The 57671-nt window shown below is 62.6% G+C and carries 47 protein-coding genes and 1 pseudogene (1 of these 48 running past the window's edge); 9 read left to right on the plus strand and 39 right to left on the minus strand.

The window, feature by feature from the left end; genetic code table 11:
* A pseudogene (locus EJV47_RS29145) lies at positions 1-107 on the plus strand (IS982 family transposase); the annotation flags it as partial.
* A gap of 96 nt (positions 108-203) precedes the next feature.
* Here EJV47_RS29145 and EJV47_RS15565 read toward each other — a convergent pair.
* The 11 genes from EJV47_RS15565 to pdhA all read right to left on the minus strand — a co-directional run bounded on the left by EJV47_RS15565 (position 204) and on the right by pdhA (position 12904).
* Positions 204-2030 (minus strand): tetratricopeptide repeat protein, encoded by a 1827-nt coding sequence (locus tag EJV47_RS15565; RefSeq protein WP_126694095.1) that lies wholly within the window; start codon positions 2028-2030, stop codon positions 204-206.
* 268 nt (positions 2031-2298) lie between these two features.
* The gene (locus EJV47_RS15570) at positions 2299-4410 is read right to left on the minus strand and encodes a peptidylprolyl isomerase (protein ID WP_126694096.1); all 2112 of its coding nucleotides are present in this window, start codon (positions 4408-4410) and stop codon (positions 2299-2301) included.
* Positions 4411-4495: 85 nt separating this feature from the next.
* On the minus strand, positions 4496-4753 hold the full coding sequence (locus EJV47_RS15575) for a hypothetical protein (RefSeq protein ID WP_126694097.1): 258 nt from the start codon (positions 4751-4753) through the stop codon (positions 4496-4498).
* A 78-nt stretch (positions 4754-4831) separates the two neighbouring features.
* Complete coding sequence (gene lptC / locus EJV47_RS15580; protein WP_126694098.1) at positions 4832-5383, minus strand: LPS export ABC transporter periplasmic protein LptC; 552 nt, start codon at positions 5381-5383, stop codon at positions 4832-4834.
* A 28-nt stretch (positions 5384-5411) separates the two neighbouring features.
* Positions 5412-6743: a BamG family beta-barrel-assembly machinery protein gene (gene bamG, locus EJV47_RS15585; RefSeq protein ID WP_126694099.1), complete on the minus strand. Its 1332-nt coding sequence runs from the start codon at positions 6741-6743 to the stop codon at positions 5412-5414.
* The gene (locus EJV47_RS15590; protein ID WP_126694100.1) at positions 6733-7476 is read right to left on the minus strand and encodes a type III pantothenate kinase; all 744 of its coding nucleotides are present in this window, start codon (positions 7474-7476) and stop codon (positions 6733-6735) included. Before EJV47_RS15590 ends, bamG begins: the two co-directional genes overlap by 11 nt.
* An 88-nt stretch (positions 7477-7564) precedes the next feature.
* Complete coding sequence (locus EJV47_RS15595; RefSeq protein WP_126694101.1) at positions 7565-9472, minus strand: pseudouridine synthase; 1908 nt, start codon at positions 9470-9472, stop codon at positions 7565-7567.
* A 201-nt stretch (positions 9473-9673) separates the two neighbouring features.
* Positions 9674-10057 (minus strand): TraR/DksA family transcriptional regulator, encoded by a 384-nt coding sequence (locus EJV47_RS15600; protein WP_078010663.1) that lies wholly within the window; start codon positions 10055-10057, stop codon positions 9674-9676.
* Between the two features lie 233 nt (positions 10058-10290).
* Complete coding sequence (gene ribH, locus EJV47_RS15605) at positions 10291-10767, minus strand: 6,7-dimethyl-8-ribityllumazine synthase (protein WP_126694102.1); 477 nt, start codon at positions 10765-10767, stop codon at positions 10291-10293.
* Between the two features lie 124 nt (positions 10768-10891).
* Complete coding sequence (locus EJV47_RS15610; RefSeq protein ID WP_126694103.1) at positions 10892-11668, minus strand: tetratricopeptide repeat protein; 777 nt, start codon at positions 11666-11668, stop codon at positions 10892-10894.
* A 66-nt stretch (positions 11669-11734) separates the two neighbouring features.
* Positions 11735-12904 carry a pyruvate dehydrogenase (acetyl-transferring) E1 component subunit alpha gene (gene pdhA / locus EJV47_RS15615; RefSeq protein ID WP_126694104.1) on the minus strand — a complete coding sequence of 390 codons (1170 nt, stop codon included), beginning with the start codon at positions 12902-12904 and terminating at the stop codon, positions 11735-11737.
* Between the two features lie 75 nt (positions 12905-12979).
* Here pdhA and recF point away from each other — a divergent pair, with 75 nt between their 5' ends.
* Both recF and EJV47_RS15625 read left to right on the plus strand, forming a co-directional pair.
* Positions 12980-14089, plus strand: coding sequence for a DNA replication/repair protein RecF (gene recF, locus EJV47_RS15620; protein ID WP_126694105.1), 1110 nt, complete (start codon positions 12980-12982; stop codon positions 14087-14089).
* An 81-nt stretch (positions 14090-14170) separates the two neighbouring features.
* Positions 14171-14488 carry a DciA family protein gene (locus EJV47_RS15625; RefSeq protein ID WP_126694106.1) on the plus strand — a complete coding sequence of 106 codons (318 nt, stop codon included), beginning with the start codon at positions 14171-14173 and terminating at the stop codon, positions 14486-14488.
* 334 nt (positions 14489-14822) lie between these two features.
* On the opposite strand, the gene EJV47_RS15630 is transcribed toward EJV47_RS15625, so the two are convergent.
* Together EJV47_RS15630 and EJV47_RS15635 are read right to left on the minus strand one after the other, a co-directional pair.
* Positions 14823-15197, minus strand: coding sequence for a DNA-binding transcriptional regulator Fis (locus tag EJV47_RS15630; protein WP_126694107.1), 375 nt, complete (start codon positions 15195-15197; stop codon positions 14823-14825).
* A 294-nt stretch (positions 15198-15491) separates the two neighbouring features.
* Complete coding sequence (locus EJV47_RS15635; RefSeq protein ID WP_126694108.1) at positions 15492-16340, minus strand: glycerophosphodiester phosphodiesterase family protein; 849 nt, start codon at positions 16338-16340, stop codon at positions 15492-15494.
* A gap of 326 nt (positions 16341-16666) precedes the next feature.
* Between EJV47_RS15635 and EJV47_RS15640 the strand changes: the two genes are divergently transcribed.
* Positions 16667-17296: a DUF2939 domain-containing protein gene (locus EJV47_RS15640; protein WP_126694109.1), complete on the plus strand. Its 630-nt coding sequence runs from the start codon at positions 16667-16669 to the stop codon at positions 17294-17296.
* Positions 17297-17388: 92 nt separating this feature from the next.
* On the opposite strand, the gene EJV47_RS15645 is transcribed toward EJV47_RS15640, so the two are convergent.
* From EJV47_RS15645 to EJV47_RS15655, 3 genes are all read right to left on the minus strand, one after another.
* Positions 17389-17592, minus strand: coding sequence for a PLDc N-terminal domain-containing protein (locus tag EJV47_RS15645; RefSeq protein ID WP_165903783.1), 204 nt, complete (start codon positions 17590-17592; stop codon positions 17389-17391).
* 177 nt (positions 17593-17769) lie between these two features.
* The gene (locus EJV47_RS15650) at positions 17770-18405 is read right to left on the minus strand and encodes a rhomboid family intramembrane serine protease (RefSeq protein WP_126694111.1); all 636 of its coding nucleotides are present in this window, start codon (positions 18403-18405) and stop codon (positions 17770-17772) included.
* A 33-nt stretch (positions 18406-18438) separates the two neighbouring features.
* Positions 18439-19416, minus strand: coding sequence for a polyprenyl synthetase family protein (locus EJV47_RS15655; RefSeq protein ID WP_126694112.1), 978 nt, complete (start codon positions 19414-19416; stop codon positions 18439-18441).
* Positions 19417-19632: 216 nt separating this feature from the next.
* Between EJV47_RS15655 and EJV47_RS15660 the strand changes: the two genes are divergently transcribed.
* The gene (locus EJV47_RS15660; RefSeq protein ID WP_126694113.1) at positions 19633-20238 is read left to right on the plus strand and encodes a hypothetical protein; all 606 of its coding nucleotides are present in this window, start codon (positions 19633-19635) and stop codon (positions 20236-20238) included.
* Between the two features lie 167 nt (positions 20239-20405).
* Here EJV47_RS15660 and rnr read toward each other — a convergent pair whose 3' ends face one another.
* The 5 genes from rnr to EJV47_RS15685 form a co-directional block, all read right to left on the minus strand.
* A complete protein-coding gene (gene rnr / locus EJV47_RS15665) occupies positions 20406-23075 on the minus strand; it encodes a ribonuclease R (RefSeq protein ID WP_126694114.1) in 2670 nt (889 codons plus the stop codon).
* A gap of 464 nt (positions 23076-23539) precedes the next feature.
* Complete coding sequence (locus EJV47_RS15670; RefSeq protein WP_243651182.1) at positions 23540-25543, minus strand: ABC transporter ATP-binding protein; 2004 nt, start codon at positions 25541-25543, stop codon at positions 23540-23542.
* A 99-nt stretch (positions 25544-25642) separates the two neighbouring features.
* Entirely contained in the window at positions 25643-26029 is a 387-nt protein-coding gene (locus EJV47_RS15675) for a DUF7831 domain-containing protein (RefSeq protein WP_243651184.1), read from the minus strand.
* A gap of 18 nt (positions 26030-26047) precedes the next feature.
* Complete coding sequence (locus EJV47_RS15680; protein ID WP_126694117.1) at positions 26048-26494, minus strand: hypothetical protein; 447 nt, start codon at positions 26492-26494, stop codon at positions 26048-26050.
* Positions 26495-26600: 106 nt separating this feature from the next.
* Positions 26601-27239 (minus strand): lipoprotein signal peptidase, encoded by a 639-nt coding sequence (locus EJV47_RS15685; protein ID WP_126694118.1) that lies wholly within the window; start codon positions 27237-27239, stop codon positions 26601-26603.
* Positions 27240-27305: 66 nt separating this feature from the next.
* Between EJV47_RS15685 and EJV47_RS15690 the strand changes: the two genes are divergently transcribed.
* Complete coding sequence (locus EJV47_RS15690; protein ID WP_126694119.1) at positions 27306-27599, plus strand: hypothetical protein; 294 nt, start codon at positions 27306-27308, stop codon at positions 27597-27599.
* A 7-nt stretch (positions 27600-27606) separates the two neighbouring features.
* On the opposite strand, the gene ileS is transcribed toward EJV47_RS15690, so the two are convergent.
* Both ileS and EJV47_RS15700 read right to left on the minus strand, forming a co-directional pair.
* Entirely contained in the window at positions 27607-31014 is a 3408-nt protein-coding gene (gene ileS, locus EJV47_RS15695; protein WP_126694120.1) for an isoleucine--tRNA ligase, read from the minus strand.
* 154 nt (positions 31015-31168) lie between these two features.
* Positions 31169-33709 (minus strand): efflux RND transporter permease subunit, encoded by a 2541-nt coding sequence (locus EJV47_RS15700; protein ID WP_126694121.1) that lies wholly within the window; start codon positions 33707-33709, stop codon positions 31169-31171.
* Between the two features lie 212 nt (positions 33710-33921).
* Here EJV47_RS15700 and EJV47_RS15705 point away from each other — a divergent pair, with 212 nt between their 5' ends.
* Positions 33922-34326, plus strand: coding sequence for a hypothetical protein (locus EJV47_RS15705; protein ID WP_126694122.1), 405 nt, complete (start codon positions 33922-33924; stop codon positions 34324-34326).
* 73 nt (positions 34327-34399) lie between these two features.
* Here EJV47_RS15705 and EJV47_RS15710 read toward each other — a convergent pair whose 3' ends face one another.
* Positions 34400-37624, minus strand: coding sequence for a DUF7948 domain-containing protein (locus tag EJV47_RS15710; protein ID WP_126694123.1), 3225 nt, complete (start codon positions 37622-37624; stop codon positions 34400-34402).
* Between the two features lie 158 nt (positions 37625-37782).
* Entirely contained in the window at positions 37783-39303 is a 1521-nt protein-coding gene (locus EJV47_RS15715; RefSeq protein ID WP_126694124.1) for a glycine--tRNA ligase, read from the minus strand.
* A gap of 350 nt (positions 39304-39653) precedes the next feature.
* On the opposite strand from EJV47_RS15715, the gene EJV47_RS15720 reads away from it, so the two are divergent.
* Positions 39654-41054: an inorganic phosphate transporter gene (locus EJV47_RS15720; protein WP_126694125.1), complete on the plus strand. Its 1401-nt coding sequence runs from the start codon at positions 39654-39656 to the stop codon at positions 41052-41054.
* Between the two features lie 440 nt (positions 41055-41494).
* On the opposite strand, the gene EJV47_RS15725 is transcribed toward EJV47_RS15720, so the two are convergent.
* The 14 genes from EJV47_RS15725 to EJV47_RS15790 all read right to left on the minus strand — a co-directional run bounded on the left by EJV47_RS15725 (position 41495) and on the right by EJV47_RS15790 (position 56973).
* Positions 41495-41974, minus strand: a complete 480-nt coding sequence (locus EJV47_RS15725) for a hypothetical protein (RefSeq protein ID WP_126694126.1) — start codon at positions 41972-41974, stop codon at positions 41495-41497.
* A gap of 140 nt (positions 41975-42114) precedes the next feature.
* Positions 42115-42606 (minus strand): DUF4385 domain-containing protein, encoded by a 492-nt coding sequence (locus tag EJV47_RS15730; protein WP_126694127.1) that lies wholly within the window; start codon positions 42604-42606, stop codon positions 42115-42117.
* A gap of 986 nt (positions 42607-43592) precedes the next feature.
* Complete coding sequence (locus EJV47_RS15735; RefSeq protein WP_126694128.1) at positions 43593-45215, minus strand: Ig-like domain-containing domain; 1623 nt, start codon at positions 45213-45215, stop codon at positions 43593-43595.
* Positions 45199-45513 (minus strand): hypothetical protein, encoded by a 315-nt coding sequence (locus EJV47_RS15740; RefSeq protein WP_126694129.1) that lies wholly within the window; start codon positions 45511-45513, stop codon positions 45199-45201. Before EJV47_RS15740 ends, EJV47_RS15735 begins: the two co-directional genes overlap by 17 nt.
* Before the next feature lie 51 nt (positions 45514-45564).
* Positions 45565-46428, minus strand: a complete 864-nt coding sequence (locus EJV47_RS15745) for a class I SAM-dependent methyltransferase (protein ID WP_243651185.1) — start codon at positions 46426-46428, stop codon at positions 45565-45567.
* Positions 46429-47137: 709 nt separating this feature from the next.
* A complete protein-coding gene (locus tag EJV47_RS15750; protein ID WP_126694131.1) occupies positions 47138-47512 on the minus strand; it encodes a hypothetical protein in 375 nt (124 codons plus the stop codon).
* Between the two features lie 16 nt (positions 47513-47528).
* Positions 47529-49391 carry a tRNA uridine-5-carboxymethylaminomethyl(34) synthesis enzyme MnmG gene (mnmG, locus tag EJV47_RS15755; protein ID WP_126694329.1) on the minus strand — a complete coding sequence of 621 codons (1863 nt, stop codon included), beginning with the start codon at positions 49389-49391 and terminating at the stop codon, positions 47529-47531.
* 359 nt (positions 49392-49750) lie between these two features.
* Positions 49751-50479, minus strand: a complete 729-nt coding sequence (locus EJV47_RS15760) for a GNAT family N-acetyltransferase (protein WP_126694132.1) — start codon at positions 50477-50479, stop codon at positions 49751-49753.
* 222 nt (positions 50480-50701) lie between these two features.
* A complete protein-coding gene (gene ybeY, locus EJV47_RS15765; protein ID WP_126694133.1) occupies positions 50702-51184 on the minus strand; it encodes an rRNA maturation RNase YbeY in 483 nt (160 codons plus the stop codon).
* A 29-nt stretch (positions 51185-51213) separates the two neighbouring features.
* Entirely contained in the window at positions 51214-51651 is a 438-nt protein-coding gene (locus tag EJV47_RS15770) for an ATP-binding protein (protein WP_126694134.1), read from the minus strand.
* Positions 51652-51693: 42 nt separating this feature from the next.
* Positions 51694-55119 carry a DUF4175 family protein gene (locus EJV47_RS15775; protein ID WP_126694135.1) on the minus strand — a complete coding sequence of 1142 codons (3426 nt, stop codon included), beginning with the start codon at positions 55117-55119 and terminating at the stop codon, positions 51694-51696.
* 255 nt (positions 55120-55374) lie between these two features.
* The gene (locus EJV47_RS15780; RefSeq protein ID WP_126694136.1) at positions 55375-56139 is read right to left on the minus strand and encodes an exodeoxyribonuclease III; all 765 of its coding nucleotides are present in this window, start codon (positions 56137-56139) and stop codon (positions 55375-55377) included.
* Between the two features lie 85 nt (positions 56140-56224).
* Positions 56225-56590, minus strand: coding sequence for a hypothetical protein (locus EJV47_RS15785; RefSeq protein ID WP_126694137.1), 366 nt, complete (start codon positions 56588-56590; stop codon positions 56225-56227).
* 2 nt (positions 56591-56592) lie between these two features.
* The gene (locus EJV47_RS15790) at positions 56593-56973 is read right to left on the minus strand and encodes a carboxymuconolactone decarboxylase family protein (protein ID WP_126694138.1); all 381 of its coding nucleotides are present in this window, start codon (positions 56971-56973) and stop codon (positions 56593-56595) included.
* Between the two features lie 178 nt (positions 56974-57151).
* Between EJV47_RS15790 and EJV47_RS15795 the strand changes: the two genes are divergently transcribed.
* Positions 57152-57671: the 5' portion of a ComF family protein gene (locus EJV47_RS15795; protein WP_126694139.1), read on the plus strand. Its footprint extends 182 nt past the window's final position; only the first 520 of its 702 coding nucleotides appear in the window; it begins with the start codon at positions 57152-57154; the stop codon falls past the right edge of the window.

Below are 57671 nucleotides of genomic sequence, written 5' to 3' on the forward strand. Positions count from 1 at the left end.
TGACTGAGCGCTTCCCCAAGAAGATCCACGCCACCACGGCCGCCGGCTTCGCCCTTAAAATCGGCCTCTTCGTCTTTGTACACGCAATCGACCGCTTCGGACTGTAACCCGCAACTTGGGTAAGCTAGGACTTGACTGTCTGTACAGGGTGGGAGAAAGGTCCTTCGCTGCGCTCAGGATGACAGACGACCAGTAGCTTAGCGCTATATGGTTTCCCCGCGCAGCTTGCGCACCCGCTTGCGGGCCTCGGCGGCGTAGATGCTGCCCCCGTGCTTGGTCAGCAGCTGGGTGTACAGCTCCTGGGCCTTCACCTTGTCCTGGCGGTTCTGCTCCTCGATTTCGGCCATCAGAAACAGCGCGTCGTCGCTGAGGATGTCGTACTTGGGGTTGCCCGTGATGCGCGCCAGCGTTTCCACGGCGCTGTTGTAGTCGCCGGTGCGGCGCTGCAGCTGGGCTTTCAAAAACCAGGCTTCGTCGGTGAGGGCGTGGCCGGGGTACTTGGTCAGCAGCTGATCGAGGGCCTGAATGGCCTGCGGGAGCTTGTTCTGAAACACCAGCAGCTCGGTAGCGGCGTAGTCCTTCAGGGCCACGCCGGCCGTATCCATGGCCGTGTTGTCGCCGATGAGCAGGCTGAGCTGCATGGCATCATTGGCAATTTCGCGGCTGGTGGCCAGCTTCAGGATATCGAGGTGCGACTGGGCCAGCTTAAAGTCGCCGGCGTAGTAGCTCAGGCGGGCGTTGCGCAGCTTGGCCTCGTAGCCCAGCGGGGAGTCCTTGCGCGACTTTTCCACCTGCGAGTATAGCAGGGTGGCTTCCCAGGGCTCGGCGCGTAACAGGTAGATGTCGCCCAAGGCCACCTTGGCCTCGTCGACCAGCTGCCCATCGGCCCGGGGTAAATCAATAACCTCCTGCAAGAGCTGCATGCCCTTGTCCTTCTCGTCGAGCTGGAAGGCGTAGAGCAGCGCCAGGTTGCGCAGCACCTCCGCCGACTGGGCCGTGCGGCCCGTCTCGGTCAGCAGCTGCTGGTAGTCGGCCACGAGGGCGCGCAACTTGGCCTGGTCCACCGGGAAGGTGTTGCGCACCTGCTCCTCGCGGGCCGCAATGAGCCGCTGCCGGGCCAGCTGGTAGAACTGCCCGCCGCTGTACTGCTTGGCCACGTACTGGTAGCCCTCGATGGCCGTGTCGTAGTCCTTGTTGCGCTGGGCAATGGCCGCCAAGTCCATCACCTTGCTGCCCTCGGTGCGCTGGCGCCGGTCGAGGGCGCGGGCCTGCACCAGGGCCCCCGAAAAGTCGCGGCGCTGCAGGTAGAGCCACAGCAGCAGCTCGCTCCAGGCTGCCTGCTCGGGCTGCTGCTGGGTGCGGGTGATGAGCAGCTTCTCCAGGGTGTCGAAGTCGGCGTCGGTCTGCAGCGCGTTCTGCAGCATGTTGCGCACGAAGGGCAGCTGCTGCTGGTCCTGCTCGGCCAGGCGCAGCGTTTCCTTCAGCACGCCTTCCTTCTGCCCGATGCTGGTGTAGAGCTGCACCAGCTGGGCACTGTACTCGGCCTCGTTTTTCGACAAAGCCCGGCCGCGCAGGTAGCTGCGCTCGGCCCAGCGCGGCAGCTGCCGCTGCTGAAACTCCTGGGCCACGGGCTGCACCTGCTCGGGCGTGAGGGCGGCCACCACTTTCTCGTACTGCTTGCGGGCCGCGGCCGTGTCGCCGGCGGCGGTGTACACCCGGCCCAGCTCTAGCCCGAAGGTAGCCTCGGCCGGGTGACGCTTCACGGCCTTGCGGGCCAGCTTCTCAGCGTCCTTGTACTTCTTCAGCTCCAGCAGGGTGCGCAGGTAGTCGGGCAGCACGTTGGCGCCCAGCTGCACGTCGCCGGGCAAATCCTCGAACAGGGCCTCCGCTTTCAGCCACTCGCCTTTGCGGGCGTATTCGCGCGCCAGGCTCACCGGCCCGCCGTCCTGGCCCAGTACCGGGCCGGCCGCCAGCAGTAGCCCCAGCAGGCTGATTAGGGTCTTATTCCACAACGTAGGCAACAGGCTCATAGCAGAGGCGGCAAAGAAAGGCGAAAGCAGATTCGGCGGATCCGCAGGACCCGGGGGCACAACACCGCGGCGGCGCGTTTCATTCACGCGCCCGCCACGCCGTCAAGGACCGTGCCGCCGCCCCCACCGTTGCCTGAACGCAAAGGGCCGTATCCGGTGAAGATACGGCCCTTTGCTTAGGCATGGCTGAATGGCTAAATGACTTGGTGGTTAAATGGTTGATTGTTCTTGAACGACCAGCCATTTAACCATCGAGCCATTGGGCCATTTAGAAGAATTTCACGCGCTCGTCCTTCACTTCGGCGTTCTTGCGGATAGCCTCGTAGATGGCGCCGTTCGAGCGGGCCTCGCGCTGCGCCTTGAGCTGGCTGCGCACGTTTTTGAGGTCCTGCGAGGGAGCGGTCGGCTCGGTCTTGCTGACCAGCTGCATCACCAGCACGCCCTGCTCACCCTTGACGGGCGCCGAGACCTGGCCGTTTTTCAGGCCGAAGGCCGTGCCCACGGCGGCCGGCTCGCTGCCGACGCCGGGAATGGCGCTCTGGCCCAGCACTAGGTCGTTGGCGTCGCGCACCTGGGCGGCCGGACCGTAAGCCTTGGCCATGTCCTCCAGAGTGCTGCCTTTCAGCTTGGCCATGATCTGCTTGGCCTTCTCCTCGTTGCGCACCAGGGTGGTTACTTCCGGCTTCACGGCGGCCACGTCGGCGGTGCCCTCGGTGCGGGTGCCGGTCAGCACGGCCACCACGTGCTGGTCGTTCACGGTGAATACTTCCTTGGCGACGTCGCCCACTTCGGTGTCCTTGTTGAAGGCCCAGCGCACGATTTCGCGGGCGTTGGGCAGGCTGCCGAGGTTAGTGGCTGCTTTGTCGACGCCCTTAGCCTCCTGCTTCTGCAGGGTCTTGTCGGCGGCCACGGCCTTGCGGAACGACTCCAGGTTGGTCGACTTGGCTTTCAGGTCCTGGGCGCGCTGGTAAGCGGCGTCGTTGGTAGCTTCCGAGGGCGCAATGCCCTTGGTCACGGCGGCCACCTGGTAGGTCTGGCTGGTCTTCGGCGCCGTCACCTTGATGATGTGGTAGCCGAAGGAGGTCTTGGTCAGCGTGGGCAGCAGGCCGGCCGAGGAAGCGCCGAACACGGCCTTCTCGAACTCGGGCACCATGCGGCCGGAGCTGAACCAGCCCAGGTCGCCGCCCTGCGGGGCGGTGCCGTCGGTGCCGTACTGCTTGGCCATGGCGGCAAAGTCAGCACCGCCTTTGATCTGGTTCAGGATACCCTGCGCTTTGGCTTTGGCCGCGGCGTCAGCCTCGGGCGTGTTGCCCTCGGTCTTGATGAGGATGTGGCTGGCGCGGGCCGACTGCGTGGCCCCGGCTTTGGCCCCGGTCACCTTGTAGATGGAGAAGGTGCCGTTTTCGGCGTAGGGGCCGTACACCTGGCCCACCGTCAGCGGCATCTGCTGGCGCAGCTTCTCGGGCATGTCGCCGGGCGAGAGGAAGCGGCCGTTGTAGGGCTGGTCGGAGTTCAGGCGCACGAACAGGGAGTCGTTCGGGGCCGAGCCGAACTGCTGGGCCAGCTGGTCCACGCTCTGACGCACGGCGGCCGAGTCCTCCTTCGAAGGCGTCACCGGAATAACCACGTACTCCAGGTCGCGGCCGTCCTGCACCTTGTAGCGGGCCTGGTTGCGGGTAATGTACTCCTGCAGCTGCGAGTCCGACACTTTCACGGCCGAGTCGGAGATGCTGAAGTAGGGCACGAACAGGTAGCGCACGTTGGCCTTGGCCTGCTGGGCCGCGTCGTAGCGCTGGGCCTCGGCGGTGGTTACGTACTCCGAGTTCTTGATCAGGGCGTAGTACTTGTTGCCCAGGCGCTCCTGCGGCAGGTTCTGCTCGAAGGTGTACCAGGCGGCCTGCTGCTGGGGCGGGGCCTTGTCGAGGTTGCGCAGGTACTCGCGCACCTTGTTCACGTCGAACTGCCCGGTCTGCGGGTCGGTGAAGGCCTGCTTGATGGTGGGGTGAATGTTCTTGCCCTGCACCATGTCGGTCAGCTCTTCGTCGCTCACCGTCAGGCCCAGCTTGTCGAACTGGGGCTGGAAGGCGCGCTTAAACACGAGCTGGTTCCAGGCCTGCTCGCGGATGCCCTGCAGCTCCTGCTCGTTGGGCTGGCGGTTGTTCTGGGCAGCAAACCCGTCCTTGGCTTGGTCCACCGCGGCATTGAATTCCTCCAAGCTGATGTCTTCGCCGTTGACTTCGCCCACGGAGGTATCCTGGCGGTTGAACAACTGGCTACGGCCCCCAATCAGGTCGCCGCCCACGATGAAAAGCAACATCCCGACGGCCACGGTGCCGACGGCCCAGCCTGATTTTTCGCGGATGGTGTTGATTAAAGCCATTTAGTTGAAAGTAAGCAGCAAAGAAAACGCAGTAAGACGCGCAAAATAACCCTTTTTAGCCCAATCGACAAAAAAGCGCCGGCTATTAGCGGCGCTTCTTCGGCTTGGATTGCGGCTTACGGGCCGGGGCGGGCTTGGCCGGCGGGGCGGGGGCGGCCTCGTCGCCGGGCAGCTTCAGGCGGCGGTACAGCAGCAGGCAGATGATGGCCACCATAAACAACCAGTAGTTGCGGATGATGTCGTTCTGCAGAATGGACTGGTAAATGCCAATGACCACCAGCACCACCGCCAGCGAAAACAGCACGGTGCGGGCCAAATCACGGTCGAAAGCCGGAAGCTTCATCTGGAAGTGGGGTAAGGGTATTCGGTACCGGGTAGCCGGTATCTGGCAGCGGGCACCCGGCCACCTGATACCGGCTGCCTACTTCTTGTCGGCGGGTTGCTCGGCCGCAAACGAGCCAACGGGCCGCAGGATGCGGTAGGGCGAGAAGGATTCGTTGGTTTCCAGCCCGTAGCCGCGCAGCGTATCGTAGGGCGTAGTCACCCGCACAAAGGTGGTGGTGTCGTTGTAGATGCGCTGCTTGGGCTTGTCGTAGAACAGCTCCTCGGTGCGCAGGCTCTGCTGCTTCTCCTCGTTGAGCACCCGCACGTCGCCGCGGATGACGTAGCGGCTATCGGCGCGGGTGTACTTGCCGTAGTTGCCGCGCAGGGTGTTTACCACGTGCCCGTCCTTGGCGTAGAAAATCATGTCCACGCCCTTGGGGTAGATCAGGTCACCGTTCTCGTAGGTCTGCTCCAGCGGGGCCTTCAGGCGCACCTGCAGGCGGGCCGAGTCGCTGAACAGGGTCAGCACGTCGGTCGTTTCCAGCGTGGGGCCTTTGTAATTCACCTGCTTCACGGGTGCTTCTTCCTTCGGCCGGCAGCCGCTCAGCAGCGCCGCCGCCAGCAGGCCCAGGCCCGCGCAGTGCTTCATACTCGCCCACGAGGCTTTCACGGCAGCTCTATTCAATGCGGCGCTTGATAAACCAGCGGTTGTTCAGCGAGATACCCACCTGCGCTTTCAGGTAGTTTTCCTTGATGTTGAATTGGCTCTGCCCGTCCACCGTCACCTGGTCGTTGTTGCCGCGCTGCCCGTAGATAAGGGCCAGGTTGAGGGTGGTGGCATCCAGCACCGAGGAGGTCGGGAAGGGGAAGCTGAAGCCCAGGCTTACCGAGCGGTCCGGCAGCGTCTGCCCGCCCGGGCGGTAGGCCAGCTGGCCCGCACTCACCCCGAAGCGGTAAGCCACGCGCTTGAAGTAGTTGGTCACCGACGACGGGTCGGGGGCAATTTCGCCGCCCAGACCCACGCGCCAGGTGTCGTCCAGCGGAATAGTGGCGGTGCCAAAATCCCGGTACTTCGACCATTGCTGCCGCGCCACGTCGGCGCTGATGCTCCAGTTCTTGTTGTTGTCGAGGCTGAGGCCAGCCTGCCAGGAGGCTGGCAGCACCGTCTGCCCCGAGGCCGAGCCCAGTTCAATGGGCGCCGTCAGCAGCGAGGTGCCGTTGGCGTTCTGCTCGTCCTGCTGCTGGGTGCGCGTACCGCCCAGGTTGCTCTGAAACGAGTACACCCCGGCCGCATTCAGGGCGAGGTTCTTGTTGAAATCGTAGCGGTAGTGCAGGCCCGCGCGGAAGGCGAAGTCGTTGTACTGCACGTGGTCGATGGTGGCCACTTTCTTCAGCACCTCGGTGCTGGAAACATTGGAGGGCACTACCAAAGCCGAAGTCGTGCGGTCGATGGAGCCGAACACGTACGAGGACGTCAGGCCAATGGTCAGCCCCTTGGCCAGCCGGATGCCCTGCGACAAGGCCAGCTGCGTCAGGCCGCCGTCGCCGGTGTACTCGGTAATTACCTGGGCCGTCTGGTCGCCCGCGGGCAGCGTGCTGATGCGTTGCGACTTATAATCGACCGTCGTAAGGGGCCGCAGGCTCAGGGCCACGCCCCAGCGCCGCGAAATGGGCAGTCCGAAGGCCAGGTAGCCCAGGGAGCCGCTACCGGTGCGCTGCGAAGCCGAACCGCTCTTCAGGTCTTTGATCTGGCCCGTAAAAGCGGCTTCGTACGTCGTGCGGTTGACGTAGTACACCAGGGCCGGGTTCAGGTCGTTGACTTGCACCGCGTTGGGCGCAGCCAGGCCGACGCCGCCCATGCCCTGCTGGCGGACGCCGCCCGTGTTGGGGTTAAAATCACCCAGGCCGAGGCGGGAGTAAGGCGAGTTGCCCAGTCCCTGTCCCGAAGCAGCGGAAGTGGCTGCCAGCAGGCCCAACAGGGCCAGGGCGGTCAGTTTGTTAGCCGACATTAAGCACCAAAATTCGGTGAAGACCGAGCAAAACCAGCTCGGAAACTACAAAGATGCGGCCTTTGAGCCGCGAATCAAAAAACGCCGCGTCACCGCCCGTCAGCGCCACGGCCAGGCCGGGATGCTGCGCGCGGTAACTGGCAATCATGCCGTTGACTTCCAGCAGGGCCCCATTCAGGGCGCCGCTGAGCATGGCCGTCCGGGTATCGGTGCCGCACAGGGCCAGGACTTGCGCCTCCCCTACCGCGGGCAGCGGTAGCTCGGGCAGCCGCCCGGTGAAGGCGTGCATGGCCTGCAGGCGCATGCGCAGCCCCGGCGCAATGCTGCCGCCCTGGTAGGTGCCGTCGGCCGTCACCAGGTCGCACTTGATGCAGGTGCCCGCGTCGACAACCAGCACCGGGCGCCCGGGCAGCAGGTAGGCCGCGCCCACGGCGGCGGCCAGCCGGTCGGCCCCCAGGGTCTGCGGGGTGGCGTAGGCATTGTGCAGTGGTACGGGCGTGGTGCCGGGCTTGAACACCAGCACCTGTCCGCGCACGGCGCCGGCCAGCTGCGTGGCCCACTGCTCGGCCGGCACGGCCACTGAGGCCAGCAGCACGTGCTCGGCGCCGGTGCGCTCGGCCACGGCCTTCAGTTCGGCCGGGGTGGCTACGCTGCCTGCTTCCGCCAGCGCAGCGCCGCGGAAGCAGCCGTACTTGGCCGCCGTATTGCCGATGTCGAGAACCAGGGAAGTCATGCGCGAAAAACAGCGGCGGCCCGGCCCCAAGTCAGTAGCCGGGCCGCCGTTGGTATAGAGCCCCGGCCGAGCGGCCGGGGTTGCGTGCCTACATGAAATATTTCAGGCGAATGACCTCTTTCTCGGTGAGGTAGCGCCAGTTGCCGCGGGGCAGGTCCTTCTTCGTGAGGCCGGCGTACTGCACGCGGTCCAGGGCCTTCACCTCGTAGCCCAGGTGCTCGAAGATGCGGCGCACGATGCGGTTACGGCCGATGTGGATTTCCACGCCCACGAACTTGGGGTTGCCGGCTACCACCGCCACGTCGTCTACTTCGGCTTTGCCGTCTTCCAGTTCCAGGCCGGCGGCAATCTGCGCGAGGTGGTCTTCCGTCAGGTCCTTGTCCAGCTCCACCTGGTACACCTTCTTGTTGCGGTGCGAGGGGTGGCTGAGCTTCTGGGCCACTTCGCCGTCGTTGGTGAACAGCAGCAGGCCGGTGGTGTTGCGGTCGAGGCGGCCCACCGGGAAGATGCGCTCCTTCGAGGCATTGGCCACCAGGTCCATCACGGTCTTGCGGCCTTCGGGGTCCTCGGTGGTGGTCAGGAAATCCTTGGGCTTGTTCAGCAGCACGTACACCTGCTTCTCGCGCTTGAGGTTGGTCTTGCCGTAGTGCACCGTGTCGGAGGGCTGCACTTTGTAGCCCAGCTCGGTCACCACTTCGCCGTTCACCCGGATTTCGCCCGACTCGATGAGCACGTCCGCCTCGCGGCGCGAGCAGATGCCCGCGTTGGCGATGTAGCGGTTCAGGCGGATGGAGCCGTCCTTGTCGTCCTCCTCGCGGCGGCGCTTGTTGCCGCGGGTTTTGTCCTCTTCGTAGTACTGCAGGTTCTTGTACGAGGGCGCCTCGCTCATCTCCTGGCTCTGGCCGAAGCGGGTGTCACGGGAGCCTTTCTTCAGGCCCGGCTTGCTGGCGAAGGTGTCGCGCTGGGGCTTGCGCCCAAACGACGGCCGCTCCTCGCGCCCAAACCGCTCGGGCCGGCCGCCGCGCTCCTCCCGGGCGGGCCGCTCGGCACGGTCGCCGCGCTCAAAGCGGTTGCTGGCGCCGAAGCCACCGGGGCGTTCCGAGCGGTTGTCGCGGTCGAACGAACGACGCGGACGCTCCTGGTCCCCGCCCTCGAAGCGGCGTACCGGACGGTCGTTCTGGTCACCACCCTCAAAGCGGCGGGCCGGACGTTCCCGGTCGCCACCGAAGCTGCGGCCTTCCCCGCGCTCGGGGCGCTGCTCACCGTCGAAACGGCGACCAAAGGGTTTCTCGCCGAAGCTGCGGCCTTCCGCATTGCCCGGGCCGCGCGCACCGCGCGGCGGACGGGCTTCGCCCTCGCCGCCTTCGAAGCGCCGCGCCGGACGCTCGTCGTTGCGCTCAAAGCGGCCTTCGCCACCAAACTTGTTGCCCCCGGGGCGGCCGCCGAAGCTCGGGCGGCTGGCGCCGAAGCCACCGGGGCGTTCCGAGCGGTTGTCGCGGTCGAACGAGCGACGCGGGCGCTCCTGGTCATTGCCCTCGAAGCGGCGGCCGAAGCTCGGCCGCTCACCGCGGTCATTCCGGTCCCGGTCGCCGCCGAAGCTACGGCCTTCGCCGCGCTCGGGACGCTCGTCCTTGCGGAAGTCAGGCTTGTTCAGGCGGCCGCGCATGAAGTCGGCCGCATCGTCTTTTTCTTCCGGCTTGTCGAAGGCGCGGCGCGGGCGCTCGTAGCGGCGCTCATCGCCACCCCCGAAGCGCTGCTCCCCACCCGCCGGGCGGTTGCCGTAGCTGGGACGGCTGCTGCCACCGTAGCCAGGCTTACTGCCGCCAGCGGGCCGGCCAAACGGCGGCCGCGACGGAAACTCGCTGCCATCCTCGCGGCGCGGCGGCCGGCGGTCATCACCGCCGAAGGAGTTGAACGGTTTGCCCCCGCGCTGCGGCGCGGAATCGGGGCGGCCCGGGCGGCGGTTGCCGGGGCTGGAAGAATGCTGCTTACCCATGAGGTTAAATCAGACGCACGGCATCGCTGCCGGGCAATGGAAAAGATATTGGCATGTACGGCGCTCAACGCCGTTCAGGTCATTTTGGTGCGGCGCCGGGCAGCCACCGAAAACAGCGCCCGGATTCGGCGAGCGGCCCGCTTCCCGGGGGAAGGGTACCGACCGCGCAAATCCGGGCGGTTCGTACGTCGGGCGCGGCCGTTAGTCGCGGCGGGCCATCTTGGCTTCGATGGAGTGCTGGGTGTGCGGTACGGCCCGCAGGCGCTCCTTCGGAATCAGCTTGCCGGTACCGATGCACACGCCGTAGGTGCCGTTCTTGATGCGAATCAGGGCGTTTTCGAGCTGCTGGATGAACTTCATCTGGCGCGAGGCCAATTGGTTCAGGCTTTCCTTCTCGGCCGTATCAGCGCCGTCTTCCAGCACCTTCGAGGGCGAAGCCGTCGTGTCGGTGCCCGAGTCGTTGCGGCGGCTCAAGGTTTCTTTGATGAAAGCTACTTCTTTCCGGGCAGCTGCCAGCTTTTCCTGAATGATGGCTTCAAATTCAGCCAGCTCTTCCCGGGAGTAGCGCAGGTTTTCTTCACTCATGGTGGGGCAGGAAAAAGATGTAATCAGTTGAAGATAAGTGGCTTACCAAGTACACTTCAGCACCAGAATACCGGTCGGCAACTACTGAGGCAACAGTGCCCGGCCCCGATAAGTGCCGTAATGCGCAGTGCTTCAATGCCCTACTTGGTACCCTGGCTACTTAGGCAGCCCGGTTTTCCGGCCGCAAAGCTACGCTTTTGGTGGCACTCTAACCACGTTGGGCTATCCAAGGTTCAGAAACCCAGCATATGAATAGCCGTAACGGCGGCCTCCACGCCCTTATTGCCGTGCTTGCCGCCTGCCCGATCCCAGGCCTGGGCTTCGTTCTCGGTGGTCAGCACCCCGAAGATGACGGGCTTGTTGAATTTCAGGCCCACGTTCATCAGGCCCTGGGCCACGGCGTGGCTGATAAACTCGTCGTGGCGGGTTTCGCCCTTGATGACGACCCCAAGGCAGATGACGGCGTCGATTTCCTCGTGCTGGGCCAGCAGCTGGGCGCCCAGCCCCAGCTCGAAGCTGCCGGGTACGGTGTTGCGGTAAATATGCTTTTCCTTGGCCCCGTGCTTAAGCAGGGTCTCGTAGGCGCCCTGGCAGAGCGTGTCGGTAATGGCGCGGTTCCACTCCGCCACGACCAGCCCAAAGCGCTTGTCACTGATGTCGGGAAACTGGTCGGAGGTATAAGAGCTGAGGTTTTTCAGGGACGTGGCCATGGACTGCAGAAAGTGGGTTCGGTGCGCAAATATCCGCCTATCCGCCCAGATATGCGACGGACCGAAAACAACGGCGCCGCTGCCCTTGCGGACAGCGGCGCCGATAATCAGAACCGGGTACGCCTTACTTGGCGGCCGTCATGGCCTGCACGCGGGCCTGGTAGATTTTGGCGTCGTTCACCTCCGCCGACAGCGGGTACTTGCTGATGATGTCGGCGTAAATCTCGCCGGCACCGGCGTAGTCCTTCTGCATCTCGCGGGCTACGGCCAGCTTCATCAGGTAGCCAGGGGTGAAGTACTCGTTGGTCTTGTAGTCGGCGGCCTTCTGGTAGTAGTCGGCGGCTTCCTTGTACTTCTTCTGCTCCATGTTGGCGTCGCCGATGAGGGCATAGGCACGGGCTTGCAGCAGCAGGTCGTCGGAGCTGAAGTCCTCCAGGAAATCGATGGCCTGCTCGTACTTGCCTTCTTTCAGGGCAGCCACACCGGCGTAGAAGTTAGCCAGGTTGCTGGCCTTCGTGCCGCTGTAGTTGGTAGCCACGCCTTCCAGCCCAACGGCCTGCCCGTCGCCCTTCATGGCTTTCTTCAGCGAATCGGTTTCCCAGTAGTTTACGGCCTGGAACATGGCCGCCTGCGCCTTCTGGTCCTGCGAAGTGCGCCAGTAGTAGTAGCCGAAGGCGCCAACCACGGCCAGCGCAATCAGCCCCAGCAAACCAAACACGAGGTTCTTGTTGCGGCGCACAAACAGCTCCGAATCCTCCAGCCGGTTGGCCAGGGCATTCGGGTCTTCCAGCAAGGGGTGCTCGTAGGGCGCATTCGGGTCCGGCTGACCGTCGGCAGGCTGCTGGGGCGTCTGGTTCTGGCGCGCCTGCGGCGAGTTGCGCGTGAAGGGAATCTTCGACATGACTGAAGAAAAGAAGTGACCGGGGGTCTGATGAACCGGTCACCCGGCTTGTGGCTTATGCGTTGATTATTCGCGGATGTAGGGGTAGTCTTCCTGCACGTACACGTCGCGGAACAGCTCCTCGGCGGGCGGGTAGGGCGACTTCTCGGCAAACTCCACCGACTCGGCCACCACTTCCTTGATGCGGTCATCGATGGCCTGCAGCTCCTCTTCGGTGGCAAACTGGTGCTCCAGAATGACGGCGCGCACGTTCTCGATGGTGTCGCGCTGGCGGTAGCCTTCTACCTCCTCCTTGGTGCGGTACTTGGCCGGGTCCGACATGGAGTGGCCCTTGTAGCGGTAGGTCTTGAACTCAAGGAAGGTCGGTCCTTCGCCGGCGCGGGCGCGCTCAGCGGCGCGGGCCACGGCGTTGTGCACTTCCTCCACGTACATGGCGTCTACCGGCTCGGAGGGCATATCGTAAGCCTCGCCGAGGGTATACAGCTCCGTTACGTTCGAGGTGCGCTGCACCGAGGTACCCATGGCGTAGCCGTTGTTCTCCACCACGAAGATGACGGGCAGCTTCCACAGCATGGCCATGTTGAAGGCCTCGTGCAGGGCACCCTGGCGCACGGCGCCGTCGCCCATGTAGCAGATAGCAAGATTACCGGTCTTGTTGTACTTCTCGGCGAAGGCCAAGCCGGCACCCAGCGGCACCTGCCCGCCCACGATACCGTGGCCGCCGATGAAGTTTACCTCCTTGTCGAAGATGTGCATGGAGCCGCCCTTGCCCTTGGAGCAGCCGGTTTGCTTGGCAAACAGCTCGGCCATGATGGCGTTGGGCGAGGTGCCCAGGCCCAGCGGGTGGGCGTGGTCACGGTAGGCCGTAATCCACTTGTCGCCTTTCTGCAGTGCCGACACGGCCCCGGCTACGCAGGCCTCCTGGCCGATGTAGAGGTGGCAGAAGCCTTTGATTTTTTGCTGACCATAGAGCTGGCCGGCCTTCTCCTCGAAGCGGCGCATGAGCAGCATGCTCTCAAACCACTTCATGTAAGTCTCCTTGTCGAAGGCCGGGGCGGCCGCTTTGGCTGCCTTGCCTTTAGCCGGCGACTTACCTTTCGGCGTCGGCTGCTGCGCGGAGTCGGGCTGTTGCAGGGTCACATCCTTGTGCTCCTCGGCCGTTTGCGGGGCCTTTGATTTCGCCTTGCTGGCCGAATTGGATGCCTTGGAGGCAGCCTTTACCTTCGTATCCGCCATTAGTTGCTCTTCTAGTTCGGGTTTTGGAATGCGAAAGTACGTAAAAGCATTGCAACTCCGAAACCTACGCTTTGCATGACGCTGGACTCGCTGCACCTGCTTTTTTTCAAGAATTACGACGAAGCCAGCCTGGCTCTTTCGCCCCATATCAACTGCTTCATCGGGGAGAACGGTAGCGGCAAGACCAACCTGCTCGATGCCATTTATTACCTGTCGATGACCAAGAGCGCCTTCGCGGCGTCCGACGCGCAGTGCCTCAAGCAGGGCGCCGATTTCTTCCTGGTAAAGGGCAGCTTCACCCTTCCCGCTTCTAGCTCCCCGGAGGTCATTCAGTGCAGCCTGCGCGCCGGGCAGAAAAAGCTCGTTACCCACGACAAGCAGCCCTACGAGCGGCTGTCTGACCACATCGGGCGTTACCCGGTGGTGCTCATCTCCCCCTACGATACCGACCTTATACGGCAAGGCAGCGAGGAGCGGCGCAAGTACTTCGACAGCATCATCTCCCAGCTCGACCACAGCTACCTGGAGTTGCTGATTCAGTACACCTTCACCCTGAAGCAGCGCAATGCGCTGCTCAAGCAGTTCGCCGAGCGCCACAGTTTCGACCGGGACTACCTACTAATACTGGATGAGCAGCTCGTACATGCGGGCACGCAGTTGGTGCAGCTTCGGCAGCAGTTTCTGCGGGAGTTCGTGCCCATATTTCAGCGCCACTATCTGGAGCTGGCCGATAGCCGGGAAGCCGTCAGCCTCGACCATAAGAGTCAGCTGCCCGACCAGGACTTTCTGCAGCTGCTGCGCCAGAATGAGCGCAAGGACATAGCCCTGCAGCGTACCACCGTGGGCCCGCATAAAGACGACTATGTCTTCCTGATGGACGACTCCCCGGTGAAGACGTTTGGCTCGCAAGGACAGCAAAAATCGTACGCAATTGCGCTTAAACTGGCCCAGTTTGAAATCATGGCCAGTCGTAAGCAGCACAAGCCCCTGCTGCTCCTCGATGATATTTTCGACCGCCTCGACGAGCGGCGCATCAAGCGTTTGCTGCAGTTGGTGGCTAACCACACCTTCGGCCAGGTTTTCCTGACCGACACCCACCTGGAGCGCACCGATCAGGCTCTGGCGGGCTTATCAGAACAGGTGTCCAGGTTCCGCGTGCATAATGGCCGCGTGCAACCGCTTTAGCCCTCCCCTGCCTTACCTTTGCAGGGTTAATCACCGGCCGAACGAGCGTTATCCCTCGCGGCTATTTTGACACCTGCTGCCTTGAAGCCCCGCAATAAATCTGAGTTTTCGCGCCAGGCGGATGTCGTGTCGTTGAAGGATGGCATCCAAGCGCTGCTGAAAGCCTACCGGCTACAGGGCAAGATGAACGAGGTCTACGTGGTGTCATCTTGGGAGCGAATCATGGGGCGGGCCGTGGCGCTGAAAACCCAAGAGGTGTACTTCCGCAATGGCAAGCTTTTCGTGCGCCTTACTTCTGCCCCGCTCAAGCATGAGCTGTTTATGGCGAAGAGCAAGGTGGCCGATATCATCAACGCGGAAGTAGGCGAAGTGCTGATTCAGGAAGTCGTTTTCCTCTAGGAGGCCGCAGTATCCTTTTGTTTTTGCCGGCCTTCGAATTAACACTGGGAGCCTCGCTGAGGTGTGCTCTGTTCGCCCGGCTTCCCATAGCCTTCGACTCGGGTCTTTTGAGCCGGCAGTGCTCATCAATTAGCGCGTTCATTAAGCCCAGAGCCAGGTCAAGAGTTGGTGAGTTGCGGCAGTCGTTTTGCCGCTTGCAATCCGCCTGGGGCGTGACTGGCTCTACCCTGCTGTGGCTTTGTTGCCGCCACTGGTAGCCGGCCTGCATGTAACTGAACCGTTGTGTTACCTGCTCGAGCGTGCAACACAATGTTCCACGTGAAACATCAACTGTTCACTTGGGGCCGTAGACTTTTAACAGCAGCTCATTATAGGCCTCCAACAGGGCAATGTATTTGGCTTGCAAGGCCATTAGCGCTTTCACAGGGTCTTGATCTACAGGCTGTAACACACTTGCTCGAACAGGCTGACTAGGCGTTACATATTGACTTGTAAAGTGCAACTGAGACTGTACAGGTGTATCAAAATCATTTGTAAAGTCATGCTGTATCACCTCGCCAACACGCTTGACAAAACTGTAATCAAGCGTTGTCTCTTTGAACTTACGGTAAATGGTCGGGCGTGTAATACCTAGCTCCTGCACGAGACGACTAATGGAAATACCGCTGTTTTTAATGGCTTCCTGCAGGATTTCGCCTTGATGTGTCATTTACAGAGTTGCGTAACGGTACGAGAATGTAAAGATGCTGAATTTATCAGATGTACCAAAACAATAACAATTACAATACAACAACGTGTTACGTTACACTGTTACAGTACAAGCTATTTTACAGTGTTGCAATTACACGTTGTATCTCGGTGTAGCAACCTCGCTGTAACACTTACACTGAACACGTGTCAGATACACCACTAAAACTGGCTTTGCGGTCGGTTTTCGGGCTATGACCTAATAGGTAGTTGTAACAACTGCCCTACCATAGCTTTAATCAGCGGTTTTAGCCGCTTACCGCAAGGCCTGAACGGCCCGGTTGGGGTAGTCGGTAGTTATACCGTGTACACCACGGGCTGCTACACTTTTTATCAGCGCGGTTTCATTTACCGTCCAAGCAACCACGGGCAGCTCTAGCTCCGCGCAACGGGTCAGCAGTCGGAGAGTCAGGAGCTCATAGTCGGGGCCCAATACCTCGGGTATAAAACCGAGCTGGGCTATGTGCTCTGTTAGTGGGTGGTGGTCTTCCACGAGCAAGCAAACCCGGCGGCGGGTAAGCCGTCGAGCCGCGGCCACCACGCGGTGGTCGAAGCTCATGTAGAGCGTATCGGTCCGCTGGTGCAGCGCGCGCGAAGCGGCTACTACCTGCTCCACGGCTTGCACAAATAGCTCGGGCGTGGGGTGGTCGATACCGTCGCCTTCCGGGGTGCTTTTTAGCTCAATGGAGTAAGCCGGAACGGGACGCTTCAGCTCGCGGCAGCGCGCTTCTACCGCATCGAAAACTTCGTGCAGCAAAGGCTTAAAGGCCGGCACGGACAGCTGCTGCGGAAAAGCCGGATGCCGCCGCTGGCCACAGTCGAAGCGGCGTATGGCGGCGTAGGACTGCTGATAAAAGCGGAAGTTGCGGGCAAAATCCGGGGTGATGGGGCCGCCGTCTGGAGCAGAGCAAATGGCGGGGTTTAGCCACGGCTCGTGCGAGACAACCACCTGCCCGTCGGCTGACATGACTACGTCTAGCTCCAGCCCATCAATGGGCCATTGCAGGGCGTGGAGAAAGGCCGGAATCGTATTCTCAGGTCGCAGGCCACGGCAGCCGCGGTGGCCGTAAATCAGGGGTAGAGAAGAGCGGAGAAGATCAGTCATAATGGTAGATACGAATCCGCCCTACGGCCAGCCTCAAACAGGCAACTCGCCGCCGCGAAAACCATTGCGGCTTGTGCCAACAGCCCTATCCCCCGCAGATGAAGCCTGCTTATCTTGATATGTATTCGCTCATGCTGCTACGCGAAGTGCTGGATAGCTCCTTATAAGTTGGGCCAAGTAAGCCGCCGCTAGCTCGCAGATAGGGCTATAAAAAGCCGCCTAAAACATGGGCGACTATTCGGATGCGCAATGACTGGAAGCGGCGCAATCTGGTATTTTTGCCAGCTAAGATTTTCTGACTGTCATTTGATTTAACGCTTCCGCGTATGAAACGGCTTTTGTTGCTGCTGGCCCTAGCAGTAGTGGTAATTGGAGGGTATCTGTATTACCGGGAGGTGACAACTGGACCAAAGTTTGCGCTGGGCCAGGCCGCTAAGGCCGTGCACGACCACGACGTGAGCAACTTTGAAAAGTACGTGGACGTGGAAAGCGTCACGGGTAGCCTAGTGGACCAGGTGGCCGACCAAAGCAAAGCTATGGGCCTGGTGGTGCCTGGCGGTGGACTGGTGACGCGCGGGCTGCTGGGTCTGGCCAAGCCGCAGTTGGCTAAAGCCGCCCGCAAGGAAGTGCAGCGGTTCGTGGAGACGGGCTCGTTGGAGGCCGCCGCAGCCAGCCAGCCGGAGCGTACCGTAAAGGTTTCGATGGCGGCACTGGCCAGCAAGGTTATCAGCCCGGAGAGCAGCTTCAAGGGCGTGAAGTACGTGAACGAACAGGGCGAGCAGGCCTTGGTGGGGCTGGAGTTTACGCAGCCCAAGTACGACACCACAATGGTGCTGGAAGTGAAGATGCGGGACCGGGGCGACTACTGGCAGGTAACGGAAATTACCAACCTTGGTCAGACGCTGGGCCACGTGGCACGACTGGAAAAGCAGCGCCGCTTGGGCGGCCGGAACTAACCGGCGGCTGGTAAAGCCCCTCAAAAAGAAACGCCCCGTTGCTATAGTAGCAACGGGGCGTTTCTTTTTGAGGGACTGGGCTCCTCAGTACATCAGGCTTTGCCGCGGCCGGAGAAAAGGAAGTAGATGATGATGCCGAAAGGCACGAAGCAGATCAGAATCCAGAGCAGCTTTTTGCCCAGGCTCCAGGGCTGGCGGAAAATATCCAAGATGCAGAGCAAGGCCAGCACGTAGTAGATGCCACCCCAGAGCGTGAGGCTACCACCGGCGGTGCGACGGCTGCAGCTGCTGAGCATAAAGGCAGAGAAGAAAGCTAGCAGCCCTGCTGATGGCTTAAGGGCAGAGGTTGAAGCAAGAAAGCGGTTCATGGTGGTGCTTGGTTTGGAGTAAGGAGAAGGATTTCGGGCTTCTCTTACGCCAAGTATCTGCCAATGGATATAGAAACGACCTCAACAGTCATAAAAACATCTGATTTACAGATATTTATCACTTATCTGACTCCAGAATATCAGGGCCGACTTAGGAATAGCTACCAGCGTGAAGAGGATGCCGTAGAGGGCGCCGTACAAGTGGGCGTCGTGGTTGACGTTGTCGCCCATGCGGCGGCCCTGGTAGTAGGAGTAGATGAGGTAGAGGATGCCGAAAATGAAGCTCGGAATATCGATGGGCAGGAACATGATGCGGATGCTGCCCAGGGGATTGAACAGGATGGCCGAAAACATGACCGAGGCCACCCCGCCCGAGGCGCCCAGGCTGCGGTAATCGTAGTCGGTGCGGTGCTTGAGGTAGGACGGAATATCGGAGACGATGATGCCGGTGAAGTACAGCAGCACGAACAGGCCCGCTCCCATCAGCTCACCGAAGTAGGCGCCGAAAATCATCTGCACCAGCTGGGAAAAGGAGTAGAAGGCAATCATGTTGAACAGCAGGTGGCCCACGTCGGCATGCAGGAAGCCGGAGCTGAGGAAGCGGTACCACTCGCCGCGCTTGCGCACGAGGTAGGGCGACATAATCCACCGGTCGTACAGCTCGGGGTGCGACCAGGCGTAGATGGAAATGATGCTGGTGAGGACGGCCAACAGAATGGACACGTCGAGGAAGTCGGGCATGAGCAGGTAGGGAGGAAAAAGGAAACGGAGGATTTAGCTTTCGCGCTCCATCAGCTGCAGGGCCAGGCCGCGGAGCAAGGCTTTGCGCTCGGCGGGTGCCTGCACGGCATCGAGGTGAGCCAGCGCATCCTGGAAGTAGTCGTTGATGAGAGCTTCGGTGCGGGGGCGAATGTCCAGGGCATCGTAAACGGCCGTAATGGCCTGCACCTTGGCCTCGGCGGTTTCGGATGAGTTCTGCCCCAGCCACTGGCGCAGCGTGGCTTCCTGGGCCTCGTTTGCGCGTTCCAGGGCGGTGAGGAGCAGGTAGGTCTTCTTGTCGCTCACAATGTCGCCGCCCACGCGCTTACCGAAGGTGGCCGCGTCGCCGTACACGTCGAGCAAATCGTCGCGCAGCTGGAAGGCCACGCCGATGGCCACGCCGAAGCGGCGCAGGTGGTCGGCATCCTCCGGGGTAGCGCCGCCGAGGCGGGCACCCAGCTCCAGGGCGAAGCCGAGCAGCACGGCGGTTTTCAGCCGGATCATGTCGAGGTATTCGGGGATGCTGACCTGGGCGTGCGTCTCAAAGTTCATGTCGAGCTGCTGGCCTTCGCAGACCTCGGCGGCCGTCTGGCTGAAGCGCTGCAGGGCTTCGTGCAGCAAGGTGGGCTCGATGTCGAAGAGCAGCTCGTAGGCGCGCACCAGCATCACGTCGCCGGAGAGGATGGCCACGTTGGGGTTCCACTTCACGTGCACGGTGGGCTGGCCGCGGCGCAGCGGAGCCTGGTCCATGATGTCGTCGTGGAGCAGGGTGAAGTTGTGGAAGACTTCCACGGCGCAGGCCGGCTTCAGAGCCAGCTGCGGCCATTGGTCGGAGTAGAGGTAGGCCCCGAGCAAGGTGAGCAGGGGGCGAATGCGCTTGCCGCCCATGCTCATGCTGTAGCGGATGGGCTCGTACAGCTCAATGGGCTGTTCGCCGTATTGCAGGGCGGCGAGGGCGTCGGTAAGGGGAGTGAAGAAGCGGGAAAGGTCCACGGAATAAGGGCGGCAGATGATGCCCCGGCAAGGTACGGAGGGCACGCGGGTGTACGGGATTTTCGCCGCGGCGGCGCGGGTCAGCGGCAGACAGGACTGCCGGGCCGCGCAGAAAAATATTGCATCCCGATCCAACCATTGCAGCGCCTGTTGGCTCCCTGGGGCACTACGCTCCGGCCACCCGTGCCGGGCAGCCTTATTCCACCGCCATTCCCCATGCGCCTCCGCTCCCTTGCCCCGCTCTGCCTGCTGGCCACCGCCCTCGTCGCCAGCAGCTGCGACGAAGCCTGCGACACCGACAACCTCCCCCAGTATCCTCTGCCCGATGCGGTCCGGGGCTGGGCCGATCCGTTTGCGCCCGGCACCGAGTGGCGCTTCCGCAACGCCGCCGGCCGCGTGCGCACGTACCGCGTCGACAAGCGCGACGTGGGCATGGTAGGCCACAACTCCAAAAGCTCACTCTGCCCGGCCTACTACCGTGAAGCCGCCGACGTGCGGATCAGCCGGGCCGACTCGGCCGACCGTGCTTTCTACAGCTTTATCATGCAGGCGCCACTGGGCTCCTCCAACTACCTCGACGCTTCCATCGGCTGGGACGGGGGCTATTTCGCCCTGCCCCTGATTGAGGTGGAAACCGGCAACGCCACTCTGCCGACGCGCACCATCGGTGGGCGCACCTACCAGCAGGTACTGGAAGTGCAGGGCCCGGCGCCCACCAACCCGGCCGTGCAGCCCCGCAAGCCGGTGCGCATCTTCCTCACCAAGGCCGACGGCATTATCCGATTTGAGGAGTACAACGGCTCCGTCTGGGAACGGCAATAATTCACCTCAACTCCCCGGCCAAACGGCCCCGCTGGCAGGACCGGCGGGGCCGTTGTCGTACGGCGAAGCTGAAGGGTTTTGAGCCGGAACACACGGGTCGGTAGAATCACCAGCGGCTAACACCGAAACGGCCCCGCCGGCGCAGTGCCGGCGGGGCCGTTTCGGTGTTAGCCGTGGAAGCGGCTGCGGCCTTTCTTGCCGCCTCCGCCCTTGCCCGCTTTGGGCGGACGGTTGCGGGCGGGGTTGTCACCCTCGCGGCCACCGCCGCTCCGGCCCCGGCCACCGCTGCCCCTCTCGTCGCGGGCGGCGTAGCCGTCTGACTTCGAGCGGCCGGCGCGGCGCTGGTTGGTGCCGGTCGTGGCCGTTACTAGGTCCAGGTCGATGGTGCGGTCGAGCAGATTGGCGGCTTTGATGATGACCTGCACGTTGTCGCCAAACTTGATGATGCGGCCGGTGCGCTGGCCCACCATGCGCATGCGCTCCTTATCGTACTCGAAGTAGTCCTCGTCGATGTCGGAGAGGCGAACCATGCCTTCGCTCTTGGTCTCGCCCATCTCCACGTACATGCCGCGCTCGTTGAAGCCCGATACCACGCCGGTAAACTGCTCGCCCACGTGCTCGGCCATGAACTCGACCTGCTTGTACTTGATGCTGGCGCGCTCGGCCTGGGCCGCCCGCTTCTCACGCTCCGAGGAGTGCTTGCAGTCGGCCTCCAGCTCCACCGCGTCGGCGCTCTTGGCCCCGTGCAGGTAGTCCTCCAGCAGGCGGTGAGCCATCATGTCGGGGTAGCGACGGATGGGCGAAGTGAAGTGCGAGTAGTGGTCGAAGGCCAGGCCGAAGTGGCCCAGCGGCTCGGTGGTGTAGATGGCCTTGGACATGGCCCGCACCGCCAGCGCCTGAATCACCGACTGCTCGGGCTTGCCCTCCACGTCGGCGGTCAGCTTGTTGAGCTGCTTGCTCACGTCCTTGCCGCCTTCGCCAAACTGCAGCGAGTGGCCGAACTGCCGGGCAAACTGCGCGAAGTTTTCGAGGCGGTCGGGGTCGGGCGCGTCGTGGGTGCGGTACACCATCGTCAGGCGCGGCTTGCGCGGCTTGAGGCGGAACACGAACTCGGCCACCTTGCGGTTGGCCAGCAGCATGAACTCCTCGATAAGCTTGTGCGCGTCCTTGCGCTCCTTGATGAACACCCCGATGGGCTTGCCGTCGGCGTCGAGCTTGAACTTCACCTCCGGCGCCTCGAAGCTGATGGCGCCTTTGCGGAACCGCTCGGCCTGCAGCTTCTTGGCAATCGAGTTGAGCAGGTTGATTTCCGAGGCATAGTCGCCCTCACCGGACTCGATGCGCTCCTGGGCCTCCTCGTAGGTGAAGCGGCGGTCGGAGTGGATGACGGTGCGGCCGTACCACGAGTCGTAGAGCTTGCCTTTTTCGTCGAGCTCGAACACGGCCGAGAAGGTCAGCTTGTCTTCGTTGGGCCGTAGCGAGCAAAGCCCGTTCGACAGCCGCTCGGGCAGCATCGGAATGGTGCGGTCCACGAGGTACACCGAGGTGGCGCGGTGCTTGGCTTCCTTTTCCAGGCGGGTGCCGGGCTGCACGTAGTGCGTCACGTCGGCGATGTGCACGCCGATTTCCCAGTGGCCGTTTTCCAGCTGCCGGATCGAGAGGGCATCGTCAAAGTCCTTCGCATCGACGGGGTCGATGGTGAAGGTGGTGACGGGGCGGAAGTCGCGGCGCTTGCTGATTTCGGCCTGGCTGATGCTGGCCGGAATGACGTTGGCTTCGGCTTCCACTTCCTCCGGGAATTCGAAGGGCAGGCCGTACTCGGCCATGATGGCGTTAATCTCGGCCTCGTGCCCACCGGCCGGGCCGAAGCTACGCACCACTTCGCCCACCGGCTGGCGGCCGGGGTCGGTGGGCCACTCGGTGACTTTGACCACCACCTTGTCGCCGTTCTCGGCGCCATTGAGGGCGTGACCCGGCACGAACACGTCGAAGTAGAGCTTCTTGTAGTCGGGGTGCACGAAGCCGAAGCCGCCCTGCACCTGCAGCCGGCCCACGACTTCCTCTTTTACCCGCTCCACTATTTCGACCACGTCGCCGGTGGGCTTCCCGTCGCGGTTCTGGCCGAGGCGCACGCGCACCGTGTCGCCGTCCATGGCGAAGGCCAGGCGGTCGGTGTAGATGCGCAGATCCTCGGGCAGCTCCTCGCTCACGATGAAGGCAAACTTGGGCGTGGCCAGGTCCACGGTGCCGGTGATGGTCGGCCCGGCCTGGTAGCCCGACTCGCGCCGCTCGCGGTAGGAGCCGGGGCGGTGGCTGCGGTCGTGGGTGCCGGGCATGTCGAAGCCGGCGGAGCGGCGGCGGTGCACAATGGGCCCGCCGGTTTCCAGCTCCTCGCCGGGCGTTTCCATCGGGCGCTGCCGGCGGGGCTGGTAGCCGCCGTCGGGCGTGGCGGCCGGCGCAGCGGCGGGCTTGCCACGGCGCGGGGCGCGCTCAGTAGCGGGCTGAGGCTGCTCGGCGTACTGGTCGTGGTCGGGGCGCTGTTCGGCGGAGCTACGGCCGGGAATTTCCACGAGGCGGTAGTCGTCGTTCTGAAGCAGGGCAATGTGGCCGCTTTTCCGGAGCGCCTTGAGCACGTCGAACAGGTCGTCGCGCTGCTGCTTATCGACCACGCCGAGGCGGCGCGAGAGTTGGCGGTAGTTGAACACCTTGCCAGGGTTGTCGGCGAAGATGCGGAAGACCTGGGTCTTGTTGATGACGGCCGGCTGAGCGGCTTGGTCGCGGCGGCGGGCCGGGTCGCGCTGAGGGCGCGGGGCGTCCGAGTCGTTGTTTCTCTTCATGGTTGAAAAGGGTCGCCGCCGGGCTGCTGTTGGGTATCTCTGACGGGCGGCGAGTTAGCGGAAAAAAGGCAGGCCAATCGGCGCACCACGGTGGGCGGGCCTGCGGGATGAATATGCGCGTCGGGCGGATTTTGTTGCGTCCGGCGCGGGGCGGTCGGCCTAGTGTTCGAGGCCTGACCAGGTTAAGTTGTGCGAAAGAAAAGAACTTCTGAATATATCAGCAGTCAGTAGGGCGCTGCGAAGGATGATACGCGTAGGGCAGCGAGGATTGTATTAGGGGTTTTCAGGCGCTATACGCTGCGCTTGGGTTATTTGGCGCGGCGGAATGAGGGCAAAGGAATCGGAGGGCTTAAACGGGCTGTAATGATGTAGCACGAAACTCTGCTTCGCGTATCGCTGAACGACAATCGTTGAAACGGTCGTCAAGCAAACGTCAGCAACGAAACGCGAAGCAGAGCTTCGCGCTACTGCCGCCGCGCCACGGCCGCCCGGATATCCTCGGGCGTATCCTTGGGAATGGCCGCCAGCAGGCGCTGGGTGTATTCGTGCCGGGGGTTGGCGTAGATATCGGCGGCGGGGCCCTGCTCCACGATTTGCCCGGCACTCATCACCAGCAGGCGGTCCGACATGTAGCGGGCTACCGACAGGTCGTGGGTGATGAAGAGGTAGGTGATGCCGAAGTCGCGCTTGAGGTCGTTGAGCAGGTTGAGCACCTGGGCCTGCACCGATACATCCAGCGCCGAGACGGATTCGTCGCAGATGATGCACTTCGGCTGCAAAGCCAGCGCCCGGGCAATGCAGATGCGTTGGCGCTGCCCGCCGCTGAACTCGTGCGGATAACGCAGGTAGTGCTCCTCCTTCAGCCCCACGGTGCGCAGCAGCTCCAGCACCCGCGCCTTTTGCTGCGCCCGGCTGCCGCCGACGTTGTGCACGCGCATGGGCTCCAAAATAGCCTCGCCCACGGTGAGCATCGGATTGAGCGCCGCGTAGGGGTCCTGGAAGACCATCTGAAAGTCGCGACGCCGCCGGCGCAGCTCCCCGGTTGAGAGCTTGGCCCAGTCGTCGCCTTCGAACAGAATCTGGCCCGCCGTTGGTTCCACCAGGCGCAAGAGCGTCCGGCCCAGCGTGGTCTTGCCGCAGCCCGACTCCCCTACCAGCCCCACCGTTTCGCCCCGGCGGATATCGAAGCTCACCCCGTCGACGGCCCGCACGTATTCCTTTTGGCGGCTGAGGAAGCCCTTGCGCACCGGGTAGTACACGCGCAGATCCTGCACGCGCAGCAGCACGTCATCGGCCGATGACGTGGCCGGCGCAGCTGAAATGGCAGCCGGGCTCGAAGCCTTACCACCGCCGGCGGAGAACGAGGGGGCCGATGAATCAACCGGAACCGGCGCTGCTACGGGCACAGCCGCGGCTGGTGGCACCTGCCCGGTTTCCAGCAGCGGCGCGGTTTCGAAGCCGGAGAGGGAACTGTCGGGCCGTGGAACGGCAGAATGTTCCACGGGGAACATTTTGTCAATGTCAGTGCCGTTCTGAGGAGACTCAACGGTTTGCGCAGCTAGTTCGTTTGCAGGGCTTTGCAGCGCGGCACCTGCAGTAACGGAGAAGGCGCCGGTGGCGTCTTCCTGCATGAAATCGGCCACCGTCGGAAGTTTTTTTCGGCCGATTGAAAGTTTTGGGCGGCAGGCCAGCAGGCCTTTGGTGTAGGGGTGTTGCGGGTTGGTAAAGATGTCGAGCACCCGACCCTGCTCCACCACTTTGCCGCGATACATCACCAGGATGCGGTCGGCAATTTCGGCCACCACGCCCAGGTCGTGGGTGATGAAGAGGACGGCGGTGTTGCGCTGCCGGCGCAAATCGTCGATGAGCTGCAGGATGCGGGCCTGCACCGTCACGTCGAGGGCGGTGGTGGGCTCGTCGGCAATGAGCACGGCGGGCTGGCAGGCCATGGCCATGGCAATCATCACACGCTGCTTCTGCCCGCCGCTGATTTCGTGGGGGTAGCTCTTGAAGATTTCCGTCGGCCGCGGCAGCTGGGCTTCGGTAAACAGCTCGATGGTGCGGGCCTCCGCCTCGGCTTTGCTCAGCGGGGTGTGCAGCCGCAGGGCCTCCACCACTTGCGCCCCGCAGGTGTGCACGGGGTTGAGCGAAGTCATCGGCTCCTGGAAAATCATCGAAATTTCGTTGCCGCGCACCTTTTGCAGCTCGGCTTCGCTGAGGCGCAGCAAATCCACCTCGCCGCCCAGGGCCTCCGACTGAAACCGCGCCTCTCCCCCACTCAGCCGGCCCGGCGGCATAGCAATCAGTCCCAGCATGGCCAGTGAGGTCACCGACTTGCCCGAGCCCGACTCGCCCACAATGGCCACCGTCTCGCCGGCGCGCAGCTGAAACGACACGCCTTCCACCGCCCGCGTCAGGCCGTACTGCGAGGCGAATTCGATGGTCAGGTCGCGGACGTCGAGAATCACGGATTCAGCGGATTTGACGGATTGCACGGATTTCGTGGACGATTGTGGGGTGAGGCGCGGGCCGTGTGCTTTGCTGCGCTTAGAAGGGCTAAAAAGCGCTTAAACGAAGGCTTCGAGCTGCTGCAACTGCTCCTGCAGATACGCAAAGGTACGCGGGGCGCGGGTAGGCAGCTCGGCTAGGCCGGTGCCCAGGCCGTCTTCGGGCAGCACGACGGGCCCGCCGGCGCGCAGGTGGGCGAAAACCGGCGCCAAGTCCTCGTCGATAAAGCGGCAGTTCTGCTCGTAGGTGGCGTCGGTCCAGAAGTCGTCGGGAGCGGTACGGGCGGGCTTGCGCTTGGTCCTCACTCCTACCGCGTTGGGCTCGCCGCGCATGGCCTTGGCCTGCCCGCCGTAGCCGCGGCGCCGCTCGTTGTCGCCGAAGACGTAGAGCGTGTCTGGGTTGGCCTGCAGGTCTTCGCGAGTGATGAATTTCTGTTTGCGGAGCATCAAGGATAAATCAAGTTGCTAAACGGTCTTTTTGCTCTGCTTCTTCCAGTAGTGGCGAATTTTACGCTCTATTTCAGAACGTTTGGCTGTAATTCGGATGACGCCGAATTGTGCCTGCTGACCATAAAGCACTAAGGCTTCTGCTGGTTTTACGAAGTCTACTTTCCGCACTTTTTCGAGAGGCAGTTCCGCAATCAGGTCTTCTGCCGTTATGATTCGAGTACCGAACGTGAATATATCCTCATCTGGAACCAACAGGCCATTTAAAAAAATGAACGGCTTGATCGAATACCAATGGTTTTGATTTCCGCTGATTTTACGATGACTACTCAATTCTTCACCGCTTGGCGTAATGAGAACCGGAATTTCATAGAGTAGTCGTTCGACTTGGGCACTTTGAGCCGATATTGAAGTTGAAATCAGATATAGTGTAATGCCACAAAAAAGGGTTATATAGTTTTTCATACGACTGGCTATCAAGTGATATACAAGAACAGTAACTCTCCCCACAAAAATAGAACAGCCCGCGCCATTTGGCGCGGGCTGTTGAAAATCAGCGTCTAACTAGCTTCTACACCACCTCCGCCGCTTCAGCGTCCGGCCGGTGCTCGTTCGGCTGGGCTTTCTGCTCCTCGTGGTGCTGGAAAAACCGCGTCTGGTTCAGCAGGATGAAGACTACGCCCAGGAAAATGGCCGAGTCGGCGATGTTGAAGATGGGCCAGAGCGAGAGGTGCATGTTACCCACCAGCGGCCAGGAAGCGGGTAAAAAGCCCTCGTAGAGGTCGAGGTAGAGCATGTCGATAACCTGCCCGTGCAGCCAGGGCGTGGGCGCGCCGAAGGGGGCGTTGTTGTAGACGATGCCGTAGAAAATCGAGTCGATCAGGTTGCCGATGGCCCCGCCCAGGATGGCGGCAATGCACCAGATCAGGCCCTTTGGGGCATGCGTTTTCCAGAGGCGGAATATATAGTAGCCGATGCCCGTCACGGCTAGCAGGCGGAACAGCGTGAGGATGATTTTGCCGTAGGGCGGCGGCAGTTCCACGCCGAAAGCCATGCCCGGATTCAGGGTGTAATGGAGCTTGGCCCAGTCGCCAATCAGCTTGATTTCGCCCGGCATGCCCGGCTGCATGTAGGTGTGCACGGCCCACTTCGAGAGTTGGTCGATGGCAATTACGAGCAGGGCAAACAGGTAGTACTTCCAGTATTTCATGAATTCGCTGATTTGGCGACCGGGGCGGAATTGCACAGTGCAAAGCACAACGCTCACCCCAATCTTATGCTGCCCCGGCACAAAACTCGACGGGGATTTATGCTGATGGATGCGGCCTGGGCGGGCCGGAAACGGGGATTTTGGACTGTTTCAGACTATTTGGCCGGCGTTTTGTGCGCCGGTGTGCCGGGCGGCGAATTTAACGGGAGTTGTCCGTTTGAAATTCAGCTCGCCCCGCAGAACGTCATGTCGAGCGAAGTCGAGACATCTCGCGTGCTGATGGCAGGTAGTGAAATCCTTTTCAATAAGGGAGTTACTATCCAGCGAGATGTCTCGACTTCGCTCGACATGACGTTCTAATAGCCAGTTAGCCGTTCTTGACAACTTCCAGCTGCGCCGGCACCTTGTACTCGTCGAATTCGAGCACGGAATCGGCGCCGAAACCGCTTACCAGATCGAGCGACACGGCCTGCACTTCGGTGCGGATGTAGTCACCGAAGTTTTCCACAGCCTGCACCAGCTCGGGCTGGTCGGCGCCGAGGGTGACGCGGATTTTGTCCTGTACCTCCAGGCCCGAATCCTTGCGCAGGTTCTGCAGGCGGTTCACCAGCTCGCGGGCCACGCCTTCGTGGCGCAGCTCGTCGGTCAGGGTCACGTCGAGGGCCACGGTGAGCGGGCCGTCGGTGGCCACCAGCCAGCCGGGCAGGTCCTCGGTGCGGATTTCCACGTCCTCGGGCGTGAGCGTGACGGGCTGATCATCAACCTCTACCGCGAGCTGACCGGCTTTTTCGAGCTGGCTGATTTCCTCCGGCGTCATCTGCTGGATGCGGGCGGCCACGGCCTTGAGGCGCGGACCGAACTGCTGGCCCAGGCGCTTGAAGTTGGGCTTCACCGACTTCACCAGCACCCCGCTGGTATCGTCGAGGAACTCCACGTGCTTCACGTTCACCTCGGCGCAGATCAGGTCTTCCACCTTCCCTACCTGCCCGCGGGTCGTCTCCGTCAGCACCGGCACCAGGATGCGCTGCAGGGGCTGGCGTACCTTGATGGCCGACTTTTTCCGCAGCGAGTGCGTCAAGGACGACACACGCTGGGCCAGGTCCATGCGCTCCTCCAGGGCCTTGTCGATGAGGTTTTCCTCGGCCTGCACCAGCTCCGTCAGGTGGACTGATTCGTAGCGCAGGGGCGTGTTTTTCTCGGTGGCCTCGGCGCGCATGCCGTCGGTCATGTTCTTGTACAGCCACTCGCCGAAGAAGGGCGCGATGGGCGACATCAGCTGCGCCACCACCACCAGGCACTGCTGCAGCGTCTCGAAGGCGGCTTTCTTGTCGGCCGTCAGCTCGCCCTTGCGGAAACGGCCGCGCGAGAGACGCACGTACCAGTTGGAGAGCTGGTCGGTGACGAAATCCTGGATGGCGCGGGCGGCTTTCGTGGGGTCGTAGTTGTCGAAATGGCCGCGCACTTCGAGGATGAGCGACTGCAGCTTCGACAGGATCCAGCGGTCCAGCTCGGTCAGCTCGGCCACGGGCACGCGGTCGAATTCGCGGGCCTGGAACTCGTCGAGGTTGGCGTAGAGGGCGTAGAACGAGTAGGTGTTGAACAGCGTGCCGAAGAAGCGGCGCTGCACCTCCGTGATGCCCGCGAGGTCGAACTTGAGGTTGTCCCAGGGCTGGGCGTTGGCAATCATGTACCAGCGCGTGGCGTCGGGGCCGTACTGGTCGATGGTCTTGAACGGGTCGATGGCGTTGCCAAGGCGCTTCGACATCTTGTTGCCGTTCTTGTCGAGCACCAGGCCGTTGGCAATGACGTTTTTAAACGCCACCGAGTCCTCCAGCATCACGCCCAGCGCGTGCAGGGTGAAGAACCAGCCGCGCGTCTGGTCGACGCCCTCTGCAATGAAATCCGCCGGGAAATTGCGCTGGAATTTCTCGTGGTTTTCGAAGGGGAAGTGCCACTGCGCGTAGGGCATGGCGCCGCTGTCGAACCACACGTCGATGAGGTCCGTTTCGCGGTACATGGGCTGGCCGCTGGGCGAGACGAGGAAAATATCGTCCACGTAGGGCCGGTGCAAATCGGTCATTTCCCCGGTTTTGATGGGGTTATGCGTCATCACCTCGGCGGCCACGGCCTTGTCGATTTCGGAGCTCAGCTCGGCGATGGAGCCGATGCACAGCTCTTCCGAGCCGTCCTGGGTGCGCCAGATGGGCAGCGGCGTACCCCAGTAGCGCGAGCGGCTCAGGTTCCAGTCGACCAGGTTTTCCAGCCAGTTGCCGAAGCGGCCGGTGCCGGTGCTTTCGGGCTTCCAGTTGATGGTTTTGTTGAGCTCGATGAGGCGGTCCTTCACGGCCGTGGTCTTGATAAACCACGAGTCGAGCGGGTAGTAGAGCACGGGCTTGTCGGTGCGCCAGCAGTGCGGGTAGGTGTGCTCGTACTTCTCCACCTTGAAGGCCCGGCCGCGCTCCTTGAGGCGCACGCTGATGTCCACGTCGAGGGTGCGGTAGTCGGCGGCCGATTCGTCGTGGCCGTCGTAGTTTTTCACCCAGCGGCCGCCGAATTCGCCCATCTGCGCCACGTAGCGCCCGGTGCGGTCCACGATGGGGCCGAGCTTGCCCTGGTCGTCGGCGACCAGCAGGGCCGGAATGTCGTTCTGCTGGGCCACGCGGAAGTCGTCCGCGCCGAAGGTCGGCGAGATGTGCACAATGCCGGTACCATCCTCGGTGGTCACAAAGTCGCCGACGATGACGCGGAAGGCCCGCTCCTCCCCTTCAAAGGACGGGAAACCAGCCTGCTGGTTGAACAGACGCTCGTACTTGATGCCGGCCAGCTCGGCGCCGCTGAACTCGCCCAGCTGCTGCCAGGCCAGGACTTTGTCGCCGGCTTTGTAGTCTTCGAAGGCCACTTGCGCGCCCTTCTCGGTGAAGTAGCGGCCGACCAAATCTTTGGCCAGCACCACCACCTGGGGCTCGTAGGTGTAGGGGTTGAAGGTGCGCATCACGGCGTAGCGGATGTTCTTGCCCACGGCCAGCGCGGTGTTGGCCGGCAGGGTCCAGGGCGTGGTCGTCCAGGCCATGATGAACACGGGCAGGCCGTCGGCCAGGGCAAACAGCTTTTCCGACTGCTCATCCCGCTTCACTTCGAACTCGGCCACGATGGTCGTGTCCTTCACGTCCTTGTAGGTGCCGGGCTGGTTCAGCTCGTGCGAGCTGAGGCCGGTGCCAGCGGCCGGGGAATACGGCTGGATGGTGTAGCCCTTGTAGAGCAGGCCCTTGTCGTAGAGCTTCTTGAGCAGGGCCCAGCAGCTTTCGATGTATTCCGGCTCGAAGGTGATGTACGGGTCGTTCAGGTCGACCCAGTAGCCCATCTTCTCGGTCAGCTCGTCCCACTGGTGCTTGAAGCGCATCACCGTTTCGCGGCAGCGCTGGTTGTACTCCTCGACGCTGATTTTCTTGCCGATGTCCTCCTTGGTGATGCCCAGCTCCTTTTCCACCTGCAGCTCGATGGGCAAGCCGTGGGTGTCCCAGCCGCCTTTGCGGTGGACCTGCTTGCCGTTGAGCGTCTGGTAGCGGCAGAAGATGTCCTTCACCGTCCGGGCCATCACGTGGTGGATGCCGGGGGCACCGTTGGCCGAGGGCGGGCCTTCGTAGAACACGAAGGTGTCGCGGCCCTCGCGGGTCGACACGCTCTGCTCGAAGATGTGGTTCTGCTGCCACCAGCTCAGGATGTCGGAGCCGACTTTGGCGTAGTCGAAGGGCTGTTTGTATTCGGGGTATTTCATCGGATTTATCGTCGGACCCCACCCCCTAGCCCCCTCCCCTCCGGGAGAGGGGGAACTAGCTTCATAGCTTTAGTTCAGGCTAGGTAGGTTGGTTATCGGGTGTCAACAAAGTTGTGGGCAAAAAGGCTCAGATACAGCAAGCAACGACCAGAAGCTACACTGACTCCCCTTCTGCCTGAGGGGAAGGGGTCGGGGGATGGGGTCCGCCACGCTTCACCTTGATGCGGTTCAGGTTCAGCTCCAGGTCGTCGTCTTCTTCGTGGTACTGGTCGTCGTAGTGCTTGATCATGGCCTGGTCGATGGTTTCGTCCTTGCCGTGCTCGAAGGTTACCAGCAGCGTGGGCAGCAAGATCAGGTTCGAGAAGTTGGTAATCAGCAAGCTGGCCGACATGAGCAAACCCAGGGCCTTGGTGCCGCCGAATTCGGAGAAAGCGAAGATGCTGAAGCCCACGAAGAGCACGATGCTGGTGTAAATCATGCTGGTGCCGGCCTCGCTCAGCGTGGTGCTGATGGCGGCCCGCACGCGCCGGCCGTTGGCGGCCATTTCTTGCCGGAACTTGGCCAGCAGGTGAATGGAATTGTCCCCGTCGATGCCCAGGGCAATGCAGAAAATCAGGGCGGTGGCGGGCTTCAAGGCAATGCCGAAGAAGCCCATGATGCCGGCCGTGAGCAGCAGCGTCACGAAGTTCGGCAGCAGGGTGAAGAACACCGAGCGGATGGACCGGAACAGGATGAGCACAATCAGGCCCACCAGCCCGAAGGCGTGAATCAGGCTGTTGCGCAGGGTGCCGATAACGTACTCGTTGCCCTTGGTGAAGAGGATGGTGGTGCCGGTCATCTTCACTTCCATGCCCGTGCCCTTGAAGATTTCGTTGATCTGGGGCTGAATCTTGGTCAGCAGCAGGGTATCGAGGTTGCGGGAGCCGATATCGGCAATTTTGAGGCTGATACGGGCTTTCTGGCCGAGCGAATCGGTGAAGGAGCGCAGCAGCTTGTCGTTCATGCTGGCGGCGGCTTTGGGGGCCGGGGCGGGGGCCGTCCGGGTGCTGTCGGCGCCGGCGGCGGTGCTATCCGAGGCGGCCGGGGCGGCGCTGCGCGAGCGGGCCAGGTAGCTCAGGATGAAGTTGCGCTCGGAGTTGTCGGGCAGGCGGTAGTAGCTCGGGTCGCCGTTGTAGAAGGTCTGGGTAGCGGCCTTCAGGAAAGTGACGATGCTGATGGGCGAGGTCAGTTCGGGCTGGGTGCGCAGGTAGTTTTCCAGCCGGTCGATACGCTCCAGGTTGCTCAGCTTCAGGATGCCGCGCTTCTTGCCCGTATCCACCACGATTTCCAGCGGCATCACCCCGTTGAAGTGCTCCTCGAAGAACTTCAAATCGGAGTTGACCGAGGAGTTCTTGGGCAGATCATCCACCATGTACGACACGGCCTGCAGGCGCGAAGCCCCCAGCGCCCCCAGCGCGCAGAGCACCAGCGCAATGCCGTACACCGTGCCGCGGCGCTCCAGCACCAGGTAGTCGAAGAACTCCAGCAGCTTGGTCAGCGGCTTGGCGTCGAGGTGCTCCAGCTGCTTGGGCGTGGGCGGCGGCAGGTAAGTAAAGACTATCGGAATGAGGATAATCGAGATGAAAAAGGCCGCGAAAATGCTCAGCGTGGCCACCCAGCCGAACTGGTACAGGATGGCAATGTTGGTGAAGCAGAACACGAAAAAGCCGGTAGCCGTGGCCGTGTTGTTCATCAAGGTCACCAGCCCGATTTTGCGCACCACCCGCACCATGGCCAGCACCTGGTTGCCCGAAATCCGGTAGTCGTAGTGGTAGCGGGAGAGCAGGTAGGTGCAGTTCGGAATGCCGATTACAATCAGAATGCTCGGAATCAGGCCCGTGAGTAGGGTGATTTTGTAGCCCAGCAGCACGATGGTGCCCACGCACCAGATAACGGCCACGCCCACGATGAGCAGCGGAAACACCACCGCCGACCACGTGCGGAAAAACACCAGCAGCGTGGCGCTGGTGACCAGGGCGGCCAGCATCAGGAAAAACCTCATTTCGCCCGCCACCTTGGTGGTCATGGTGGAGCGCACGTAGGGCAGGCCGGCGTAGTGCAGCTTGATGCCCGTTTTCTTCGTGAACCGCTCGGCGTGGCCCAGGATGTTTTTCATCACCGCCTGCCGCTTCGAGGAGTTCAGGTACTTCGGGTCCATCGTCAGGGCCAGCAGGGTGGCTCCGGTGGTAGGACTGATGAGCTGCCCCTTGTAAAATTCCTGCCGGTTCACGATGCGCATCAACGAGTCCAGCTCCCGCTGCGTCTGCGGGAAGGTGCGGAAGATGGGCGCCGTGGCAAAGCGCTGGTTGGCGGTATCCTTGGTGAGCTGGATGAGCTTGGTCACCGACAGCACCCCGCTCACGCCCTCCACCTTGCTCAGGGTATCGGTGAGCAGGCGCAGCTCGTTGAAGTTGCCGAGCCGGTACACCGAGCTGTCCTGCAGCCCCAGCACCAGCACGTTGCCGTCTTCCCCGAAGGTCTTTTTGAACTGCTGGAAGTACACCATGTCCGGGTCGTCGGGCGAGACGACCTGGGCAAAGTCGTAGGTCATTTCCACGTCCTTGGCCTTCCAGGCCATGAAAGCGGTGATGATGGCCAGCAGCCCAACGAGCAGGCGGCGGTTCTTGATAATCAGCAGGGCGAGCTTACTCCACATCGGCTACAGCAGGAAAATTGGGGCAAAGGTACGCATTGACATTTGGGGGAATTTTCCGGGGAAATAGCACCCGGAACAGAAAATCAATTATTTATACAAGCATCTGTAACTCACTATGTTAAAATCCGCGTATATGGTCGTACATTTTGCCGCCGCCATTCCCGCTCCTGCCTGCCCTACCGTTCACCGTTTCCGGCGGCCTCCAGCCTTCGATGACCCTTTTTTACTCGCCCGCGGCCTCGTTGACTTACAACGCAGCCGACGAAATCCTGCATCTGAGCTTCAGCGCTACTCACCTCGACCTCTCCTTCGGGCAGGCCTACCAGTGCGCCCTGCAGGAAATGCTCAACCAGAACGTGGGCAAGCTGCTGCTCGATCTGAAGCGCAACGCCCCCTCCACCGACGACCACGAGCAGTGGATTGTGGAGCCCCTGCAGCTGCATCTGCCCACCCGCGTGCCGCGGCCCGTCTTTATTGCCGCCGTGCTCAGCGAGGGGCAGTACCAATACCAAATCAATAACTGCCCGGTGAGCGGCACCACGCTCATTCCCGAGCAGGTAGAGTTCAACTACTTTACCTCCCGCCGCGAAGCCACGGCCTGGCTCAACGGCCGCTAACTACAGTTTCGTTTGAAAGCAACAAGGCCCCGGGTGACGTCACCCGGGGCCTTGTTGCGTCTGGCGGCGGCGCTTAGCGCACTACTTCCACCCAGCCCTTCCAGGTTTCCCCCGATTGGGCCTTGAGCTGGTAGTAGTACACCCCGGCGGGCACGTTGTCGGTGCCCCAGGCGCCGGTGTAGTTCGGCTGCGTGAAGACCTTCTTGCCCCAGCGGTTGAATACCTCGATGCTCACCGACTCGAAGCTCACGAACGGCCGGAACGAGTCGTTCTGCCCGTCGCCGTTCGGGGTAATGACGTTGGGCAAATCAAAGCGCCGTACCTCGATTTCAAACACCTGCTCCACCGTGCAGCCCGTGCCGTAGGTGGCCCGCAGCCGGATCTGGTAGCGGCCAGGGGCGGTGTAGGTGTGCGTGGGGGAGGCTTCGGCCGCGGTCTGCCCGTCGCCGAAATTCCAGGCGTAGGTGGTAGCGCCCGGCGTGACGGTGGTGTTGGTAAAGGTCACCGGCCGGTTAGTGAATACCTGCCGCTGGTAGCTTACCTGCAGCTGCGGGGTAGTAGCCACGCGCACCTGCACCGTGTCGCGGCGCGAGCAGCCACCCGGCGCCCCCACTACCAGGAAGTAGTTGGTCGTGACGGTGGGGCTGACGGTAACCGACTGCCCGGTGCCGATAGAGGTGCCGGCGGCCGTAGTCCAGGTATACGTCGAGCCCGCAATGCCGCCCACCGCGGCCGACAGCTGGGCCGAGCCGCCCGGACAGATGGCCTGGTCGGGGCCGGCCGCGGCGGCGGGCACGCCGTACACCACCACCGTATCGGTGGCCGTTTTGCTTTGCAGGCAGGCCGTGGTATCCAGCACCGTCAGCGTGACGACGTAGCGGCCGGGGGCGTTGTAGGTGTGCGTCACCGTGCCCATCTGGGTCGACGTGGCCCCGTCGCCGAAGCTCCAGCGCAGGCTGTTGCCGACCTGCGTGCCGGGGCGGAAAAACACCTGGAAGGGCGCGCAGCCGTTCTGAATACGCGGCCCGGTGGGCGAGTTCGACTGCACAAAGTCGGCGCGCAGCTGCAGGATGTCCATCTTGAAGGCACCGTTGTTGAAGAAGCTGCGGTTGGAGTTCGAGAAGGCGTTAGGCGTAGTGGGCATGCCCCCGCTCACGCACATCGACTGGTAGATGATGCCCCGCTTATCGAAGCGCGAGGTGCCGCCGTCGACATGCGGGCTGCTGGTGCCGAAGAACGAGCCGTAGACCAGCCGGCCCGCGTTGCGCGAGAGCTGCATCAGGTAGAACGAGCCCCCGGTGGTGGTGCGCTGAATGGCGTCGGGCGTGGTGGGCGCGTTGGTTACCGAGCCCAGCGTGAACGAGCCGCCCCAGGCCGAGAGCAGCACCTGCCCGCAGTTGTCGATGAGGAAGGCCGTGGGCGACATATTCACCGTGCTGCCGCCCGAGGCGCCCAGCGTGGTGGAAAACAGGGTGGTCGTCAGCGCGTAGTTCAGCTTGTGCAGAAACAGGCGCGCCCCGCTGTTGCTGTACACGTTCGGCGTCACGGGGTATGCGCCCTCCGTCTGGCCCAGCACGTACACGTTGGCCGCCCTATCGAGCTGCACGAAGTAGGCCTGGTCGTAGCTGCTAGTGCCCAGGAAGGTGGCGCGCTGCAGGGTGCTGCCGTCGGCCGCAATGCGGGCCACGAAGCCGTCGGTGCCCCCGCGCGAGCTGCTGTACAGGGCGCCGGCGGTGCCCGGCAGGTTGGGGCTGCTGGTGCCCCCGCTCACGATGACGTTGCGCAGGCTGTCGACCTGCAGCGAGTAAGCCGCCTCTTCGCCCGTGCCGCCCAGGTAGGTCGACCACTCCAGGCCGCCCAGCGTGGGGGTGAACTTGGCCACTACTGCGTCGCTGGCGCCACTTAGGCTGCGCTGGAAGCCCAGGTTGGAGGGGAAGTTGGCGGAGCGCGTCACCGAGGCCAGGTAGATGTAGCCCAGCCGGTCCACAATCACGTCGCCGCGGTAATCGTCGCCATAGTTTTTGTCCAGCGCCCCGCTGATCTGCCCGTCGTTGCCGCTGCCGCCGATGTAGGTGGAGCCCAGCAGGGTGCTGCCCGTGGAGTTGAGCTTGCAGAGCACGATGTCGGCCGCGCCGCTGTTGTAGGTGTTATCGTAGGAGCTGCTCGTTACCGGGAAGCTCCCGCTCGACGAGCCCATCACAATCAGGTTGTTCTGGTGGTCGACGACCATGCTGTGCGGGTGGTCGGCCCCGCTGCCGCCGATGTAGGTGGCGTAGAGCAGCGAAGCCGGCCCGGTGGCCGCCGCCGGGTTGAACTTCAGAATGCCCATGTCGGTGCCGGTGGTGAAGCTCACGTCGTAGGCGCCCGGCGTCACGGGGAAGCCGGGGTTGAACACCACCCCGCCGGCGTACAGGTTGCCCACCGAGTCGTAGGTGGCCGTGTAGCCGTAGTTGTTGCCCGTGGAGCCGGAGTAGGAAGAATACACCAGCACCGGGTCGATAACCAGCGGCAGGCGGCGGTTGTAGCCCTTGGGCAGGCGGAAGCTCACCGTCTGCTTGTCCACCTGAAACTCGCAGGGCACCGGCTGGCGCTGCCCGTCGACCAGCTGGTAGGCCACTGGGCGCTTTTCGCGCACCTCGCCCACCGACGTGGCAATGCGCAGGGTGCCATCGGGGCCCACGCGCAGACTTTCTACCCCGTCGTAGCGCAGCCGGATGCGGCCCGGGTCGGCGCCGGCAGCCAGCTCGAAGTCGTACTCCAGCTCGTCGGCGCGGCTGTACAGGCGCAAATCGGTGCCGGGGTAGAGCTTCTGGTAGCGCACTTCGGCGAAGGCCGGCACCTTGGTGGCCCACTTCTGCGGGTCGTCGCCCAGGAAGTAGTTGCGCTGGGTCACGGCCTTGCCGCTGGCCAGCAGCTCGGCCTGCTCACTGGCCCCTTCGAAGCTCACCGCGTACGAGTGGGCCTTCACCCGCCCGGTAGCGGCTTTGCCCGGGTGATGCTGCAGCTCGTCGGCCGTGGCCACGTCGTAGAGGGAGTGGGTCAGGCGGCCCTTTTCCAGGTAGAGCTTGCCCATGGGCAAATCCACCGCGTAGCGCACCCGCCCAGGCCACTGGTTGCGGTTTTCGACGAACTGCCAGTGCGGCTCCGAGGGGGACGCGACGGCGCCGGCGCGGGCGGCCAGCGGCGGTTCCCCCGCGCCGGCCTGGGCATTGTGGAAGGGCAGGCAGGCCAGCAACCCGGCCATGCAGCCCCCGGCTACCGCACTCAGCGTGCGGCGCAACTGCGTAATTGTGTGCATAAGCTAAACAGTATGAGAAGAGAAATTCAGCGGCCGAAGCAGGATAGATTCGTCTTGCGGAAACAAAACAAACCGTCGGGGCCGGCCAGCAAAAAGCTTGCCCACCCCGACGGTTCGCACGGAACGCCCGGAATCTTAATTGTTTTTTAACCCTAGCCCTACAGTTGCTCGAAGATGCGCGAGAGGCTCACCGCCTCGCCGATGTAGCCGCGCAGTTCGCTGATGGGCATGCGCGTCTGCTCCCGCGAGTCGCGGTGGCGCACCGTCACGGTGTCGTCCTCCAGCGTCTGGTGGTCGACGGCAATGCAGAAGGGCGTGCCGATGAGGTCCTGGCGGGTGTAGCGCGTGCCGATGCTGTCCTTCTCCTCCACCACCAGGCGGAAGTCGTGGCGCAGCGAGTTGTAGATTTCGTTGGCCTTTTCGGGCAGCCCGTCCTTTTTCACCAGCGGGAAGATGGCGGCCTTCACCGGGGCCACGGCCGGGTGCAGGCGCAGCAGCTTGCGGGTCTTGGTTTTCTGCTCCTCGCCCTCACCCTCCACGATGGTTTCTTCCTGGAACGCCTGGCAGAGCGTAGCCAGGAACAGGCGGTCGGCGCCCACCGACGTTTCCACCACGAAGGGCACGTAGTTGCCGTAGGGCTTGCCGGTTTCGGGGTTCACGTCGTTGTCAAAATACTGCTGCTTTTTGCGGCTGTACTGCTGGTGCTGCGTGAGGTCGAAGTCGGAGCGGGAGTGGATACCCTCGATTTCCTTGAAGCCGAAGGGGAATTCGTACTCAATGTCGACGGCAGCCTTGGCGTAGTGGGCCAGCTTTTCGTGGTCGTGGAAGCGCAGCTTGTCGGCGGGCAGGCCCAGCACCTCGTGCCAGCGGCGGCGGGCGGCTTTCCAGTGCTGGTACCACTCGTTTTCGGTGCCAGGGCGCACGAAGAACTGCATTTCCATTTGCTCGAACTCCCGCATGCGGAAGATGAACTGCCGGGCCACGATTTCGTTGCGGAAGGCCTTGCCGATCTGGGCAATACCGAAAGGCACCTTCTGGCGGGCCGACTTCTGCACGTTCAGGAAGTTGACGAAGATGCCCTGGGCCGTTTCGGGGCGCAGGTAAATTTCGCTGGCGCCCTCGGCCACCGCGCCCATCTGCGTCGAGAACATCAGGTTGAACTGGCGCACGTCGGTCCAGTTGCCGGTTTTGCTGATCGGGCAGAGAATCTGTTCATCGATGATGAGCTGCTTGACGCCGGCCAGGTCGTTGTCGGTGAGCAGGCGGCCCATTTCGGCCAGCAGGGTTTCGGCCCGGGCCAGCTCCCCGTTCTTCTCGTACTCGGCGGCTTTTTCCTCCAGCAGCACGTCGGCGCGGTAGCGCTTTTTGCTGTCGAGGTTGTCAATCATCGGGTCGGAGAAGCCGTCGACGTGGCCGGAGGCCTTCCAGGTGGTCGGGTGCATGAAGATGGCCGCGTCGATGCCCACCACGTTCTGGTTGAGTTGGGTCATGGCCTTCCACCAGAGCAGTTTCAGGTTGTTTTTCAGCTCCACGCCGTTGGGGCCGTAGTCGTACACGGCGGCCAGGCCGTCGTAGATTTCGGAGGAGGGAAATACGAAGCCGTATTCCTTGGCGTGCGACACGATGTCGGCCAGGGTGCCTTCGGTGGTATTGGCGGCGGATTGCGCGGGCTTGCTCATTGGATAAGGAGAAAGAGGAGAGCTTGAAGCTCGGAGCGTACGACGCAGCCGCGGCCGGCTGGGAGGCTGGCCGCTCGGTTTTCAGCTCTAAGCTCTGGTTCAGGGGCAAAAGTAGGACGAAGTAGCCAAGCATAGCGCCTCCGGGCGGCGAGTTTACGCGGGCGGGGGCTGGGCGTTCTGGCGGGTGCGTAAGCTACTATTGTTAAACTTTTTGCAGAACCTTTGGTACAAGGCCTGACGCTCGGGCCCGGGTGCCGCCCTGGCCGGTAACAATTTCATAATCTTGCGCCCCTTCTGGCCGACTGTACTTTTGGCGGCAATTTTCCCTTCGCTCACCAACTCTCTCCCATATGCTTGGCTTAGAGCCTCAAGTGCTCCTGCTGCTGCTGGTGTGTCTGGTGGCCGCTTGCGCGTTTGAATTCGTCAACGGCTTTCACGACACGGCCAACGCCGTAGCAACCGTCATTTACACCAATACGCTGCGGCCCTGGGTGGCAGTTATCTGGTCGGCCTTCTGGAACTTCATCGGCGTGTTCGGCGGCGGTATCGGGGTAGCCATGGGCATCGTGTACCTCTTGCCCGTCGAAAGTTTGGTCGATCAGAACATCTACCACGGCATTGCCATGGTGGGCTCCCTGATTCTGGCGGCCATTATCTGGAACGTGGGCACCTGGTACTACGGCATCCCGGCTTCCTCCTCGCACGCGCTCATCGGCTCCATTCTGGGCGTGGGCATTGCCTTCTCCCTGCTGCCCGACTCCTCCGGCGCGGCCGTGAACTGGAGCAAGGCCACCGAAACCGGCATTGCCCTGCTCGTCGGCCCGCTGTTCGGCTTCACGCTCACCATCATCCTGATGTTCGTGCTGAAGCGCTTCGTCAAGTCCAAGGCCATCTTCAAGGAGCCGCACAAGCGCAAGCCGCCACCCCTCTGGATTCGACTTATCCTGATTGCGACCTGCACGCTGGTGAGCTACTTCCACGGCTCCAACGACGGGCAGAAGGGCGTGGGCCTGATCATGCTCATCCTCATCGGCATCCTGCCCTTCAAGTTTGCGCTGGACGCGGGCAAGAATCCGCTGGATATGCGCAACTCCCTCACGCAGGTGGAGCAGGTGATGAGCCGCATCAACGTGGCTGAGCTGGCTCCCGACGAGAAAACGGCCCTCACCGAAATCAACCAGCAGACCGCCACGCTGGACCGCATCTTCGCCGGCAAAACCGACGTGAAGCAGCTGCCCGAGTCGGACCGCTTCCAGATTCGCCGCGCCATCCTGCTGACCTACAACCGCGCCAAGAAGCTCATGGGCAGCGAGCGGGTGAGCCTGAGCCCGCAGGACCGCAAAACCTACGAGACGTCCATCGACAACATGCGCGAGTTTACCGACTACGCCCCCAAGTGGGTGGTGCTCATCGTGTCCCTGTCGCTGGGCATTGGCACCATGGTAGGCTGGAAGCGCATCGTCGTCACCATCGGGGAGCGGATCGGCAAGGAGCACCTGACCTACGCCCAGGGCGCCTCCTCCGAGCTGGTAGCCGCCGCCATGATTGGCATGAGCACGCAGTTTCACCTGCCCGCCTCCACCACGCACGTGCTGTCGTCGGCCATTGCCGGCTCCATGGTGGCCAACCGCGGCATCAAGAACCTGAACCCCTCCATGGTGCGCAACATCGCCCTGGCCTGGGTGCTCACCCTGCCCGTGACCATGGTGCTGTCGGGCGTACTGTTCCTCTTCTTCCGCGCCGTGCTGTAAGCGTAGCACGTCATCCTGAGCGCAGCAAAGCGTAGCGAAGGACCTTCCTCGCACCCTGCACTAACTGAATAGCGCCGCCACCAACGCCCTGATGTTGGTGGCGGCGCTTGTTTTTACCGTTGCCGAAAGAGCGTTGCCCCGTTGGCCTTAGCTACGGTGCCGGGCAGGCGGAAGCTACGTCGACCTTCGGTTCGCTTAGGCTGAGGACGACGTTTTTTGCCTGTTACGTGTTACCTGTCACTTGTCGCCCTTCGCGCTTAAACACAAAAAGCCGCTCCAGACCGGGGCGGCTTTTTTGTTTGGCAGTTTTTGCTTACCGAAGCTGACTTATACGCAGGGTTGGCTTATTCCGTTCACGTTTGCACCGCTTCCTGGTTGCTTTCAGCTACTTATCCACTTATCAACACGAAAAAGCGCCCGATTTGTGGATAACTATCAGCTTAGGCGGGCCACTGCACTTCGAGGTCGTCGTTGATGTAGACGCCGAAATTGACGAACTGCAGCTGGTCCTCATCAAAGTAAAGGTCAATCATCTCCTTCTCGTAGGAGAGGCGCATCTCGCCGGTATCCACCTTCTCGGTTTCGCCCTGGTCGTGGCCGTGGCGCTGCATCAGGGCCTGAATTTCCTCCGGCGACTTGCCGTGGATGGGCTCCCCGTAGAGGCGCATGCCGGGGTGGTCGGTTTCGATGCAGGAGAGGCGGTAGTCGTCTTCGCGGTCGAAGTACAGGGAATAGCCCTCTTCGAGGTAGTTCCAGGCCTGGTGCTCGAACTCGTCGTCGTCTTCCGACTCTTCAATTTCTTCCGGCTCGCCCATCAGGGCGCGGACTTCGTCCATGCTGGCGCCGAACTTGAGCGGGCCCATGCCTTGGCCCAGCACGATTTCGTTTTCGTCGGTGCTGCGGGGTTGGGGCGTATTCATAAGGTGCAAGGGGTTGAAGGTAGGAGGTGAGGTAAAGGTAGGTTTTGGAATGGCTAAATGGTTCGATGGCCAAATGGCTAGCTGTTCAACGTTGCCAGAACGACCAGCCATTTAACCATCGAGCCATTTGGCCATTTATTTCATTTCCCGTAGCGCTGCTCGAAGTCGGCTTTCTGGCGCAGGTAGTCGGGGTGCTGCTTGGCCTCGTCCCACTTGGCCTTGAAGATGGCGGCGGCTTCGGCTTTTTCGGGGTCTTCCGGGTCGCGGGGCAGCTCGGCGCGGCCGTGGGCACCGCTCTGGCCCTTCTTGTCGGCCGGCACGGGGCCGTCGTACTTCTTGCCGCCGCGGTGGTTGGCGTAGCGCCGGGCCCGGGTGAAGCCCATCTGCAGAAACTTGCGGGCCATGTCGGCCCCCACAAAATCATCGGCGGCTAAATAGGCCAGAAACAGCCCGTAAATCGTCTCGGATGACTCGCGGGCTATGGCGGGGGTCTTGAAGCGCCAGAAGGGCAGGATTTCGCTCTTATAGGGCTGCACGAGCAACACGCCCTGCTCCCCCTTGCCCACCCGGTACCGTTCCGGGTGTTTTCGGAAGTCGACGTGGTGGAAATCCTGTTGATAATCGAAGGGCATGACGACGGCGTGGCGAAGAGCCTCTGTATACGCACCCCGACCGGCGCGGGTAAACGCCGGCCCCGTTTCCGGCCAGCAGCCTTGTTCACTATTCAATACCGCCCGCCGGCTTATCCACCCCGGTCGGCCCGGCCACTGCTTTTCTTGGTGCGAGTCCGCCGGCGCTTTTTCGCTCCGCCGGCCTTGGGCGGCCCGGTCTTGCTCATCCGGGCATTTTCCTTCCGGCCCGACTTATCCACCTGCCTAATAACTTTTCATTAAATAAAATTTTAAAAATCTTTTTTGTCTTCGGTTGTTAGGGCTGTTCATAAGTGGATAAAAATCGGGCTTATGCACAGCGCTGGATAACATGTGTACAAGACCGGGCTTATACACCGGCTATCCACAGGGCATGTGCATTTTAGAGTGCTGATTTACTGATAATTAACAGCTTTTTAGACAATCCACACACTTGTGCACAAGGCTGTGAATTCACACGGCGGTGGAAAGTGGATAGTGCCGAAAGCCTGGGGAAGTTGTCCACGGCTGTCCACAGCCCGCGGGCACTGGTAGGCGGCTGAATCGGCCAAAAATACTTTTCCCTTATTTCTCCACGGCTATCCACCGTTATCCAGCCTTTATCCACGCATTATCCCCAGGTTACGCCGGCACCTGGTTTTCGGGCCCGAAGAATTCCACATTGGCCTGTGGATACGTGGATAACTGATAATCAAGCCCAAAAAGCGCGCTGAGAATCAGGGTGTAGTTACTTGCGCGAATATAGAGGGGGCCAAAACGGGGCTGGCAGCTCCAGCCGGATAGCCGTAGCAACGCCCCCGGCGCAGGCAGCCGCTTTCTACCGCCGAAACGAGCCGGCAAGGCAACGCGCGGACTGCAGCCAGGCCGCAGTGACGAGCGGCCAAGGCACAAAAAAGCCCCGGCGCGGGGCACCGGGGCTGTAGTACTCGGATGGCTGGTTTCTGCGCCCTGAACGGGGAAAGCAGCGGCTAGAAGCTCAGCTTTAGGTTTTCAATTTCCCAGTTGGCCCGTACCTGCTGGGGCTCCGGAAACCGGTACACCGGCTCGGCCGGCAGCAGCAGCTTCGGGTCGCCGCCCCGCCAGCGGCCGTCGTTGTCGGCGTCGATGAGCACGCGCAGGGTGTAGGTGCCGGGGTCGAGGTTGTCGAAGCGGAAGGTGCGCGGGCTGCTGAGGCTGCGCACCACCTGCTGGTTCTGGTCGAGCAGCTGCAGCTCGTAGCTGCGGGCAGCCGTCTGCACCGTGCCGGAGAGCGTGCCGGTGGTCGACTGCTCCGTCACGCGCAGGCGCAGCGGGCGCAGGCGCAACGACTGGCCCCCGATGGCCAGGATGGCGGTGCTGTCGGGAATGAATGTGACGGTGTTTTTGGCCTTGGTGTTCACGTTTACGGCCAGCTGGGTGCGGTCGGGGCTGAGCGTGGCGTCGGCGGGCAGGCGCAGGGGGCGGCGGGTTAGGGAGTCTTCCTGCAGCGTGCCGAAGGGCTTGGTGGTGAGCACGCGCACCGGCTCGGTGAACTGCAGCTTAATCTGCCCTTGGCGGTACACTTCGCGGGGGGCACCTATCACTTGGTACTGCGGCCCGCGGCGCGCCGGCGCGGCCTGCCCCTCGAAGCGCACATTGAGGGTATCCGCGCCCGCGTTGCCGGCGCTGTCGACGGCCGAAATCAGGTAGCGGCCGGCGGGCACCAGCTCCCCGCGCTGTATCACCACGCTGCGCCCGCGCTCCTGCAGCACGGCGGCTTCGAGCAGGGCCGGGTTGGGCGCCTGGCCCAGGGCCGCCAGCGTGAACTGCCGCAGCCCCTCGTTGTAGCCGATTTTGAACTGCGCGGGCGAGGTTTGCTGCGACAGAATCAGGGGCCGCTTGGAGTCGGGGCGCACCGTGACGAGCCGCACCGAATCGAGCCGCGGCTGAATGGTAACGGGCGCGGGCAGGTAAGCAATGCGTTCGGGCTCGTCGTAGCGGCTGTTGTTGTTCTTGTCGAGCAGGGCGTAGATGCGGTAGCTGCCCTCGCGCAGGTTGCGCAGCTGGAAGTTGCCGCTCTTGTCGGAGCGCGTCTGGTAGTAGGGGCGGTGGCGGCGCACGTCGGTGGTGTCGCCGGCGGGGTACAGGGCCACGGTGATGTCGGCCTCGGGCTGCCCGCTGAGCAACTGCGTGACGGAGCCGCTCACGCGCCCGGAATCGAGGGCCGCGCCGGTGCTAAAGGCCACAATTACGTCGCGGGCCGGGTTGCTCTCGGTAATGTCGGTAACGGCGTCGCGGAAGTTGAACACGTAGGTGGTGTTCGGGTCCAGCGGCTTCTCGAAGCGCAGCTCGATGCTGCTGCGCTCCTCCCGGATTTTGTAGGGGTTGTCGTCGGGGATGGAGGGCGTGATGAGCAGGTTTTTGGTCAGCTCCTTGAGCTGTACCTGCTCCGAAAACGTGAGGCGCAGGCGTTGCTCTTTCACGTTGGTAGCCCCATTTTTCGGCTCGGTGCTGACCAGCTTGGGCGCTACCTGGTCGCGCGGACCGCCTTCGGGCGAGCTGATGGCGGCGCAGCCCGCCAGGGCCAGGCCGGCCGGGAGCAGGAGCAGCAGGGAATTAGCGCGAGCGGACATTATAAAGCAGCAGCGTGGAAATCGTGAGCAGGACGCAAGCCCCGAGGATGGTCCACCGGGCGCGGCCCCGGACGGGGCCGGGCGTGGGCTCGGCGTCGGGGGGCGGTTCGGTGGGCACCGCTACCGCCGTGCGCACCGAATCCGCCCCGGGCGAAGGTACAACGACGGAATCGGGCCGGATGGGGTTGTGCTGGGCCAAAACCGGCGTCAGCAGCGCTAATTCCAGCCCGGCCAGCAGCGCCAGGCGCCGCAGCGGGCGGAGCGGGCAACGACGGCGAGTGGGCAGCAGCGGCTTCATCGGATGCGGTGAATACAAAGCAGTTGGCCCCTCCCCTACCCTGCCGGCGGCTCAGGCCTTTTCGGGCGCGGCGCCGGTTTTGGCGTCCTTGGTGGCCACGTAAATCAGGCTGGAATACTGCCCGCCGTTCTGGGCCGCCTGCCGGTTCGACTTGTAGCCGGAGCGCAGGGCCGCCAGCAGGCCGCCGCTGCGCTCGGCGCGGTACTTCTCGCTGAGCATGCTCACGTAGAACGCGTCGAGCTTCATGGGCAGGGTCTGGCGCAGCTGCAGGTGGTGCTTGCGCAGCAGGCGCGTCATGGTTTTGGCCGTGAAGTGGTAGAGGTGGCGGGGCACGTCGAAGGCGGCCCACTGCTCACGGTAATACTGCGCGTCGGGGCTTTCGGCGTTGGGCACGGCAATGATGAGCACCCCGTCGGGCTTGAGCAGGCGCGTGAGCTGCTTGAGCGTGGGGTTCAGCTCGTGCACGTGCTCGAGCACGTGCCAGAGCGTAATGGCGTCGAAGGAGGCGGGCTCGAACTGGTTTAGGTCGCCGGGGCTGATGGGCTGCCCGGTGTGTTGCTCGGCCAGCTGGCGGGCGGTGTCGTTGGGCTCGAGGCCGGCCACCTGCCAGCCGGCTTTCTGGGCGGCGGCCAGGAAGTAGCCGGTGCCACAGCCGTAGTCGAGCAAACGACCCCGGCGCGGGGCGTGCTTGGCCAGCAGGGCCACTTTCTGGCGCACCGTGAAGCTGCGGGCCACTTGGTAGACCTGGTTGATGAGGCCCTGGTTGGTGTCGGAGTGCGAGACGTAGTCCTGGCTTTCGTAGTAGCGGCCGATGCTGGCGGCGTCGGGGCGCGGATTGGTGAGCAGGAAGCTGCAATTCGTGCACTGCACGATGGCAAAGCTTTCGTGACTGACGGAATAGTCCTCGACCACCATTTTTGGGCGGAAGTCACTTTTCCCGCACACGGGGCACTGTTCTACGCGTTCGTACGACACTCAAAAGGCAATCAGGCGGCAAACAAAAAACAGCCGGACGCGGGCGCCGGCTGCGACTACACCTACAAAAATATAGGGAACAGCCGACAAGTAGCGAACCACCAGGAATGATGGCTGGGCAGAATGTGGATAACTACCCACTTGGTATAAAACCAGCGCGGATTTTATGCTGACGGGAAATTCTGGAAAGTGCCTGCGGAAGGTATAACACGGCTGTAATGGCGTTGTAAGCCCCCTCGGTTTTGCGCAAACGTTTGCGCAAAATAGGGCGCTGCATTTGCGCAGAAGCTGTTTAGAAAATTGTCGACGAGTGTCACGTTGTCATGCCGGGCTTATCGACGAATCGTGGCTGGACGAGTCAACGAGTTTCGTGCGATGATCAAAAGAGTTTCTAAACGACTTCGCGAGTAAAACGCGCTTGCTCTATCAGCCGCTAGGCTGGTCAGTCACTGGCTCCGGCATACTCGGGGGCCTACCGGTTCGGCGTATTCAACCGACCTGCTATGCTGCCGAAGGGGCTGCTGTAGCTCCTAATCGTGCTGGCAAAGCGTATTCTACCAACATGACGCCGCTATACGGCAGCGGCCGACTCGGCACCGACAAACCCCAAATCAACTACGCCGAGGCCGCCACCGGTTTCTTTACTGATTTACATGCCCGGCCGCTCGTCAATGTAGGGCGCGCCAATCACCGCCACGCCCACCGCAACGCTGCCGCCGACCAGCAACAGCAGCGCCCAGGCGGTGAACAGCAGCCACAGCATGGCCCGCCCGAAGCGCCGGTGCCAGGCGGCGTGGATGGTACCAATCAGCCCCCAAAAGGCCAGCGGCCCCTGCAAGGCGCAGGCGCCCATGATGATGTTATCAGCCCACGTGATAACGAGGTGAGGATGGCCCCACTGAAACGCTACGATATAGGCCAGCGCCAACCCGAAAGCGAGGCTCGAAAAGACAACCAGCCCGACAAACCAACCCAGGTGGTCGGCTCGTCGGGCTGGTTGCAATGGGGCGGAGGCTGCCTGCATGGTGGCCTCTGCCCTACTAGCGGCCCAGGTACACCATTAGCACCGAAATATCGGCCGGCGAGATGCCGCTGATGCGCGAGGCCTGCCCGATGGTTTCGGGCTGGATGCGCAGCAGCTTTTCGCGGGCTTCGTGCGAGAGGGCGGGCATGGCTTTGTAGTCCAGTTTGCCGGCAATGCGGACGCCCTCCAGCTCGCCCATGCGGGCAGCCTGCTGGTGCTCCTTCTCAATGTAGGTTTCATACTTGACGTGGATGCTGGCCTGCTCCAGCGCCTCCGGACCGTATGTCTGCAGGTACTGGTTCAGCTCGGGCAGGGCGCGCTGCAAGTCCTCCAGCTCCACCTGCGGGCGGCGCAGCAGGTTCACGGCGCGGGTTTTCTCGTGGATGGGCGCCGAGCCCAGCTCCACCAGCAGCCCGTTGATTTCGCCCGGCTCCACCGGCTTGTTCTGCAGGTAGGCCAGCACGTCGGCCGTCTGGCGCTGTTTCTGCTCCACGCGCGCCATGCGCTCATCCGAGGCCAGCCCAAGCTTGTGAGCCAGCGGAGTCAGGCGCAGGTCGGCGTTGTCCTGGCGCAGCAGGATGCGGTGCTCGGCGCGGGAGGTGAACATGCGGTAGGGCTCGTCGGTGCCTTTGTTGACCAGGTCGTCGATGAGCACGCCGATGTATGCCTCCGAGCGGCGCAGGATGAAGGGCTCCAGCTCCCGCACCCGCTGGTGGGCGTTGATGCCGGCCATCAGACCCTGGCAGGCAGCTTCCTCGTAGCCCGTCGTGCCGTTGATCTGGCCGGCGAAGTAGAGGTTGCGCACCGGCTTGGTTTCCAGGGTCAGGTGCAGCTGCGTCGGCGGGAAGAAGTCGTACTCGATGGCGTAGCCGGGGCGGAACATCTTCGCGTTTTCGAAGCCCGCAATCTGGCGCAGCGCCTCGTACTGCACGTCTTCGGGCAGGGAGCTGCTAAAGCCGTTCACGTACACCTCCACCGTGCTCCAGCCCTCGGGCTCCACGAAAATCTGGTGGCGGTCCTTGTCGGCGAAGCGGTTGATTTTGTCTTCCACCGAGGGGCAGTAGCGCGGCCCCAGGCCCTTGATGCGGCCCTGAAACATCGGCGACTTTTCGAAGCCGGTGCGCAGGATGTCGTGCACCTTCTCGTTGGTGTAGGTGATGTAGCAGGGGCGCTGCTTGCTGAGCTGGGGCGTATCGAGGTAGGAAAACTTGCTCGGGTTTTCGTCGCCGGCCTGCTCCTCCATTTTCGAGTAGTCGAGGGTGCGGCCGTCCACGCGGGGCGGGGTGCCCGTCTTCATGCGGCCCGTCTCAAAGCCCAGCTCCCGCAGCTGCTCGGTAATGCCGGTGCTCTTCTTCTCGGCCGCGCGGCCGCCGCCGAAGTTTTTTTCGCCGATGTGGATGAGCCCGTTCAGGAAGGTGCCGTTGGTCAGCACCACCGTCTTGCTGCGGAACTCGATGCCGAGCTGAGTGCGCACGCCCACGCAGGTGCCGTCTTCCACCAGCAGGCCGGTCACGGCCTCCTGCCAGAAGTCCACGTTGCGGATGCCTTCCAGCGTCAGGCGCCACTCTTCGGCAAAGCGCATCCGGTCGCTCTGGGCGCGGGGGCTCCACATGGCGGGGCCCTTCGAGCGGTTGAGCATCCGGAACTGAATCATCGTTTTGTCGGTGATGATGCCCGATTGCCCGCCCAGCGCGTCCACCTCGCGCACAATCTGCCCCTTGGCCACCCCGCCCATGGCCGGGTTGCACGACATCTGCGCGATGGTGTTCATGTTCATGGTCACGAGCAGCACCGAGGAGCCAAGATTGGCAGCCGCGGCGGCAGCTTCGCAGCCGGCGTGGCCGGCGCCTACCACAATTACATCGTATTCCTGGGTCAGCATAGCTGGGAGGGTTGTTTCTTTCGGAGGTGAGTAACAGGCGAGGCCCGCGTTTTGTGCCCAAATCCAGAACGTCATCCTGAGCAACGCGAAGAACCTTGCTCCAACCCCGCATAAACGCCTGATCAGAGACGGTTTACTGTCGCTGTTAAGTCTATGCCATTTGGTGCATAGATTTAATCGGCGGTGCAGGGCGCGAGGAAGGTCCTTCGCGTTGCTCAGGATGACGTTCTGGATTTGGGCTTGAAAAGCAAAAACCGTTTCCACGCCGGGCGGAAACAGTTATCAAATGTGAAGCCTAACCCGCTCAGAACGTGCGCAAAGATACGCACTTCGACGTTTTACCGCGCGGAGCCGGATTACTCGGCCCCGTGCAGCTCGTTTTCCCGCTCCCGCCACACGGTCAGTAGCTCCGCCGAATGCTCATTGACGGCCTGCCAATCGAAGGGCAGCCAGTAGCCGCGGTAAGAGTCGAAGACCTCCGTGGCAGCCGGGCAGGGATAAAGCTTGTAGTCGAACTTGGGGTAGCCATGGACCAGGTAGCCCGGGTAATAGTGCGTCATGCCCTGCTGCCGGGCGTAGTTGATTTTGAGCAGCATCAGGTACTTGCCCAGGCTGTAGCGGCGGTAGGCAGGGTCGTAGAAGTTCATGATGCCAGCCAGCGTCTGCTCCCCGCTGTCGAAGATGCCGGCGGCAATCAGCCGGCCCGCGTCGCGCAGCTCGATGACGCCGGTGGGAAAGGCGTTGTGCCGGGCGCCGGCCAGGGTAAAGGATTCCACCGTGTCGGGCGCATCGAAGCTGATGCTGGCGCGGTAGCGGGCGTAAAGGTCTTCGTACTCGTCGGTGAGGCGAAACGGCCGCAGCGTGATGGAAAACCGCTCGTTCAGGCGCAGCCGGCGGCGCTGCTCCGGGCCCCAGGTCACGTCGGCCAGCACCACGCGCAGCCAGTGCACGGTGTAGATACCGCCATTGATGGGCAGAAACTGGCAGGTAAACAGCTCTTGGTGCATGCGGTAGTAGCCCTGGCTCAGGTAGAAATCCAGCACGTTGCCCGGAATGATTTCGGACGAATGAGGGGTAGCAGTCATGGGTAGTGTAGAAGGCGCTGCGGCGCAGGCAACAGCAAGTTACGACTGTAGCGCGGGCTTCAGCCCGCGTCCGTTCGCGCCGCCCGCGCCTCGTCTTGCCGAATCAGCCGCACATCGTCTTGCCGAAATAGCGCAGGCGGACGCGGGCTCAAGCCCGCGCTACAAAAGCAAAACGCCCGCACAGAGGCGGGCGTTTCTGAATCTGAAAGCAGGGCCAGCGGGCTAAAACGTGCGCAGCGAAAGGCAGTCGTCCTCCTTTTTGCGCATGGCCGTCTGGCTCAGCAAATCCTTGTCCTTGTAGCCGAGCAGGTGCAGTACGCCGTGAATCATCACGCGGTGCAGCTCGTCGCGGAAGGTCACGCCGTGCGTCTCGGCGTTTTCCTTGATGCGGTCCACCGAGATGAACACGTCGCCCTCGATAATGTCCGCGTCGTCGGCGTTGTCGAAGGTGATGACGTCGGTGTACGTGTCGTGGTCGAGGTACTCCACGTTCACCTTGTGCAGGTACTCGTCGGAGCAGAAGATGTAAGTCAGCTGCACGATTTTGTGCTCGTGCACGGCCGCCACGCGCTCAATCCACTCCGTCAGCTCCGTGGCGTTGCCCAGCTCAAAGTCCACGTCTTCCACCACGAACTCGATGCCCGGCGCGTCGTGCATGGGGTCGTACTTGTCGTGGTCGGGCGGGAGCTGGTCAGCGTCGGACATAAAGCGGGGTGTGGTAAGCGGTAAGAAAGCTAGGCGACGGCGTGGCCCTGGGACGCGCCGTTCGAGGGCGGCAGCAGGAACGTCAGCTCCACCTTGCGGCCGTCCTTGGTGAATTCCACCTCGTCGGCCAGGTGGCGGATCAGGAAGATGCCGCGGCCGCCGGGGTTTTCCAGGTTTTCGGGGGCCGTAGGGTCGAGCAGATTGTTGAAGTCGAAGCCGGGACCCTGGTCCTCTATTTCAAACTTCACGCGGTCCTGGTCGATGGAGAGGCACAGCAGCACGTTTTTGTCCTTGTCGAACTTGTTGCCGTGGCGGATGGCGTTGTTCACGGCCTCCGTGACGGCCACCATGATGTTGCCGTAGATGTCGTCCTCGATGTGGAACGTATCCTTGGAGTTGTCGATAAAGCTTTCGACCACGCGGATGTTCTCAACGAGGGAGGGAATCTGAATTTTGACCTGCTTCATGGGGTGAGGTAAGGGGGCAACGGGGGGTAAAAATAGGCAGCGCTATTTCATTTTCTGAAAATACTCGCTCACCTCCCGCTGGTAGTACGGAGTGAGGGCCGGGGGTACCGTACGTAGCAACTCCGTCTGGCGGTTACGCTGCTCCCGATATTTCTCAAAAGCAGGCGGGAAACCGGGGGGTACCGTCTTGGCGGTTTCGGCTTCGCGCTTGTTGTCGAGGTCCCGCTCCCGGGCCGATTTCTCAGCTTCCAGCAGGCGGCTCAGGATCTGACGCTGGCGCATAACGGTCTGCTCCGTCAAGCGCTTGTTTACGAGGTCCTGCTCAGTTTGTTCCATCATCTTTTTCAGGTCGCCGAGGCCGCCCATGCCCTGGTCGCCCTTCTGCTTGCCATCCTTGCCGGCTTGCTTGGCGGCCTGCTGCTGCATCTTTTCCAGCTGCTGCAGGGCCTCGCGCAGCATCTGCTGCTGGGCGGCCATCTTAGCCAGGTCTTCCGACAGCTGCCGGCCCTGTTTGCCGCTCTGCTGCAGCTGCTGAATCTGCTGGTTGAGCTGCTGCTGCATCTTGCCCATCTGGCCCAGGCCGGGGCTCTGCTGCTGGCCCTTTTTCTTTTTGCCGCCGGGCTTGCCGGCGCCCGATTTCTGCTGCTGGGCCTCGCGCTGCTGCTGCTGCATCTGCTGCAGCGCGTCGTTGAGCATCAGGGCCAGGTTGTTCATGCTCGTCATGGCCAGCTGCTGCGAGCCGGTGGCCCGGCCCGGGTTGCGCTGCAGGAGCTGCTGCATGGCCTGGTCCATCTGCCCGTTCATCTCCCCTACCTCGCGCGTGACGAAAGACTGGAGCTGGAACACGCGCTTGGCCAGGGCATACAGCGAATCCTGAATAACCACGGCGTCGTCGCGGAGCTTGCGCTGGTTCTGGCTCAGCTGCTGGTAGCGCGGGTCTGACTGGTCCACCTGCCGAAACTGCTTCATCAGGTTTTCCTGGTCGAAGGAGAGCTTCAGCAGGTTTTCGAGGATGTCGCGCAGGTGGTCGATGTTTTCCTGCTGCTGGTCCGACTCGTCCTCCTGCATCTGCTGCTTCATCTTCTGGGCCATCTGCTGCATTTTCTGGGCAGCGTTTTTCTGGCTCTGAGCGGCTTTCTGGTTCTGGTTTTTCGAGAGCTGCTCCTGGCTGTCCTGCATCTGCTGGTCGGCGTCCTGCTGCTCCTGCTGCATCGGGTCCAGGTTGTTCTGGTTGTCGAGTTGCTGGTCCATCTTCTGCAGCTCCTGCAGCTCCTTTTTCACCTCTTCGAACTGCTTTTGCGCTTCCTGCTGCTGCTGCTTGAGCTGTTGGTTTTCCTGCTGGCGCTGGTCGTTGGGCTTGTCGGCGGCCTTTTCGGTTTGCTCGGCCAGCTTCTGCTCCTCCTGGGCCAGCTTTTCCAGCTGCTCGGTGGTGCTTTCCATCTTCTGCTCCAGCTGCAGCTGCTTAAACAGGTCCATGGCCCGCTCCAGCTCCTTCTGCATGGTTTCCTCCTTGTTTTCCAGCTTATCCAGCAGCTTCTGCATTTCCGAGTCGGGCGCCTTCTGTTGCTGCAGCAGCTTCTGCAGCTCCTCGTAGAGCTTCTTGGTTTCGGGGTCGAGCATGGATTCCATGAGCTTCTGCAGCTCCTGGGCCTTTTCGGCCAGCTGCTGGCTGCGCGGGTCCATCTGCTCCTGCTTCTGCTGCAGCTGCTCAAACATCTGCTTCATCTGGTTGAGCTGGGCATCCATCTGCTGCTTCTGCTCCAGCATCTGCTGCATTTCCTTGCGGTCGGAGTAGCTCAGCTCCCGCTTGGTCTTGAGCTTTTCCTCGGCCTTGGCCAGCTCCCGCTGCAGCTTCTTGCTCTGCTCTTGGGCGCTGGTCATCTTGTTTTGCATGGCCTGCGAGTCGGCATTCAGCTGCTCGCGCATCTCGGTGCGGCTGGGCAGGCGGTAAGTAACGGGCCGCGTGCGCGCCGATTTCGGGCCGTGCAGGCCGTCGTTGTCCCACACCTCCACGGCGTATTCGAGCTGGTCGCCGGCCTTGAGGCGCAGCGGGGCCAAATCCCACTGGTGGGCGTAGGTCTGGGCCGGACCGTTGTTGGCCAGCGCGATGGGCACGCTGCGCCAGGAGCCGGGCCGTTGCGCGGTGCCCACGCGGTAGTGCAGGGCCAGGCGCGAGAGGCCGTAGTCGTCGCGCAGAGTACCGGCCAGGGCCAGGTAGCGGCGCGTAGCCGTATCGGCAAAGGCCTCCACGGTGATGCTGGGTACCTGGTCGGGCACCACGGTGAGCTGGTACTCGATAGGGTCCCGGTTGGGGCTGATGTTGTTGCGCAAATCCACGCGGTAGGGCTGGCTGCGCAGCACCTGGCGGGTGACGGTAAACCGGTCGTCGGCGGCGGCCTGGGCCGCCACGGTTTCGGTGGGCTCCCGAAACTGCAGCTTCACCTGCTCGGTGGCGGCGGTGTTGAAAAGCCAGGTCAGGCGGGTGCCTTCGGGCACGGTCAGGTTGCCGTCGTTGTTGAGCGTTTCGGCCGGACGGCGCAGGTACGCGGGGTACTCGGCGCGCACGGTGAAGTCGCGCAGGTTGGGCCGCTCCAGCACGCGCAGCTCGTAGTCGTCGGAGGTGAAGCCGGCGGCCGCGAGCTGAAACTCGGTGCTGCGCTGGGGCTGCTGAAACGTGAAGGCGAAGCGGCCCGGGGCCACCTTGGTCAGGCGCCGCTCCCGGCCGTCGTAGAGCACCGTCACCTCGTTGGGCACGGCGTCGCCTTCCACGGCCACTTCCAACCGGAAATCCTCGTTCTTGAACGTCTGCAGGCCCCGGCTCTTATCGGCCAGCACGAAGCGGAAGGGCATGGGCCGGGCGTAGGCGCGGGAGTAGTGGAAAATCCGCTCGGTGCCCTGCACAAACAGGCTGGGCCACACCAGCAGCAGGCCGGCGGCCACCAGGGCCGGCACGGCGGCGTACTTCCACAGCGGGCGGGTGTCGTCCTTCAGCTTGATGCGCTCGGCGAATTCCAGGCCCGACAGCTGCCCGGCGCGCTGCTCCAGACTGGCCGCAATCAGGGCGTTGTCGCGGGCCTGGCCCTGCAGCTGCAGGGCGTTGAGCAGCTTGTCCTGCACCTCCGGAAACAGCTGCCCCACGTGCTGGGCGGCCTGCTCGTCGGAGAGCAGGCGGCGCAGGTTGGTCAGGGCCGCCAGCGGCTGCCAGATCCAGCGCACGAAAGCCCAGACCGTCAGTCCCAGAAAGCCAAAAAGCAGCCCGCCCCGCACCCAGGTGGGCAGGTACAGGAAGTACTCAAGCAGGTTGACGACGACAAAAAACGTCAGCAGCAGACCGCCGGCCACCAGGGCGCCGCGCAGCAGCAGGCTGAGGTAAAACTTGCGCTTAAACGCCTCCAGGTGCTGCCGGACCTGTTGCCAGGTGGCAGTCTGAGCGGCGGAAGCAGCGGGTATAGATTGGGTAGCCGGCATATCGGACCTCACAAAGGCGAAACGGAGAAAGATACGGCGAAACCCGCGGCCGCAGCCACGCGCCGTACGGCCGTGCTTTCCTAACGGCTGACGGCCCGCAATAAGTGCCGGCAGCTGCCAGGAGCATAAGCTTCAGCTTGTGCTGGCGCCCAAGGCGCCAATGGAAAGCCGCGCCGTCAGGAGATTAAACCCGAATGGCGCGGCTCCACATTGCGGCCAGTGGCCGCAGCACAAGCTGAAGCTTATACTACTGCCCTACGCCAATTCCACGAAAGCCGGGCAGTGGTCGGAATGCACCGCATCGGGCAAAAGACCGGCCGCGGCCAGGCGGGGTTGCAGGGCGTTGTCGGCCAGCAGGTAATCCAGGCGCCAGCCCACGTTGCGCTTGCGCGAGCCGGCCCGGTAGCTCCACCAAGAGTAGTGGTGCGGGGCCTCGCCGTGGTGGTGGCGGAAGGAGTCAGTAAAGCCGGTGGCCAGAAAGTCAGCAAACCAGGCCCGCTCGGCCGGAGTGTAGCCCGGGGAGTTCTGGTTGGCCTTGGGGTTATGCAGGTCGATGGCGGTGGGGCAGCAGTTGAAGTCGCCGCAGATAACCAGCGGCGGCACCGTGGCGCGCAGCTGCTGCACGTAGGCCGAAAACCACTTCAGCCACTCCAGCTTAAAGGCCTGCCGCTCGTCGCCGCTGGTGCCCGAGGGCATGTACACGTTCAGCACCGATACGTCGTCGAAATCCAGGCGCAGCACCCGGCCCTCGAAGTCGTAGGCCTCGTGCCCGCAGCCCGGCGCTACCTTGTTAGGCGCCCGTTTGCTGAACACGGCCACGCCGCTGTAGCCCGGTTTCTGCGCGGGGTACAGGTAGCAGTGGTAGCCCAGCGCCTCGAAGCCCGCCACGTCCAGCGCCTCGCGCCCGGCCTTGATTTCCTGCAAACACAATACGTCGGGCTGCACCTGCTGCACCCAGTCCAGCAGCCCCTTGCTCATGGCCGAGCGCAACCCGTTGACGTTGTAAGAAATGATTTTCAAGTTGCGTGAATTGTCGAATGGCTGAATGGTTGACTGGCTGGTCGTTGCGGTTTCCGAACGACCAGCCAGTCAACCATTCAGCAGTTTAGCCATTTAAATCTTCCTGCTGCGCGAAATACTCCAGGATGTGCCACTTCAGCATGCGCTCCTGCTCCTTGAGCGTGGCAAAGGGCACGGGGTTGATGAGGCGGTAGTGCGGCCAGCCATCCTCGTCCACGCGCTCCAGCTCGTAGTAGCCCGAGATGCTGAAGAGCCGGCACGTGGCAATGTGCATCAGGTCCTGCTTCTGCTCCTTCGAGAACGGGCCCAGCCCCTGCCCCAGCTCCTGCACGCCGATGAGCAGCAGCAGCGCGTTCAGGTCGGGCTTCTTGCCGAAGCGCTGGCGCAGCTCGGTCATCAGCAGCCACCAGCGGTGCTCAAACTGCGCCTCGGTTTCCTGCGGGTCCAGCATGGTTACTCGGCGTGTTCGGCGTGGGGCGGGGCCGGCGCGGCGGCTTCCTCCTTCAGCGCCTCCCAGTACTCTACCGCCCGGCGGAAGTGCGGAATCACGATGCTGCCGCCGATGAGGTTGGCAATGGCAAACACCTCGTACACCTCCGCGTCGGTCAGCTTTTCCTCGTAGCATTTACCGAGGTGGTACTTGATGCAGTCGTCGCAGCGCAGCACCATAGAGCAGGCCAGGCCCACGATTTCCTTGGTTTTCACGTCCAGCGCGCCGGCCTGGTAGGTGTTGGTGTCGAGGTTGAAAAAGCGCTTGATAACCTTGTTATCCGCCGCCATGATCTTCTCGTTCATGCGCGAGCGGTAGTCGTTGAATTCGGTGACGAGGCTCATCCGGTGAGATGGGGAGTAGTGAAATGGTGAGTTCACGCCCGGTGGCGTGGTCTTGCAAAAGGAAAAATCCGCCGCAAAGGTTTACATTAACCAGCAATTCCCCGCTCTACCGCGTCCCGGCTCCGGGCGCCGCTACACACCTATTGCGTTTGGCTCCACCGACTACCCCAAACGCGTCATGTTCCCGTCTGCCCTATCCGATTTTGTCGCGCTGATATTTCCGCGCACCTGCCTAGCCTGCCAACAATCCCTGGCCCGCGGCGAAAACCACCTCTGCACCGCCTGCCGCACCGAGCTGCCCTACACCGACTACCACCGCCTCGCCCCGGCCGACAACCCGCTGGCGCGGCGCTTCTGGGGGCGCGTGCCCATGGAGCACGTGCTGAGCTACCTGCGCTTTCTGCGCCGCGGCCGCGTGCAGCACCTGCTGCACCAGCTCAAGTACCAGGGCCAGCAGGAAGTGGGCACGGCCCTGGGCCAGATGTACGGGCAGGAGCTGGCCACCCACGGCCTCAGCGGCGGCCTCGACCTGATTCTGCCCGTGCCCCTGCACCGCCGCAAGCTGGCCAAGCGCGGCTACAACCAGTCCGACACTTTCGCCGAGGGCCTGTCGCTCGGCCTCACCGTGCCCTGGTCGGCCGATACGCTGCGGCGCACCAGCTTCACGGCCTCCCAGACGCGCAAGAGCCGCGCCGAGC

The organism is Hymenobacter gummosus (genome assembly GCF_003970915.1).
In the GTDB taxonomy this organism is placed as follows: Bacteria; Bacteroidota; Bacteroidia; order Cytophagales; family Hymenobacteraceae; genus Solirubrum; species Solirubrum gummosum.

Bases quoted from the DNA above. Each gene is read 5' to 3' on its own strand.
- EJV47_RS15565 (WP_126694095.1), bottom strand. From the start codon at position 2,030: ATGAGCCTGTTGCCTACGTTGTGGAATAAGACCCTAATCAGCCTGCTG.
- EJV47_RS15570 (WP_126694096.1), bottom strand. From the start codon at position 4,410: ATGGCTTTAATCAACACCATCCGCGAAAAATCAGGCTGGGCCGTCGGC.
- EJV47_RS15575 (WP_126694097.1), bottom strand. From the start codon at position 4,753: ATGAAGCTTCCGGCTTTCGACCGTGATTTGGCCCGCACCGTGCTGTTT.
- lptC (WP_126694098.1), bottom strand. From the start codon at position 5,383: ATGAAGCACTGCGCGGGCCTGGGCCTGCTGGCGGCGGCGCTGCTGAGC.
- bamG (WP_126694099.1), bottom strand. From the start codon at position 6,743: ATGTCGGCTAACAAACTGACCGCCCTGGCCCTGTTGGGCCTGCTGGCA.
- EJV47_RS15590 (WP_126694100.1), bottom strand. From the start codon at position 7,476: ATGACTTCCCTGGTTCTCGACATCGGCAATACGGCGGCCAAGTACGGC.
- EJV47_RS15595 (WP_126694101.1), bottom strand. From the start codon at position 9,472: ATGGGTAAGCAGCATTCTTCCAGCCCCGGCAACCGCCGCCCGGGCCGC.
- EJV47_RS15600 (WP_078010663.1), bottom strand. From the start codon at position 10,057: ATGAGTGAAGAAAACCTGCGCTACTCCCGGGAAGAGCTGGCTGAATTT.
- ribH (WP_126694102.1), bottom strand. From the start codon at position 10,767: ATGGCCACGTCCCTGAAAAACCTCAGCTCTTATACCTCCGACCAGTTT.
- EJV47_RS15610 (WP_126694103.1), bottom strand. From the start codon at position 11,668: ATGTCGAAGATTCCCTTCACGCGCAACTCGCCGCAGGCGCGCCAGAAC.
- pdhA (WP_126694104.1), bottom strand. From the start codon at position 12,904: ATGGCGGATACGAAGGTAAAGGCTGCCTCCAAGGCATCCAATTCGGCC.
- recF (WP_126694105.1), top strand. From the start codon at position 12,980: ATGACGCTGGACTCGCTGCACCTGCTTTTTTTCAAGAATTACGACGAA.
- EJV47_RS15630 (WP_126694107.1), bottom strand. From the start codon at position 15,197: ATGACACATCAAGGCGAAATCCTGCAGGAAGCCATTAAAAACAGCGGT.
- EJV47_RS15635 (WP_126694108.1), bottom strand. From the start codon at position 16,340: ATGACTGATCTTCTCCGCTCTTCTCTACCCCTGATTTACGGCCACCGC.
- EJV47_RS15640 (WP_126694109.1), top strand. From the start codon at position 16,667: ATGAAACGGCTTTTGTTGCTGCTGGCCCTAGCAGTAGTGGTAATTGGA.
- EJV47_RS15645 (WP_165903783.1), bottom strand. From the start codon at position 17,592: ATGCTCAGCAGCTGCAGCCGTCGCACCGCCGGTGGTAGCCTCACGCTC.
- EJV47_RS15650 (WP_126694111.1), bottom strand. From the start codon at position 18,405: ATGCCCGACTTCCTCGACGTGTCCATTCTGTTGGCCGTCCTCACCAGC.
- EJV47_RS15660 (WP_126694113.1), top strand. From the start codon at position 19,633: ATGCGCCTCCGCTCCCTTGCCCCGCTCTGCCTGCTGGCCACCGCCCTC.
- rnr (WP_126694114.1), bottom strand. From the start codon at position 23,075: ATGAAGAGAAACAACGACTCGGACGCCCCGCGCCCTCAGCGCGACCCG.
- EJV47_RS15675 (WP_243651184.1), bottom strand. From the start codon at position 26,029: ATGCTCCGCAAACAGAAATTCATCACTCGCGAAGACCTGCAGGCCAAC.
- EJV47_RS15680 (WP_126694117.1), bottom strand. From the start codon at position 26,494: ATGAAAAACTATATAACCCTTTTTTGTGGCATTACACTATATCTGATT.
- EJV47_RS15685 (WP_126694118.1), bottom strand. From the start codon at position 27,239: ATGAAATACTGGAAGTACTACCTGTTTGCCCTGCTCGTAATTGCCATC.
- EJV47_RS15690 (WP_126694119.1), top strand. From the start codon at position 27,306: ATGCTGCCCCGGCACAAAACTCGACGGGGATTTATGCTGATGGATGCG.
- ileS (WP_126694120.1), bottom strand. From the start codon at position 31,014: ATGAAATACCCCGAATACAAACAGCCCTTCGACTACGCCAAAGTCGGC.
- EJV47_RS15700 (WP_126694121.1), bottom strand. From the start codon at position 33,709: ATGTGGAGTAAGCTCGCCCTGCTGATTATCAAGAACCGCCGCCTGCTC.
- EJV47_RS15705 (WP_126694122.1), top strand. From the start codon at position 33,922: ATGACCCTTTTTTACTCGCCCGCGGCCTCGTTGACTTACAACGCAGCC.
- EJV47_RS15710 (WP_126694123.1), bottom strand. From the start codon at position 37,624: ATGCACACAATTACGCAGTTGCGCCGCACGCTGAGTGCGGTAGCCGGG.
- EJV47_RS15715 (WP_126694124.1), bottom strand. From the start codon at position 39,303: ATGAGCAAGCCCGCGCAATCCGCCGCCAATACCACCGAAGGCACCCTG.
- EJV47_RS15720 (WP_126694125.1), top strand. From the start codon at position 39,654: ATGCTTGGCTTAGAGCCTCAAGTGCTCCTGCTGCTGCTGGTGTGTCTG.
- EJV47_RS15725 (WP_126694126.1), bottom strand. From the start codon at position 41,974: ATGAATACGCCCCAACCCCGCAGCACCGACGAAAACGAAATCGTGCTG.
- EJV47_RS15730 (WP_126694127.1), bottom strand. From the start codon at position 42,606: ATGCCCTTCGATTATCAACAGGATTTCCACCACGTCGACTTCCGAAAA.
- EJV47_RS15735 (WP_126694128.1), bottom strand. From the start codon at position 45,215: ATGTCCGCTCGCGCTAATTCCCTGCTGCTCCTGCTCCCGGCCGGCCTG.
- EJV47_RS15740 (WP_126694129.1), bottom strand. From the start codon at position 45,513: ATGAAGCCGCTGCTGCCCACTCGCCGTCGTTGCCCGCTCCGCCCGCTG.
- EJV47_RS15745 (WP_243651185.1), bottom strand. From the start codon at position 46,428: ATGGTGGTCGAGGACTATTCCGTCAGTCACGAAAGCTTTGCCATCGTG.
- EJV47_RS15750 (WP_126694131.1), bottom strand. From the start codon at position 47,512: ATGCAGGCAGCCTCCGCCCCATTGCAACCAGCCCGACGAGCCGACCAC.
- EJV47_RS15760 (WP_126694132.1), bottom strand. From the start codon at position 50,479: ATGACTGCTACCCCTCATTCGTCCGAAATCATTCCGGGCAACGTGCTG.
- ybeY (WP_126694133.1), bottom strand. From the start codon at position 51,184: ATGTCCGACGCTGACCAGCTCCCGCCCGACCACGACAAGTACGACCCC.
- EJV47_RS15770 (WP_126694134.1), bottom strand. From the start codon at position 51,651: ATGAAGCAGGTCAAAATTCAGATTCCCTCCCTCGTTGAGAACATCCGC.
- EJV47_RS15775 (WP_126694135.1), bottom strand. From the start codon at position 55,119: ATGCCGGCTACCCAATCTATACCCGCTGCTTCCGCCGCTCAGACTGCC.
- EJV47_RS15785 (WP_126694137.1), bottom strand. From the start codon at position 56,590: ATGCTGGACCCGCAGGAAACCGAGGCGCAGTTTGAGCACCGCTGGTGG.
- EJV47_RS15790 (WP_126694138.1), bottom strand. From the start codon at position 56,973: ATGAGCCTCGTCACCGAATTCAACGACTACCGCTCGCGCATGAACGAG.